Annotated in this window: 40 protein-coding genes; 21 read left to right on the top strand and 19 right to left on the bottom strand. The window is 71.0% G+C overall.

The genetic code is table 11. From position 1 onward, the window contains the following. Nucleotides 1-28 precede the first annotated feature (28 nt). Nucleotides 29-736, bottom strand: a complete 708-nt coding sequence (locus tag AB0I59_RS32060; protein ID WP_061259441.1) for a YoaK family protein — start codon at nt 734-736, stop codon at nt 29-31. Between the two features lie 225 nt (nt 737-961). On the opposite strand from AB0I59_RS32060, the gene AB0I59_RS32055 reads away from it, so the two are divergent. Next, a complete protein-coding gene (locus tag AB0I59_RS32055) occupies nt 962-1,513 on the top strand; it encodes a YciI family protein (protein WP_061259440.1) in 552 nt (183 codons plus the stop codon). Nucleotides 1,514-1,761: 248 nt separating this feature from the next. Then, entirely contained in the window at nt 1,762-2,787 is a 1,026-nt protein-coding gene (locus tag AB0I59_RS32050; RefSeq protein WP_358138808.1) for a helix-turn-helix transcriptional regulator, read from the top strand. A 30-nt stretch (nt 2,788-2,817) separates the two neighbouring features. Here the strand turns inward: AB0I59_RS32050 and AB0I59_RS32045 are convergent, their stop codons facing one another. Then, complete coding sequence (locus AB0I59_RS32045) at nt 2,818-3,975, bottom strand: FAD-dependent monooxygenase (RefSeq protein WP_358138806.1); 1,158 nt, start codon at nt 3,973-3,975, stop codon at nt 2,818-2,820. An 89-nt stretch (nt 3,976-4,064) separates the two neighbouring features. Here AB0I59_RS32045 and AB0I59_RS32040 point away from each other — a divergent pair, with 89 nt between their 5' ends. Beyond that, nucleotides 4,065-4,748 (top strand): TetR/AcrR family transcriptional regulator, encoded by a 684-nt coding sequence (locus AB0I59_RS32040; protein WP_358138804.1) that lies wholly within the window; start codon nt 4,065-4,067, stop codon nt 4,746-4,748. Nucleotides 4,749-4,787: 39 nt separating this feature from the next. Here AB0I59_RS32040 and AB0I59_RS32035 read toward each other — a convergent pair whose 3' ends face one another. The 4 genes from AB0I59_RS32035 to AB0I59_RS32020 all read right to left on the bottom strand — a co-directional run bounded on the left by AB0I59_RS32035 (nt 4,788) and on the right by AB0I59_RS32020 (nt 7,855). Beyond that, nucleotides 4,788-6,035 (bottom strand): RNA polymerase sigma factor, encoded by a 1,248-nt coding sequence (locus AB0I59_RS32035; protein WP_435831140.1) that lies wholly within the window; start codon nt 6,033-6,035, stop codon nt 4,788-4,790. Continuing rightward, complete coding sequence (locus tag AB0I59_RS32030; RefSeq protein ID WP_061259436.1) at nt 6,032-6,421, bottom strand: YciI family protein; 390 nt, start codon at nt 6,419-6,421, stop codon at nt 6,032-6,034. Before AB0I59_RS32030 ends, AB0I59_RS32035 begins: the two co-directional genes overlap by 4 nt. Continuing rightward, on the bottom strand, nt 6,418-6,834 hold the full coding sequence (locus AB0I59_RS32025) for a hypothetical protein (protein ID WP_061259435.1): 417 nt from the start codon (nt 6,832-6,834) through the stop codon (nt 6,418-6,420). Before AB0I59_RS32025 ends, AB0I59_RS32030 begins: the two co-directional genes overlap by 4 nt. A 232-nt stretch (nt 6,835-7,066) precedes the next feature. Beyond that, nucleotides 7,067-7,855: a helix-turn-helix domain-containing protein gene (locus AB0I59_RS32020; RefSeq protein ID WP_358138801.1), complete on the bottom strand. Its 789-nt coding sequence runs from the start codon at nt 7,853-7,855 to the stop codon at nt 7,067-7,069. A 116-nt stretch (nt 7,856-7,971) separates the two neighbouring features. Between AB0I59_RS32020 and AB0I59_RS32015 the strand changes: the two genes are divergently transcribed. From AB0I59_RS32015 to AB0I59_RS32005, 3 genes are all read left to right on the top strand, one after another. Next, the gene (locus tag AB0I59_RS32015) at nt 7,972-8,328 is read left to right on the top strand and encodes a VOC family protein (protein ID WP_358138799.1); all 357 of its coding nucleotides are present in this window, start codon (nt 7,972-7,974) and stop codon (nt 8,326-8,328) included. A gap of 12 nt (nt 8,329-8,340) precedes the next feature. Then, complete coding sequence (locus tag AB0I59_RS32010) at nt 8,341-8,778, top strand: SRPBCC family protein (RefSeq protein ID WP_358138797.1); 438 nt, start codon at nt 8,341-8,343, stop codon at nt 8,776-8,778. 333 nt (nt 8,779-9,111) lie between these two features. After that, the gene (locus AB0I59_RS32005) at nt 9,112-11,040 is read left to right on the top strand and encodes a Xaa-Pro dipeptidyl-peptidase (protein ID WP_358138795.1); all 1,929 of its coding nucleotides are present in this window, start codon (nt 9,112-9,114) and stop codon (nt 11,038-11,040) included. Nucleotides 11,041-11,199: 159 nt separating this feature from the next. On the opposite strand, the gene AB0I59_RS32000 is transcribed toward AB0I59_RS32005, so the two are convergent. Next, on the bottom strand, nt 11,200-11,352 hold the full coding sequence (locus AB0I59_RS32000; protein WP_358138793.1) for a PxKF domain-containing protein: 153 nt from the start codon (nt 11,350-11,352) through the stop codon (nt 11,200-11,202). Between the two features lie 918 nt (nt 11,353-12,270). Here AB0I59_RS32000 and AB0I59_RS31995 point away from each other — a divergent pair. From AB0I59_RS31995 to AB0I59_RS31985, 3 genes are read left to right on the top strand one after another with little or no spacing between them, the layout of a single operon-like run. Next, nucleotides 12,271-17,046, top strand: coding sequence for a non-ribosomal peptide synthetase (locus AB0I59_RS31995; protein ID WP_358138791.1), 4,776 nt, complete (start codon nt 12,271-12,273; stop codon nt 17,044-17,046). Next, the gene (locus AB0I59_RS31990) at nt 17,043-25,217 is read left to right on the top strand and encodes a non-ribosomal peptide synthetase/MFS transporter (RefSeq protein WP_358138789.1); all 8,175 of its coding nucleotides are present in this window, start codon (nt 17,043-17,045) and stop codon (nt 25,215-25,217) included. Before AB0I59_RS31995 ends, AB0I59_RS31990 begins: the two co-directional genes overlap by 4 nt. Then, nucleotides 25,214-26,143, top strand: coding sequence for a threonine ammonia-lyase (locus tag AB0I59_RS31985; RefSeq protein WP_358138787.1), 930 nt, complete (start codon nt 25,214-25,216; stop codon nt 26,141-26,143). Before AB0I59_RS31990 ends, AB0I59_RS31985 begins: the two co-directional genes overlap by 4 nt. A gap of 397 nt (nt 26,144-26,540) precedes the next feature. Here AB0I59_RS31985 and AB0I59_RS31980 read toward each other — a convergent pair whose 3' ends face one another. Together AB0I59_RS31980 and AB0I59_RS31975 are read right to left on the bottom strand one after the other, a co-directional pair. Next, on the bottom strand, nt 26,541-28,853 hold the full coding sequence (locus AB0I59_RS31980; protein ID WP_358138785.1) for a M64 family metallopeptidase: 2,313 nt from the start codon (nt 28,851-28,853) through the stop codon (nt 26,541-26,543). Between the two features lie 240 nt (nt 28,854-29,093). After that, nucleotides 29,094-30,347, bottom strand: coding sequence for an alpha/beta fold hydrolase (locus AB0I59_RS31975; protein ID WP_358138783.1), 1,254 nt, complete (start codon nt 30,345-30,347; stop codon nt 29,094-29,096). A gap of 115 nt (nt 30,348-30,462) precedes the next feature. Here AB0I59_RS31975 and AB0I59_RS31970 point away from each other — a divergent pair, with 115 nt between their 5' ends. Beyond that, nucleotides 30,463-31,416, top strand: a complete 954-nt coding sequence (locus AB0I59_RS31970; protein WP_358138781.1) for a LysR family transcriptional regulator — start codon at nt 30,463-30,465, stop codon at nt 31,414-31,416. A 37-nt stretch (nt 31,417-31,453) separates the two neighbouring features. Here AB0I59_RS31970 and AB0I59_RS31965 read toward each other — a convergent pair whose 3' ends face one another. Continuing rightward, on the bottom strand, nt 31,454-32,092 hold the full coding sequence (locus AB0I59_RS31965; protein ID WP_358138779.1) for a DedA family protein: 639 nt from the start codon (nt 32,090-32,092) through the stop codon (nt 31,454-31,456). Continuing rightward, a complete protein-coding gene (locus tag AB0I59_RS31960; RefSeq protein ID WP_358138777.1) occupies nt 32,085-32,693 on the bottom strand; it encodes a class I SAM-dependent methyltransferase in 609 nt (202 codons plus the stop codon). The genes AB0I59_RS31965 and AB0I59_RS31960 overlap by 8 nt, the downstream gene beginning before the upstream one ends. A 134-nt stretch (nt 32,694-32,827) precedes the next feature. On the opposite strand from AB0I59_RS31960, the gene AB0I59_RS31955 reads away from it, so the two are divergent. Both AB0I59_RS31955 and AB0I59_RS31950 read left to right on the top strand, forming a co-directional pair. Then, on the top strand, nt 32,828-34,105 hold the full coding sequence (locus AB0I59_RS31955; protein ID WP_358138775.1) for a sensor histidine kinase: 1,278 nt from the start codon (nt 32,828-32,830) through the stop codon (nt 34,103-34,105). Beyond that, complete coding sequence (locus AB0I59_RS31950; RefSeq protein ID WP_082777379.1) at nt 34,078-34,737, top strand: response regulator transcription factor; 660 nt, start codon at nt 34,078-34,080, stop codon at nt 34,735-34,737. The genes AB0I59_RS31955 and AB0I59_RS31950 overlap by 28 nt, the downstream gene beginning before the upstream one ends. Nucleotides 34,738-34,765: 28 nt before the next feature. Here AB0I59_RS31950 and AB0I59_RS31945 read toward each other — a convergent pair whose 3' ends face one another. After that, on the bottom strand, nt 34,766-35,329 hold the full coding sequence (locus tag AB0I59_RS31945) for an EF-hand domain-containing protein (protein WP_061259423.1): 564 nt from the start codon (nt 35,327-35,329) through the stop codon (nt 34,766-34,768). A gap of 75 nt (nt 35,330-35,404) precedes the next feature. Between AB0I59_RS31945 and AB0I59_RS31940 the strand changes: the two genes are divergently transcribed. From AB0I59_RS31940 to AB0I59_RS31925, 4 genes are all read left to right on the top strand, one after another. After that, nucleotides 35,405-36,466, top strand: a complete 1,062-nt coding sequence (locus tag AB0I59_RS31940) for an SDR family oxidoreductase (protein ID WP_358138772.1) — start codon at nt 35,405-35,407, stop codon at nt 36,464-36,466. Next, the gene (locus AB0I59_RS31935; protein WP_358138770.1) at nt 36,463-38,121 is read left to right on the top strand and encodes a fatty acyl-AMP ligase; all 1,659 of its coding nucleotides are present in this window, start codon (nt 36,463-36,465) and stop codon (nt 38,119-38,121) included. Before AB0I59_RS31940 ends, AB0I59_RS31935 begins: the two co-directional genes overlap by 4 nt. Nucleotides 38,122-38,167: 46 nt before the next feature. Beyond that, a complete protein-coding gene (locus AB0I59_RS31930) occupies nt 38,168-38,452 on the top strand; it encodes an acyl carrier protein (protein WP_061259420.1) in 285 nt (94 codons plus the stop codon). Between the two features lie 554 nt (nt 38,453-39,006). Then, the gene (locus AB0I59_RS31925; RefSeq protein ID WP_358138767.1) at nt 39,007-42,570 is read left to right on the top strand and encodes a discoidin domain-containing protein; all 3,564 of its coding nucleotides are present in this window, start codon (nt 39,007-39,009) and stop codon (nt 42,568-42,570) included. Nucleotides 42,571-42,662: 92 nt separating this feature from the next. Here the strand turns inward: AB0I59_RS31925 and AB0I59_RS31920 are convergent, their stop codons facing one another. Next, nucleotides 42,663-44,288, bottom strand: a complete 1,626-nt coding sequence (locus tag AB0I59_RS31920) for an ABC-F family ATP-binding cassette domain-containing protein (protein WP_358138765.1) — start codon at nt 44,286-44,288, stop codon at nt 42,663-42,665. 311 nt (nt 44,289-44,599) lie between these two features. Continuing rightward, nucleotides 44,600-46,294 (bottom strand): DEAD/DEAH box helicase, encoded by a 1,695-nt coding sequence (locus AB0I59_RS31915; protein ID WP_358138763.1) that lies wholly within the window; start codon nt 46,292-46,294, stop codon nt 44,600-44,602. 304 nt (nt 46,295-46,598) lie between these two features. Here AB0I59_RS31915 and AB0I59_RS31910 point away from each other — a divergent pair, with 304 nt between their 5' ends. After that, nucleotides 46,599-47,663 carry a sulfite oxidase gene (locus AB0I59_RS31910; protein WP_358138761.1) on the top strand — a complete coding sequence of 355 codons (1,065 nt, stop codon included), beginning with the start codon at nt 46,599-46,601 and terminating at the stop codon, nt 47,661-47,663. Nucleotides 47,664-47,775: 112 nt separating this feature from the next. On the opposite strand, the gene AB0I59_RS31905 is transcribed toward AB0I59_RS31910, so the two are convergent. Next, complete coding sequence (locus tag AB0I59_RS31905) at nt 47,776-48,183, bottom strand: four-helix bundle copper-binding protein (protein ID WP_358138759.1); 408 nt, start codon at nt 48,181-48,183, stop codon at nt 47,776-47,778. A 129-nt stretch (nt 48,184-48,312) separates the two neighbouring features. Here AB0I59_RS31905 and AB0I59_RS31900 point away from each other — a divergent pair, with 129 nt between their 5' ends. Continuing rightward, nucleotides 48,313-48,435, top strand: a complete 123-nt coding sequence (locus AB0I59_RS31900; RefSeq protein WP_358138757.1) for a hypothetical protein — start codon at nt 48,313-48,315, stop codon at nt 48,433-48,435. Here AB0I59_RS31900 and AB0I59_RS31895 read toward each other — a convergent pair. The 4 genes from AB0I59_RS31895 to AB0I59_RS31880 all read right to left on the bottom strand — a co-directional run bounded on the left by AB0I59_RS31895 (nt 48,432) and on the right by AB0I59_RS31880 (nt 54,225). Beyond that, complete coding sequence (locus tag AB0I59_RS31895) at nt 48,432-49,844, bottom strand: WGR domain-containing protein (protein WP_061259414.1); 1,413 nt, start codon at nt 49,842-49,844, stop codon at nt 48,432-48,434. The genes AB0I59_RS31900 and AB0I59_RS31895 overlap by 4 nt on opposite strands. A gap of 152 nt (nt 49,845-49,996) precedes the next feature. Beyond that, nucleotides 49,997-52,033 (bottom strand): sensor histidine kinase, encoded by a 2,037-nt coding sequence (locus AB0I59_RS31890; RefSeq protein ID WP_358138755.1) that lies wholly within the window; start codon nt 52,031-52,033, stop codon nt 49,997-49,999. A 517-nt stretch (nt 52,034-52,550) separates the two neighbouring features. Next, the gene (locus tag AB0I59_RS31885) at nt 52,551-53,912 is read right to left on the bottom strand and encodes a hypothetical protein (RefSeq protein ID WP_358138753.1); all 1,362 of its coding nucleotides are present in this window, start codon (nt 53,910-53,912) and stop codon (nt 52,551-52,553) included. A gap of 7 nt (nt 53,913-53,919) precedes the next feature. Then, nucleotides 53,920-54,225, bottom strand: coding sequence for a hypothetical protein (locus tag AB0I59_RS31880; RefSeq protein WP_358138751.1), 306 nt, complete (start codon nt 54,223-54,225; stop codon nt 53,920-53,922). A gap of 235 nt (nt 54,226-54,460) precedes the next feature. On the opposite strand from AB0I59_RS31880, the gene AB0I59_RS31875 reads away from it, so the two are divergent. From AB0I59_RS31875 to AB0I59_RS31865, 3 genes are all read left to right on the top strand, one after another. Continuing rightward, nucleotides 54,461-55,810, top strand: a complete 1,350-nt coding sequence (locus AB0I59_RS31875) for a M14 family zinc carboxypeptidase (RefSeq protein WP_358138749.1) — start codon at nt 54,461-54,463, stop codon at nt 55,808-55,810. Nucleotides 55,811-56,285: 475 nt separating this feature from the next. After that, on the top strand, nt 56,286-56,879 hold the full coding sequence (locus AB0I59_RS31870; RefSeq protein WP_061259410.1) for a class IV adenylate cyclase: 594 nt from the start codon (nt 56,286-56,288) through the stop codon (nt 56,877-56,879). Between the two features lie 244 nt (nt 56,880-57,123). Next, complete coding sequence (locus AB0I59_RS31865) at nt 57,124-57,579, top strand: hypothetical protein (RefSeq protein WP_358138746.1); 456 nt, start codon at nt 57,124-57,126, stop codon at nt 57,577-57,579. Nucleotides 57,580-57,671 lie beyond the last annotated feature (92 nt).

Genomic DNA, 57,671 nt, shown 5'->3' with positions numbered 1-57,671 from the left:
CGGCTGACGCTCCAGGGTCTCGGCCGGGTCAGCCGGTGACCTCGGCGGTGGTGGCGGTGGCTGACGTGCGCGTGGGCGTGAGGAAGCGCGAGGCGAGCAGGACGGTGCCGACGCACGCGAGCTGGAGAAGCGGGGCCACGACCGGCGCGCGCAGGGCGAGCAGCCCGCCGAGTGCCGCGCCGCCGATCAGTCCGAGCAGCAGCAGCGCGCTGAGCTGGACGTCGCGCAGCGGCTTGCCCGCCGTCAACCGCATCACCAGCGTGGTCAGCGTGCCTGTGAGGTACGTCGTGGAGAGGCCAGGCACCCCGAACCGCTGCACGCTGCTGCTCTGGATGCCGAGCGCGCACGCGTTGAGCGCCAGCAGGCCGAGTGCCCCCGCCTCCGACACCTCGCCGCCCGCGAACATCCAGAACGCGGCGTACAGCACGAGCACGGCGAACTCGACGGTGAGCGCCCGGCTGATCTGGGCGGGCCAGACCGGGTCGTCGGGACGGGCGCTGCCGGCCAGCCGATGGCCCACCGCGCAGCCGATCACGAAGCAGATGATCGCCGTGCCGGCGTGCAGGGCGAGCGACCCGTCCCCTTGAGCACCCGAAACGCCGAGGAGCACCATGTTCCCGGTCATCACGCTGGTGAAGGCACCGCCCAGGAGGAGCAGGCCGATGGCGTCGGTCGCGCCACTGTTCAGGGAGAGCAGCACGACCAGCAGGTCACGCTTGCGGGAAGCATCAGACAAGAGAACTCCTAGGGGATTCAAGGCATGAGGTTACACACGCCCGAACCAACCCAGGAGGTGCCGATATGTCCTGTATCGCGTTCCTCGCATCGACGTTCTGTCAGCGCGGGCGCGACGCGCTACCGCCGGCCGGGTGCCGCGGCATCGCGGGCGTCGATGCCGCCGGACATGATGGTGCGGATGTGTTTGTGCGAGGTGATCCGGTGGTGGGTTGAGACTAGGGACATGGAGTTCTTCTGCTACCACCGCGACCGGCCCGGCTCCGTAGCGCTGCGCGATGATCTTCTGGAAGAGCATTGGTCCTATATGGACCGGTACGCAAAGGAGATGATCGCGCGGGGCCCGACCCTCGCCGACGACGGCGACACACCCACCGGCAGCGTGCACATCGTCGACCTGCCCGATCCCGTCGCCGCCCGCGCGTTCGCCTTCGACGAGCCGAACTACCAAGCCGGCGCGTACCGGGACGTGCTGCTGCGCCAGTGGCGCAACACGCTGGGGCGCACCATGTGGGACTTCCCCGGCGGCCGGACCGGCGGCAACCGGTACCTGGTACTCGGCCTCGGCACGGGGCAGGCCGCCGACCTCGTCGTGCCGCCCGACCAGGACGACCTGATCGCGTATGGGCCGCTGCTGTCCGACGACGGCACCGCGTGGCTGGGTACGGCGGCGCTGGTCCGGGCGCCGGACCCGGACACGGCACGCGCCATCCTGACCCCGGACCGGTACGCCGACATCGAGGTGCACAACTGGCGGTTCGGCGGGCGGCCGTCATGAAGGCCCGGACCACCTCTCGCCGCTCCCGTCCGGGTCACCCGCCGAGGCCGAGATCGCCCATGCCCACGACCCGCGCGGACGAATAGTCGGCACCCGCGTGCCGGCACTCCCTCGGGAGTTCGCCGACCCGACAAGGCCGGCGAACACGGCAGGTCAAGCACCTAGGCGAGATTCGTTGTCTGGCACGAGACAACAGCCGCGGGGGAAGCGGTCAGGGTGTGACCGCTTCCCTGGGCAATATTGGCGTCATGCCGAAAACCTCAGCGCGACTGCTCTCGCTGCTCTCGCTGCTCCAGGTACGCCGGGACTGGCCGGGGGCGCTGCTGGCCGAGCGGCTGGACATCAGCCCGCGCACCGTGCGCCGCGATGTCGACCGCCTGCGCGAGCTCGGCTATCCCATACTGTCCACCAAAGGCCCCGACGGTGGATACCGGCTCGACATCGGCACCGAACTGCCGCCGTTGCTGTTCGACGACGACCAGGCCGTCGCCCTCGCCGTCGCACTCCAGATCGCGACCACCACCGGCGCCGGCATCGAGGAAGCCGCGGCGCGCGCGCTGAACACCGTCCGGCAGGTCATGCCCGCACGGCTGCGCCGCCGCGTCGACACTCTCCAGGTCACCGCCGTCGAACGGCCCACGGCCCGACCGAACCCACAGGTCGACAGCGGCGTCCTCATGACACTCGGCACCGCCGTCCACGCCCGCGAAGTGCTGCGCTTCGACTACGCCTCCGCATCCCCACCAGAGGTGGACGACAACGGCGCGCAGACCCCGCCGCGCCGGGTGGAGCCCCACCACCTCGTCACCTGGGGCGGACGCTGGTACCTCGTCGCCTGGGACCTCGACCGCGACGACTGGCGCACCTTCCGCGCCGACCGGATCATCCCGCGCACCCCTACAGGGCCCCGCTTCACCCCACGTGAACTGCCCGGGGGGAACGTGGCCGCCTTCGTGACCAGCAGATTCCGGGGCTCCGACGGGTCCGGCGACTGGCCCTGCCGCGGCGAGGTGATCCTCGACCTACCCGCCGCCACCGTGTCCCGGCACACCCGCGAGGGAATCGTCGAGGAACTCGGCCCCGACCGCTGCCGGCTCGTCCTGGGCTCGTGGTCATGGCCCGGCCTGGCCGCCACCATCGGCAGGTTCGACGCCGACATCGAGGTCATCGGGCCGGCCGAACTCACGGCCGCCTTCGCGCACCTGGCCCGCCGCTACGCCGACGCGGCGACCGATGGAGCCTCCACACTCACCACGCCGCCCTCGGGCCGATGAGCGTCGGGCACGTCGACCATGGCGTCAGGGTCACGCGACCGGCGCCCCGCTGAGCGCACGCTTCAGCCGTGCGGCGACGGCCATGGCGGGCCACAGGCGGGTGGCCAGGTTCCGCGCCATGATGCCGCGTCGCGTCGCGGGGACGAGGAGCGCCGACGCCTGTCCGATGTTCCGTTGCTTGGGGTCGACCAGGCGTCGGTGCCCGGTCTCGTATCGGCGGAAGGCCGCTTGGGGGTCGTCCGGGGCGGCGGCCAGTTCCGCGGCGAGCGTGTACGCCCCCGCCATGGCCAGGGTGGAGCCGTCTCCGAACAGCGAGACGCAGGACGCGGCGTCGCCGAGGAGCGCGACCCGGCCGTTCCACCAGCGGGGCAGGCGCACCTGGCTCACCGAGTCGAAGTAGAGGTCGTCGGCGGCACGCACACGCTCCAGCAGTCCCGGCGCCCGCCAGGCCACGTCCGCGTACGCGTCGGCCAGCATCCGCTTGTGCTGCTCGATGTCGCGATGGTCGAAGCCCGGCTTCGCCGGGCTCCGGTAGAGGAAGAACGCGAGGTCGCCGCCGGGCGTGGGACTGACGGCGACCGCCTTGCCAGGCGTGTTGTGCATGAGGACGTCCCGGCCGGCCCCGGCTCCACCGCCGAGCGGCGTCGTGGCGACGTAGAGGCCCATGTGGCGCACGAGCCCGCTGTCCTGCCCGAACGCCAAGCGCCGCGTCACCGAATGCAGGCCGTCCGCCCCGATCACCACGTCGAAGCGGCGGGGCCCGGCGCGGTCGAAGGTGACGTCGACCCCGCGCGCATCCTGGTCGAGGGTCGCGATGGAGTCGTCGAACAGGAACTCGGCGTGGTCGCGGCTCGCCTCGTACAGGATCGACGCGAGGTCGCCGCGCGGCAGCTCGACCTCACCCGCCTGCTGCACGGCGCGCATGTCCATTCGGCCGACACACCTGCCCGCCGCGTCGACGAAGGTGACGCCGGTCGTGCCGGTGGCCGCCTCGCGCAGTCGGGGCAGGATGCCCATCCGTCCGGCGACGTCCACGGCGGGTCCCCTGACGTCCACCGGGTTCCCGCTGGAACGTAGCCTCTCGGCGCGTTCGACGACGGTGACACGGAAGCCGTTCCGGGCCAGCCAGTAGGCCAATGTCGGCCCGCCGACGCCGGCCCCTGAGATCAGCACTGTCCGCTCGCTCATGGCACTCCACTAACCGGATGATTTTCCTCCACTTGTCTTTACGGTAACCTAAGCGGAGGAAAATCGTCCAATTTCCAGTCGAGGTGGCAGTGAAGACGGGGAGCCCGCAGGACACGACGGGGCTGCGCGCCGACGCGCGCCGCAACCGGGACCTGATCGTCGCGGCCGCCAGAGAACTGCTCGTGGAACAGGGCGCCGACGTGCCGCTGGAGGATGTGGCGCGCCGGGCGGGCGTCGGCATCGGCACGCTGTACCGCCGTTTCCCCGACAGGGACGCGTTACTCCGCGCCGTCTTCGAGGAGGGGCTTCGCCGCATGGCGGACCTTGCGGAGACCGCCTGGCGGGAAGAGCCCGACGCCTGGCATGCGCTGTGCCGCTTCCTGCGCGCCTGCACCGAGCTGCGGCTGGGCGTGCTGTCGGCGAAGCTCGAGCCGCACCTGCACCAGCGGCTCCGAGCCGGCCCCGGCCTGCACGAGATACGGCAGCAGGTGATCGCCAGCGTGCTCCGGATGACCGAGCAGGCACAGGCGGAGGGCGCGCTGCGCGACGACATCGGTCCGGGCGACATCGCCCTGCTGATGACCCTGCACGTCTACACGCCGCCGAGCATGTCCGACGAGCAGGCCATGGCCCGCGTGGTGGAGATCATGCTGAACGGCCTGCGCGCCGATGCGGGATCACCCCTTCCCGGGCCCCCGCTGACCGGCGACGACCTGCGCCGCTACACGGCCGTGGAGCGACCTCCCCCCACCCACGCGCGGCAGGACGAGTAGCTCCCGGCCTGCGCGGATGACTATCCGGCGCTCGCCGTGTCAGCGCGTGTCCAGCCGGGCGGCGCGGGCCAGCAGGTAGCGGCGTTCGGGGAGGCTGGTCGTGAGCCGGGCCGCGGTGCGGTAGTCCGCGATCGCGGCCGCTCTGTCTCCGGCTTCCTCACGAAGGTGCCCGCGCACCGCGTGCAGCCGGTGATGGCCGGCCATCCGCTGGTCGCCGGCCACCGTCTCCAGAACGGCCAGCCCAGCTGCGGGGCCGTTCAGCATCGCCACCGCCACCGCGCGGTTCAACGTGACCACCGGGTTGTCGGCGAGCCGATCGAGCACCTGGTACAGGGCGACGATCTGCGCCCAGTCGGTGTCGTCGAACCGTCCCGCCTCGGCGTGCACGGCGGCGATGGCGGCCTGCAGCTGGTAGGGACCTGGCCGCTTGCGCGGCAACACGGCGGTCAGCAACGCGATGCCTTCATCGATCATCTCCCGGTTCCACCGGCCGCGGTCCTGCTCCGCGAGCGGGACCAGTTCGCCGTCCGGGCCGGTGCGGGCCGGGCGGCGGGCGTCGGTGAGCAGCATCTCGGCGAGCAACCCGCTCACCTCAGGCACATCGGGCAGCAGCCGGTGCACCATCCGGGCCAGGCGGATCGCCTCGGTGCACAACTCGCCGCGGTGCAGCGACTCGCCCGCCGTGGCGGTGTAGCCCTCGTTGAAGATGAGGTACAGCACGTGCAGGACGACGTCGAGGCGACGTGCCCGATCCTGGTCATCGGGCATCCGGAACCGGCCGCCCGCTTCCAGAATGCGTTTCTTGGCGCGGGTGATCCGCTGCGCGAGCGTCGCCTCGGGCAGCAGGAGCGCGCGGGCGATCTCGGCGGTGGTCAGGCCGCCGACGGCCCGCAGGGTGAGCGCGACCTGCGCGGGGGGATTCAGCGCGGGGTGGCAGCACAGGAACAGCAGCAGCAGGGTGTCGTCGCTGTCCCCGGCGGGCGGTACGTCGGCCGCAGGGGACAGCAGGTCGGCGGGCAGCGCGCGGAACGCCTCTTCCTGCTCTCGTCGGCGGCGGGCCTGCTCGCTGCGCAGCAGGTCGGTCATGCGGCGGGTGGCGACCGTGGTCATCCACCCCGGCGGGTTGTCCGGCAGGCCCTGGTCCGGCCACTGGGTCGCGGCCGCGAGCAGCGCCTCCTGAACGGCCTCCTCGGCGAGGTTGAAGTGGCCGTAACGGCGGGTGAGCAAGGCGAGGACCTGCGGCGCGAGCTCGCGCAGCAGGTCCTCCATCCGCTGAGGTGTGGTCACATCTCCCGACCGGCGTCGTCCATGATCGGCCGCAGCTCCACCCGGCTCTGTACGATCGCGGCGAAGCGCGCGGCCAGCTCGACCGCCCGGTCGTGTGATGCCACGTCGATGATCCCGAACCCGGCGAGCACCTCCTTGGCCTCGGCATGCGGTCCGTCGGAGGCGACGGGCCGCCCGTCACGGATCTCCACCGTCATGGTGTGCGAGGGGTCGGCCAGCCCGAAGCCGGTGACCATCTCGTCGGAGGCCGCGAGGTCGGCGTAGAACTCCGACATGGCGCGGAAGTGCTCGGCGACCTCCTCCGGAGACCAGGTCGCCTCCTTGGCGCCGAGGCCGAGGGTGTCCCACGCCGACGCGTCGCCGAAGGTCATGATCATGTACTTCATCGGGTCGGTTCCTCCACCCGCGTCATGTTCGACTCGTAACCTCCGCCCGGCCACTGCCAGGCACCGGTGTTGCGCACACCGTCGACGTCGAACCGGCCGACGAACTTGGCCGGAGAGTCGACGCCGCCGTACCAGATCGTCAGAGTATCGCCGACGAGCTCGTATACGTACTCGAGAATCTCGCCATTCTCGCTGAAAAAGTGCGAACGCAGCTGGCCGCTTTCGGCGTGGAAGCCGATGTACTCGACCCCGCGGGTGACCTCGTCGTCGTGGACGAGGGCGACATGCTGCACCAGGAAGCCGCCGCCGTCCATCCACTCGTAGCGGACCGTACCCGACATGCCGGGTCCGTCCATGGCCCAGGTGCCGACGAGCGGCTCCAGGCTGCGCAGAGTGTTCGTTGTCGCGTTCATGGTGTTCTCCCTCTGATGTGAAGGCCGCTGCCGTGCTCTCACCTCCTCTGTCGGAGACGTACGGGCGGTCTCGACAACTCAGCCGGAAATTTCTTCGTCCCGTGGCGACAAGGTTCAGCCGGGTGGAGAACGAACCGGGATCGCACGGTGAGGTGGTCGGGCGGCGCGGAGTTCGGTGGCGTCGCGACTCAGGCACCACCGTCACACCCCGCCCTGCGGCTCCCGAACCAAGCTAGGGACCTGGGGCGAGTAGGCGACGCAGCGCGGTCGGCGTGTGTTCCAGGTGCTCGCGGACTGTACGCGTGAGGTGCGCCTGATCGGCGAAGCCGAGGTCGGCGGCCAGTTCGGCGAGGCTGGATTCGCCCTCCGCGAGCCGATCCATGACCTGGCTGACGCGAACGCGATTACGGTAGCGGGTCAGCGATACGCCCATATGGTGCGAGAAGACCCGGCTCAGCCGGTACGGCGAGACCCTCAGAAGCCCGGCCAGCGAGCACAGCCTCGCCGCCTCCGGCGCCTCCTCGATGATCGCCTCACGGGCCGCCGCGACCAGTGCCCGGTCGGCGGGCCTCGTCCGTCCGGCCGGCTGTCCGGCCGGCTGTCCTGCGGCCACCGCGACGAGACGGAGCAACTCCTCGGTGAGCGCATAGTCGATGTCGCCGCCGCCCGCGGCGGCGAGCAGACGACGGTGAGCCAGATCGACGCGCGCCTCCACGTACACCGCCCTGCCACCCGCGAGCCCCTCCCAGAGCCAGGGCGCGAAGCTCAGCGAGGTGCAGACGTCACCGCCGGCGGGGTGCGCGAACCGTTCCTCCTCCCCCGGGGCGCCCAGGTAGGCCACCGTCGAATCCAGATCGGCGTCCGCCCCGTCGGCCCACCGCCGGAACCTGCCACGCCGTACGAGCACCATTCGGTGGTCATCGCGCGTCTCCGGCTCCGACCATCGGGTGTGGTCGGCGCGGCAGGCCACCGTGGTCACGGTGAACTCCGGCCGGGCGGCGAGGGTCACGGCTGACAACACGCCGCGGAGACTACGCCGAGGGTACGACAGAACGACCCGCAAGGATCTTCAAGACCCTTCGGTACGCGAGAGCGGATGCTGGGCGGGCAGGAAACGACATCCAAGGAGTCATGAATATGGCCGTCAACGCGGAGCTCACCGCGATCATCATCGACTGCGCCGCCCCGAAGGCGCTCGCCGAGTTCTACGGGAACCTCACCGGCTGGGAGATCACCCACAGCGACGACGATTTCGCCTATCTGGGCAGTGGCCCGATCCAGCTCGCCTTCCAGCGGGTCGTCGGCTACCGGGGGCCGGGATGGCCGGACGCCGCCAAGCACGCCCACCTCGACTTCAAGGTCACCGACCTGGAAGCCACGACCAAGGACCTGCTCGCGCTCGGCGCGACCATGCCCGACTACCAGCCCGGCGAAGGGCAGTGGACCGTCCTCGCCGACCCCGAAGGACACCTGTTCTGTATCGCCGCGGCCTGACCGGGAGTACCAATGGCCTCCATCCGTAAGGAATTCATCGTCAATGCCACGCCCGACGAGGTCTGGGACGTGCTCGGCGACTACGGTGCGGTGCACGAACGCCTCGCACCCGGTTTCGTCACAAATACGCAGCTGAGCTCGGACACCCGTACCGTCACCTTCGCCGACGGCACCATCGTCCACGAACGGCTCGTCGACCTCGATCACGACAACAGGCGCGTCGCCTACACCGTCGTCGGCGGGAGCTTGCATCCCTCCCATCACCACGCCTGGATGCAGGCGCTCCCCGAGACGGGCGGCCGGACCAGATTCGTCTGGCACACCGACATCCTCCCGGACACGCTCGCCCCACCGATCACCGAGTTCGTCGAACACGGCTCGACGGTCATGCGCGAGGCCCTGGAAACGGCGGCCGCCGCCCGGACGGGGCCGGTGCGCACCTCTCCCTGACCGGCCTGAACACGTGGAGACCCATGCATCCAGCGGATGTAGGAGAGGAGATGGACGAACCGGAACACCGTTGAGTGAGAGCGTCTGGCCGTGACGCTGTCCTACGGAGCCTGGCCAGGCCGCCCTCGCGACCGCCGACGCAGGGATCGGCGTCGCGCGCGCGGCCTGCGCCCTCGCCCCCGCGGCGGCCCTAACGGATCGCGGCCGACCTTCTCTCCTGCGCTATGTCACATGGCAGAAGCAAGGTGATGTCGAACGCATAAAGGGATCTTGTCGGCTATACGGACACTCCTTGAGATTTGCGGATATTCCGTAAAACTCTGGAGGCTCTCAGTGCCACAATTACGAGCAGCCCTCGTCGCCGTCGCCCTGATCGCGATAGGCGCCACCCCGGCCCAAGCGAGCACCGCCCCCGCCATCACCGTGGAGCAGGGGCGCACCCAGCCGGTCTTCTCCTACGCCGACGCCATCCGCGAGCACGTCTACGTCGAGTCGCCCGTCGACAGCGACTCCGACGGGCGGCTGGACAGGGTACGCGTCGACATCATCAGGCCCAAGGAGTCAGGTCCCGGGCTCAAGGTGCCGACGGTCATCGACGAAAGCCCGTACTACGACAACTCCGGCCGAGGCAACGAGTCCGAGCGCAAGGTCTACGACCCGACGGGAAACCTCGCCAAGTTCCCGCTGTTCTACGACAACTACTTCGTGCCGCGCGGATACGCGGTGCTCAACATCGACATGATCGGCACCACCAAGTCCGACGGCTGTCCTGACGTCGGCGGCAGGGCCGATGTGCTGGGCGGCAAGGCCGTCATCGACTGGCTGAACGGACGCGCCACCGCCTACCACGCCGACGGCAGCCAGGCGTTCGCCGACTGGAGCACCGGCAAGGCCGCGATGATCGGCAAGTCGTACGACGGCACGCTGGCCAACGCGGTCGCGGCGACCGGCGTCGAGGGACTGGAGACCATCGTCCCGATCTCCGCGATCAGCTCCTGGTACAAGTACCAGCGCTCCAACGGCGTGATCTACAACTTCAACTACATGTCGTACCTGTCACGGGTCATCGACACCGACCCGGCCGCCAAATGCGCCGCGGTACGGGCGAAGCTGGACATCGACGCCGACGACAGCACGGGCAACTACAACGCCTTCTGGGCCGAGCGCGACTACATCGCCGGCTCGCTGGGCGACGCCTCGAAGGTGCGCGCCAGCGTCTTCGCCGTACACACGGTCAACGACCTGAACGTCAAGCCGGACAACTTCTCCACGTGGTGGCAGGCTCTGGCGGACCGGAACGTGCCGCGCAAGATCTGGCTCGGCCAGTACCAGCACGTCGACCCGTTCGACTTCGAGGGACGCCGTGACCTGTGGGTCGACACGCTGCACCGCTGGTTCGACTACTGGCTGCAGGGTGTGCAGAACGGCATCACGCAGGAGCCCCGCGCCGACGTGCAGGTCGGCCCGACAGAGTGGATCACCCAGCGCGACTGGCCGGCGCCGTCCGCGTCGACCAAGTTCTTCCGCCCGGCGGCCGACGGCTCGCTCGACCTTTCCCCCGGGAAGAACGGCGAGACCGCGACCTTCACCGACGTACGCCAGTCCGAGGACGCGATGGTGGCCGACGTCGGCACGCCCAAGCCCGGCCGGGTGGCCTTCACCACCGGTGAACTGCCCCGGGACCTGCGCATGTCCGGCACGCCCGAGGTGGACCTGCGGGTCTCGCTCGACAAGCCCACCTCGAACCTGACCGCGCTTCTCGTCGACTTCGGCGAGGCGACCCGGGTCGACTGGCGACGCGGACAGGGCGTCACCACGCTCACCGGGGAGAGCTGCCACGGCGAGAGCACCGCCTCCGACGACGCCTGCTACAAGACAGTCGTCACCAACGTGGCCACCCGGCCGCTGGAGGTCGTCGCCCGCGGCTGGATCGACGTGCAGAACCGCGACTCGCTCAGCGAGTCGTCGCCGCCGGCACCCGGGACGTGGGCCCAGGTCAAGTGGAAGACCCTGCCGCAGGACTACATCTTCACGAAGGGCCACCGCATCGGGCTGGTCATCGCCGGAACCGACTCGAACTACAGCGGCGAGCGGGCCACCGGCACGACCGTCACCATCGACCTGCACAAGAGCAGGGTGGAGATCCCGCTGGTGCTCGGTGTCGGTCACTCGCTGAACAACGGTGACCTGCCGAAGGACAAGGGCACCTGGCACGGCCCCGGCCAGATCGACCTGCCGGTGCCGGACAACCGCCTCTACTGATCCGCTGAATCACTGATCCGCTGAACGCGCCGGGACGACGGTCCCGGCGCTGATCAGGAGTCAGCGGTTCACGCTGCCGGTGAGCGGAGCTGGTGAGACGCCCGGTGGGAGAACGATGTCGATCACTCCGCTCCCCCACCGGGTGCCATCGCGTTCCGGCTACTTCAGCCTGATGGTCGTGAAATGGCTGCTGCCGTCATCGAGTTTCAGCTCGAACTGGCGGCAGGTGTTGGACCAGCCGCGGTCGGTCTTCCACACGTAGTTGCACCTCGACCTGGTAGGTCGCCTTCTGGTCGGCGGCGTTGCCGGCATTGTCGGCGGCCTTCACCGTGAACTCGTGGAAGCCGACGGTGGAGGTGTCGAGCGGGCTGACATCGGGCACGGTGCCGGTTCCGGTGCAGGTCACCACCCCGGACAGGTTGTCATCACACCGGACCTGGGACACGCCTGCCCGGCTTCGATCGGTGCTGTCCCCGTACCCACCGTCTCCAAGCCAGTCACAAGTACGAGGCGATACCTCTGGGCGGGCGAAGAACCGTCCCCTCATCCACGTCCTGGCAGGTCCCACGCGCTGGAAGTGGGGGCGCATCCATTCGACCGACGGCATGGCGGCCGCCTGGGACAAGGCAGGTGCTCGCGCTGGAAGACCGTCTACATCCGGGGCGGCTGACCCGTGGCTGAGGTGCTTTGCACCGGCTCCACTCCGGCCGTGACGGGGAAGCAGGCTCGCGATTCGACCGCCCCGTCACGGCGTACGGGTGCGTCTTCACTTACGCCGCCACCTGCTGTGGCAGCTGCTCGACGGTCTGCTACTGGGCTCCCTGTTGATGAATAGGCGCGGCCCCTGGACCTGCTCATGCTGATGAGCCGGCGCGGTTTCGCGCTGTCCACGATCGCCACCGTAGGCACCCGCTCGACGACACCCCACACCGGGCACGGTCACAGCGCGATCGGTGTGCCCCAATCCGCGCAGGTCGCTTCATCGAACGAATGAGTGATCTCAACGTCAGCCCGTCCCTCCTTTCCCATGGCCGGCGCGGATCCCATGACGGAAGCGGCGCCGGCAGCGAGCACGGAGCCCGAAGGCGCGGCAGAACGGCGATCTCCGAAGCCGTCGGGCCCAAGTCGCCGACAAGTTACCCACAAGACGCGCGATCAAGACTCTCCGTGGCTTGAAAATCTGAACAACTTCCCGCCATCGGGGTGATCTTGGATGGGAATGAGCACAAATTGACCACTGATGTGACACACGTCGAGTTGGGCACGACGGGGCGGCAGGGGGAGCCGAGCCCGGCTGAGCGGAAAGGCGCGACCGAGAGGTTCGACGCACCAGCTCGAGTCCACGAGGCGATAGCGGCCCAGAGCCGGCGTACCCCGGACCGCATCGCCGTCGTGGCGGGCATCAACCGACTCAGCTACGTCGATCTGGATCGCAGAGCCGACGACGTCGCACGCGCTCTGGCCGCCCAGGGCGTCGGACGCGGCCAACTGGTCGGAGTCTGCTTGGATCGCGGTGAGTGGTTGGTTCCCGCGCTGGTGGGGGTGTGGAAGGCGGGAGCGGCCTACGTGCCGCTTGACCCCGCCTACCCGGCCGAGCGGCTGCGGTTCATGGCGGAGGACTCCGCGGTCGCCGCGGTGATCACGTCGGCCGCGCTGCGGGAGACCGCCGTACTGACCGGAGCCGAGACCATTCTCGTGGACGACGTGACGCCGGGTGACGGGGAACCCGGCGTCGCCGGGGACCCGAGCGACCCGGCGTACGTCATCTACACCTCCGGCTCAACCGGAACGCCCAAGGGCGTGGTCGTGGAGCACCGCAACAGCCTGAACCTGCTGCGCTGGGAGGCGTCGGCGTACACCGCCGAGGAACTGGGCGGCATGCTGGCCGCCTCCTCGGTCTGTTTCGACGCGTCGATCACCCAGATCTTCACGCCGCTGGTCGCGGGTGGAACGGTGATCCTCGCCGACAACCTGCTGGCGCTGCCAAGCCTGCCGGCGAAGGAGGAGGTGACCACGGTCTACGGGGTTCCCTCCGCGCTGTCGGTGCTGCTGCGTGAGCCGCTGCCGAGCGGGGTGCGCGCGGTGTTCTCCGGAGGCGAGCCGCTGACCGGCGCCCTGGTGCGGCGGATCTACGCCAATCCCGGAGTGCGCCGCGTGCTGAACCTGTACGGCCCGACCGAGTGCACCACCGCCTGCGCCGCCGTCGAGGTGAGCCGGGACTACGAGGGTGAGCCGCCGTTGGGTGACCCGATGGCCGGTGCGGTGCTCTCGGTGCGCGACGCGGACGGAAACCCCGTCCCGGACGGAGAGCTGGGCGAGCTGTGGATCGGTGGGCCGGGGGTGACCCGCGGCTATCTGGGGCGCGAGTCGCGCGCGTTCCGCACCGATCCCGACGGCAGCCGGGTCTACCGCAGCGGAGATCTGGTCCGCCGGGTGAACGGCGAGCTGCGCTACGCCGGCCGCGCCGACGACCAGGTCAAGATCCGCGGCTATCGGGTGGAGCTGGGCGAGGTGGAGGCCGCGCTGGGCCGCCACCCCGCGGTACGCCGGGCCGTCGTGCTGGCCGCGACCGACGACGACGGGATCGCCTACCTGGCCGGCCACGTGGCAGCGTCCGGGGTGAGCGAGCCGGAGCTGCGGGACTGGCTGCGCGCCCGGCTGCCCGACCACCTGGTGCCGACCCGGATCGGCGTGACCGAGGATCTTCCGCTCTCCCCCACCGGCAAGGTCGACCGGGCGGCCCTGCCCAGGCTCGGCGCGTACCGGTCGGTCGACACGGCGCCGGTCGCGCCCCGCACCGACGACGAACGCCTGGTGGCCGAGGTGATCGCGGAGGTGCTGGGCCTGCCGGGGGTCGGCGTACACGATCGGTTCACCGAGCTGGGCGGGCACTCCCTGTCCGCGGCCAGGGTTGTGATCGAGCTGTCCCGCCGGCTGGGGCACGCCGTGCCCCTTGCGGCCTTCCTGACCGCCCCCACCGCGGCCGGCCTGGCCGCCGGGCTACGCCAGGCCGGACCGGAGGTGGTCCGGCAGAGCGGCCGGACCCGGTATCCGCTCACTCAGATGCAGCGCGAGTTCTGGACGCTGAAGCAGTTGCACCCGCGCAGCCCGGTCACCACGCTGGGGATCCGGCTGCGCGTGCGCGACCTGCCCGACGCCGCGCCGTTGAGGTCGGCCCTGGACGCGGTGGTACGGCGGCACGAGGTGCTGCGCAGCACCGTCGCCGTCGACGAGAACGGCGTGCCGTACGCCGTGGCGCACCCGCCCGCGCCCGTGCCCTTCGTCGAACACGCCGCGAGACAGGACCCGCGGACGGTGGCCAGGGCGGCGGCGGCGCACGTCTTCGACGTGACGAGCGAGGTGCCGCTCATGCGGGCCCACCTGTGCCGCCTGGACGACGGGGAGGCCGAGCTGGTGGTCGTCGTGGACCACATCGCCTTCGACGGCGGGTCGGTCGGGGTGCTGATGGGCGAGCTGGCCGCCGAGCTGGCCGGCGAGCCGGTCACCGGGCCGGCGGTCCAGGTCGGCGACGTGGCCGTGCGCGAGCAGGAGCAGCCGGATCTGGAGCAACTGCGCGAGTTCTGGCGGGACGAGCTGGCCGGCGCGCCGGCGGCGGGCCCGGCGCCGGCGGACCTGACGACGAGCAAGGTGGTCCGGCCGCTGCCGGCCGAGTTCGTGACGGGTGTGACGGCACTGGCCCGGGAGTGCGGCGTCACCCCGTTCGCGGTGTACCTGGCCGGTCTGGCCCTGGCCGCCGGCGAGCCGGACACGCTGGTCGGGGTGGTCGCGGCACGGCGGGCCCGGCCGGAGCTGACCGAGGTCATCGGCCCGCTGGTGGACACGGTGCCGGTGCGGCTGCGGCCCACCGGCGCGCTGAGCTTCCGGACCCTGGTCCAGCAGGCCGCCGAGTCCACCACGAGGGCGCTGGTGCACCAGGAGGTCCCACCCGCCGACCTGCCCCGGACCCCGGTGCTGCTTGCCATGCAGAACGCCGAGGTGCCGGTGCGCCAGGGCAACCTGGAACTGCTCACCGACCTGGGATCGGGAGCCGCGGGCCACGAGCTCAGCGTGCTGGTCAACCGGACCGCGGACGGCGCCGAGTTGCACCTGGAGTACGGCGACGCCCACCTCGATCCCGCGCGGGCCGAGGCGTACCTGGACCGGCTGACGGAACTGCTGCGGTGCGGGCTGGCCGACCCGGACCGGCAGCTGTCCGCGTTCGAGCTGGTCACCCCAGTCGAACGCGCGGCCCTGCTCGCCGCCGCGGCTGGGCCGCGGCTGCCGGAGTTTCCGGAGACGGTGCCGATGGCGCTGGGGCGGCACACGGCCGGGACAGCGGTGGTCGGCCCGGACGGCGCCCGCCTCGACTACGCGGAGCTGGAGGAGTGGTCCGGCCGGGCGGCGGCCGCGCTGGTGCGGCAGGGGGTGGCGCCGGGCGAGGTGGTCGGGGTCTGCCTTCCGCGGGACCATCTCCTGCCGGCGGTGCTGCTGGCAGTGTGGCGGGCCGGCGCGGCGTACGTTCCGCTCGACCCGGAGCACCCGATTGAGCACCTGAGCCGGCTCACCCGGGATGCCGGAGCGCGGGTGGTCCTCACCCGGGGCGGCGTGACCGTTCCGGGCCTGCCCACCCTGGACCTGGACCACCTGGTGACCGTCCCCGGCGAACCTGTGAAGCTGCCGCGGGTGGGGGCCGACGACCTGGCGTATGTCCTCTACACCTCCGGCTCCACCGGGGCGCCCAAGGGCGTCGAGGTCACCCATGGCAATCTGGCGGCCTACGTCTCCGGGCTGGCGACCGAGCTGCGACTGGGGCCGCGGGATGTCCAGCTGGCCGTGGCGCCCCTGACCTTCGACACCTCCGCGTCGGAGCTGTGGGTTCTCTTGAGCGTCGGCGGCACCTGCGTGATGGTGGACCGGGCCACGGCCGTGGACGGGCACGCGCTGGCCGAGGTGATCGCGGCCAGCAAGGCCACGGCGATCGACCTGGTGCCCACCACGTACCGGATGCTGCTGGCCGCGGGCTGGGCCGGAGAGCCGGGCCTGCTGGCCATCTCCGGAGGGGAAGCCCTGGATCCGGCCCTCGCCGGGGAGCTTCTGCCGCGGGTCGGCGAGCTGTGGAATACCTACGGTCCCACCGAGGCCACCGTCGCCTCCATCCAGCACAGGCTGGGTGCGAACGAGACGGGCCCGGTGCCGATCGGGCAGCCGATGCCGGGCGAGCGGGCGTACGTGGTCGACTCCGAGCTGCGGCTGGTGCCGCCGGGAGCGGTCGGCGAGCTGTTGCTGGGAGGCGCCGGGGTGGCCCGGGGCTACCGGGGCCGACCCGACCTGACCGCGGCCGCGTTCATCGACGACCCGTTCGTCCCCGGCGGCCGGTGTTACCGGACCGGAGACCTGGTCAGATGGCGGCCGGACGGGACGCTGGAGTTCCACGGCCGCAGGGACCACCAGGTGAAGGTACGCGGATACCGGATCGAGCTGGGCGAGGTCGAGGCGGTGCTGCACGAGGTGTCCCAGGGGGCGGTGACCGTGGCCGGCTCGGACGCCCAGGCGCACCTGATCGGTTACGTCGTGCCGGCGACGACGGATGTGGCCGCCGTGGAGCGGCATCTCCGGTCGCGGTTACCCGGCCACATGGTGCCGAGGCGGTGGGTCGCGTTGCCGGCCCTGCCGGTCCTGTCCAGCGGCAAGGTCGACCGCGCGGCCCTGCCCGAGCCGGTCGACGCGCCGGAGGCCGAACGGACGGCCCCCCGCACCGATTCCGAACGCCTGGTGGCCACCATCTGGGGCGCGGTGCTGGATCGTCCCGCCGTGTGGGCCGACGACGACTTCTTCGCCCTGGGTGGGCACTCCTTCGCCGCGACCCGCGTGGCCGGCCGCATCCGGGAGGCGCTGGGTCTGGCCGTTGCGGTGCGGTTGCTCTTCGAACGACCGGTGCTGGCCGACTTCGCCGCCGAGCTGGAGAGGCTGCTGGTCGCGGAACTGACAGATGGGAACGACGCATGACCGAGGTTAGTCAGGACCGGATCGCCGCGTTGCTCCGGTCACGGTTCGCCGCCGCCCAGGCCACGGCCGAGACCTTCACGACGGGGGGCATTCCGGCCCTGTCCGCGGCGGACATGCCGCTGTCCCCGGCACAGCAACGGCTGTGGTTCCTGGCCCAGCTGGAGCCAGACACGCCCGCCTACAACGTGCCACTCGCGCTGCGGCTGGCCGGTCCGGTGGACGTCACCGCACTCACCACCGCGGTGGCCGACCTGGCCGACCGGCACTGGATCCTGCGCGGCGTCGTCGACGGCGCGAGGGTGCGGCCGACCGACGGCGTGCCCATCTCCGTGGTGGACGTGGAGCCGGCGGAGCTGGAGCGGGAGCTGGCCGACCGGGCCTGGCGCCCGTTCCGGCTGGATGCCGAGCCGCCCATGCGGGCCACGCTGTTCCGGCTCGGCGGGGACGAGCACGTCCTCGCGCTGAACCTGCACCACATCGCCACCGACGCCTGGTCGGAACGACTGCTGCTCCAGGACCTCTCCGCCCTGTACGCCGCCCAGCTCGGCCTGGCACCGCAGCCGGAACCGCCGGCCCTGCAGTACGCCGACGTGGCGGCGTGGGAGGCCGAGCAGCCCGAGGCCGACCTGGAGTGGTGGACACGGCATCTGGACGGCCTGCCGCCGGTGCTGGACCTGCCCACCGACCGGCCCCGGCCGGCCGCCCCCACCTGGCAGGGGGCTGCGGTCGGGGTCGAGGTGCCCGAGGCCCTGTCCGCCAAGGTGCGCGCAGTGGCGGGCGCGACGCCGTTCATGGTGTTCCTGGCCGGCCTGCAGGCGCTGCTGTCCCGCCTGTCCGGCAGCGACGACATCGCCGTCGGCGTACCGCACGCCGGCCGGCACCACCCGGACGCCGAAGGAGTGGTGGGCTGCTTCATCAACACCCTCGTGATGCGCGCCGACACCTCCGGCGACCCCACCGGCGCCGAGCTGCTGGCCAGGGTCCGTGCGGCCGCACTGGACGCGTTCGCCCACGCCCGTACGCCGTTCGAGCGGATCGTGGAGCGGCTGCAGCCGGAGCGGAACCTGTCGGTCACCCCGCTGTTCCAGGTGATGCTGAACGTGTACGACGCCGGCCCGCCGGTGAAGCTGCCCGGACTGGAGGTACGGGCAGAACCGCTGCCGTCGCCGGCGGCGAAGTTCGACCTGAACCTGACACTCGGCGACGACGGGAGCCGGTTCGCCGGTGAGCTGCGCTACCGGACCGACCTGTTCGAGGAGGCCACCGTCCGGCGGCTGGTGGACTGGTACCTGGCGCTGCTGGACGGGATGCTCACCGAGCCCGACGCGCCGGTCCGGCTGCCCGCCGGGCCCGACCTTCACGGCCCGGCGAGGGAACTGCGGACGGATGTGCCGCTGCACGAACTGGTCGAGCGGGTGGCCGACGCCCACCCCGGCGCGACCGCGGTCGGCTCCCTCGGCTACGCGGAGCTGGATCGGCGGGCCAACCAGGTGGCGCACTGGCTTCTGGCCCGCGGGGTGCGGCCGCAGGAGCCGGTCGGGGTGCTGCTGGAGCGACGTCCGGACCTCGTGGTCGCCCTGCTCGGAGTGCTCAAGGCAGGTGCGGCCTACCTGCCGCTGGATCCCGTCTACCCGGCACGGCGAACCGATGCGGTACTGGCCGCCGCCGGCGCCCGGATCGTGCTCACCGAGGCCGAGATCGCCGCCGCCGCGGGCGAGTCCGGGGACCGCCCGGACGTGACCGTGGCGCCCGACCATCTGGCGTACGTGATCTACACCTCCGGCTCCACCGGGGAGCCCAAGGGGGTCGCGGTCGAGCACCGGCAGATCACTCACTACCTGGGCGCGGTGGGCGAACGGATCCCCGCCGGGATGGCGTCCTTCGCGCTGGTGTCCACCGCCGCGGCCGACCTGGGCCTGACCAACATGCTGTGCGCGCTGACGTCGGGTGCCACCCTGCATCTGATCGACCACGAGACGGCCACCGACCCGGTCGCGTACGCCGCCTATCTGGCCGCGCATCCGGTGGACGCGGTCAAGATGGTGCCCAGCCAGCTGGAGCTGCTGGGCATGGACGCCTTGCCCCAGAAACTGCTGATCCTGGCCGGGGAGGCCGTGCCCGGGGATCTGGTGGAGCGGGTACGGGCGGCGCGGCCGGACCTCGAGGTGCAGATCCACTACGGGCCCACCGAGACCACGGTGTCGGTGCTGGGCTGCGACGTGACCGAGGTGGAGCCCGGAGTGGTGCCGCTCGGCCGACCGCTGCCCAACGTGCGCTGCCGGGTGGTGGACCCGGCCGGGCGGTCGCTGCCGCCCGGCGTGCCGGGAGAACTGTGGATCGGCGGGCCCAGCGTGGCCCGCGGATATCTTGGCCGACCCGACCTGACCGCGCAGCGGTTCGTCGACGGCTGGTACCGCACCGGGGACCGGGTGCGGGTGACTCCGTCCGGTCTGGTGGAGTTCCTGGGCCGGATCGACGACCAGGTGAAGGTGCGCGGGTTCCGGGTGGAGCTCGGTGAGGTCACCGCTGCGCTGCGGGCCCTTCCGCAGGTGGCGGAGGCCTACGTGCAGCCGGTCGGCAGCGGGGCCCGGCGGCGCCTGGCCGCCTGGGTGACGCCGTCCACGGTGGACGCGGCGCAGGTACGGGCGGCCCTACGGGAGCGGCTGCCCGATTACATGGTGCCGACCGCGATCGGCGTGCTGGACGCGTTACCGCTCACCCCGAACGGCAAGGTGGACCGGGCGGCGCTGCCGGTCCCCGAGGCCGGACCTGCGGTGCGGGTGCCGCCGGGCACGCCGCAGGAGCGCCTGGTCGCCGAGATCTGGGCCGAGGTGCTCGACCTGCCTCGGGTGTGGGCGGACGACGACTTCTTCGCCCTGGGCGGGCACTCCTTCGCCGCGACCCGGGTGGCCGGCCGGCTGCGGGACAGGCTGGGCGCACCGGTCCCCGTGCGACTGCTGTTCGAGCATCCGGTGCTCGCCGACCTGGCCGCAGCGCTCCCCCGTCCGGGTTCGGCGGCCGGGGCGCGGCGGGCACGGTTGGACGGGCCCGCCCCGCTGTCCGGGGTGCAGGCCCGGCTGTGGTTCCTCGCGCAGCTGGAGCCGGAGAACACGGCGTACAACGTGCCGATGGCGCTGCGGCTGCACGGGCCGCTCCAGGTGGAGGCGCTGCTGGGCGCGGTGCGTGACCTGGCCGAGCGGCACCACGTGCTGCGCAGCGTGATCGACGACTCCGGCGCCGAGCCGGTTTCCGTGGTACGGCCCGCCGGAGACGTGCCCGTGTCCACGGCGGACATCGACAGGTCAGAGGTAGAGGACGCACTGGCCGCGCAGCTGTCCACACCGTTCGCGCTGGACCGGGAACCGCCGATGAGGGCGGTGCTGTTCACGGTCGGCGACGAGGAGCACGTGCTCTCGCTCACGTTCCACCACATCGCCACCGATGCCTGGACCCGTGGGCTGCTGCTGGCCGAGCTGTCCGCGCTCTACACCGCCCGGCTCGGCCTGCGCCCGGCGCCGGAGCCGCCGCAGGCCCAGTACGCCGAGGTGGCCCCCGTCCCCGACCTCTCCGAGCTGGATTGGTGGGCCGAGCGGTTGCGCGGCCTGCCACCGGTGCTGGATCTGCCCACCGACCGGCCGCGCCGCGCGGTGGCCGCCTCGGGCGGCGCCTCGGTGGACCTGGAGTTGCCGGCGGAGCTGAGCGAGCGGGTCCGGGCGGTGGCCACCGCGTACCGGGCGACGCCGTTCATCGTGCTGCTCGCGGGCCTGCAGGTTCTGCTGGCGCGGTTGTCGGCCGACGCCGACATCGCGGTCGGCGTGCCGGTCGCGGGCCGGGATCACCCCGACACCGAGGGAGTGATCGGCTGCTTTCTCAACACGGTGGTGGTGCGGACCGATGTGGGCGGCGAACCGACCGGCCACGAGCTGCTGGCCCGGGTCCGGGAGGCGGCGCTGGGCGCCTTCGCCCACACGAGCGCGCCGTTCGACCGGGTGGTGGACCGGCTGCGGCCTGAGCGGAACCTGGCCGCGACCCCGCTGTTCCAGGTGATGTTGAACTACTTCTCCGAAGCGGACCGACCGGAGTTGCCCGGTCTGGATGTGGCCGAGATCCACCTACCCGAGCAGACGGCGAAGTTCGACCTGAACTGGCAGGTGGTCGACAGCGGCCCCGGCCTGCCGCTGCGCGGCGAGCTGGGCTACCGCACGGACCTGTTCGAGGCGGCCACCGCGTCCCGGTTCACGCGGTGGTACCTGACCCTGCTTGACGGAATGCTGGCCGACCTGGACGCGCCCGTGGGCGCGGTGCCGCTGGAGCCGGTGACCGACCCGGTCCTGGCAGGCGATCCGCTGCCGCCGACGGCGGACACCCCGGTGCACCGGCTGATCGAGCGCTGGGTGGACGCCACCCCCGACGCGCCGGCCGTGGTGGGTGCGGACCGCAGCCTGACCTACGCCGAACTGGAGACGGCCGCCAACCGGATCGCCCACTGGCTGCTGTCCGCCGGCGTGGGCGCCGACGAGCCCGTCGGCGTACTTCTGGAACCGGGGGCCGACCTGGCGTGCGCCCTGTTCGGGATCCAGAAGTCAGGCGGCGGCTACCTGCCCATGGATCCCGGATATCCCGCCGCGAGGGTCGCCGCCATGCTCGACGCCGCCGGGGTGAAGGCCGTGGTCACCACCGCCGAGTTCATGAACCGGATCGGGCCGGACCGCCGCGTGCTGGCCATGGACCGGCTGCCGTCCCTGCCGTCGGCCCGGCCGGAGGTGGACGTGCGGCCCGAACACCTGCACCACGTGATCTTCACCTCCGGATCCACCGGGACACCCAAGGCCGTGGCCGCCGAGCACCGCAGCGTGACGAGCTACCTGGCCGGCATGCTGCCGCGGATCGACGTAACCGGAGGGTCGTACGCGGTGGTGTCCACCCCCGCCGCCGACTTCGGGCTCACCTGCGTGTTCGGCGCCCTGACCACGGGCGGGACGGTGCACCTGGTACCACGGGAGACCGCGATGGATCCCGCCGCGTTCGCCGACTACCTGGCGGCACACCGCATCGACGTGGTCAAGTGCGTGCCCAGCCACCTGGAGCTGCTTGCCTCCGGCGGCGACCTGGCCGCGGTGCTGCCGGAGAGGCTGCTGATCCTGGCCGGGGAGGCGTGCCCGTGGGACCTGGTTGAACGGGCCAGGGCCGCCCGGCCGGGACTGCGGATCCAGAGCCACTACGGGCACACCGAGTCCACGATGATCTGCCTGGTCTGCGACACCGAGGAGATCCCCGTCGAGTACCGGACGGGGATCGTGCCGCTGGGCCGACCCCTGCCGGGGGTTCACGGGCACCTGGTGGACTCGAGCATGCGGCCGGTGCCGGCCGGCGTACCGGGTGAGCTGGTGGTCGGTGGCCCAGGGGTCACCCGCGGCTACATCGGCTCGCCCGAGCTGACCGCGGAACGGTTCGTGCCCGATCCGCTGACCGGGCAGGGGCGCTGCTACCGCAGCGGCGACCTGCTGCGGGTCACGGCCGACGGGCGAGTGGAGTTCCGCGGCCGAGCCGACGATCAGGTCAAGGTGCGCGGCTACCGTGTCGAGCTGGGCGAGGTCACCACGGCGTTGCGCGCCCTGCCCCAGGTCACCGACGCCGTGGTACTGCCGGTGGGAGAGGGGAAGGCTCGGCAGCTCGCCGCCTGGGTGACGCCGGCCACCGTGGACGTGTCGGCGGTCCGGTCCGCGCTGAGGGAACGGCTGCCCGACTACATGGTCCCGGCACAGCTCGTCGTGCTCGACCGGCTCCCGCTCAACCCGAACGGGAAGGTGGACCGGGCCGCACTGCCCGAGCCGCGGCCGGAGGCCGCCGTGTTCGTGCCGCCGTCCACGGCCGGCGAGGAGCTGGTCGCCCGAGCGTGGGCCCAGGTGCTCGGCGTGGCCGAGGTCGGGGCGCACGACGACTTCTTCGCCCTCGGCGGGGACTCCTTCGCCGCGGTGCGCGCGGTCAAGGAGATCGGCCACGGCCTGCGGGTGATCGACCTGTTCACCCGGCCCACTGTCGCCGAGCTGGCCGCGTTCCTGGATCGCCGGGACGGCGGCGGGCTGCTGCACCGCCTGGGTGGTGGCCGCACCAGCGAGTTCACCCTGGTGTGCGTGCCGTACGGCGGCGGGTCGGCGGCGGTGTACCAACCGCTGGCCCGGGCCCTGGGCGAGGGGGTGGAGGTGCTCGCCGTGGAGTTGCCCGGCCACGATCCGGCCCGGCCGGACGAGATGCCGCTGCCGATGGAAAAGCTGGTGGAGGACCTGGCCGCGGAGGTGGCCGCCACCGCGTCCGGCCCGATCGCGATCTACGGTCACTGCGTCGGTTCCGCACCGGCGGTGGCCCTGGCCCGCAGGCTGGAGGCGGACGGGGTCCCCGTTCTGGGCGTGATCGCGGCCGCCGGCTTCCCCAGTGCCCGGCTGCCCGGCCGCCTGGCCCGGCGACTCTTCCGCGGTGACCGCTGGGTCTCCGACCGGATGTTCCAGGACGCGCTGCGGGCCACGGGCGGGCTGCTGGACGACATGAGCGAGGCCGCCAAACACGCCGCGGTGCGGGCGATGCGCCACGACGCCGACCAGGCGCAGGAGTGGTTCGGCCGTGAGCTGGCCGGTGCGGGACCGCTGCTGCGCGCCCCCATCCTGTGCTTGGTGGGCGAACGCGACCGCGCCACCGAACTGCACCAGGAGCGGTACGCCGAGTGGGCGGCCTTCGCGCCCAGGGCGGAGCTGGCCGTACTGCCCCGGGCCGGCCACTACTTCCTGCGGCACCAGGCCGAGCCGCTGGCCGACCTGCTCATCGGATACCTGCGGCGCTGGGCGTCCGGGCGGTTGCCCGACCCGGTGCGCCCGCCCGGCCGGACCGGCCGGACCGGCCTGCGCCCCTTCTACACCGTCGCGGGCGGGCAGTTCGTCTCGGCGGTGGGCACAGCGCTGAGCTCCTTCGCCCTCGGCGTCTGGGCCTACCAGAACAGCGGCCGGATCCTGGACCTTGCTCTGGTCGTGATGTTGTCCCAGATCCCGACCGTTCTGCTCACCCCGCTGGGGGGCGCGCTGGCCGACCGGGTGGACCGGCGCCGGATCATGCTGGCCTGCGACGCGATCTCCGCGCTCGCGATGGCGGCGCTGGTCCTGCTGCTGATCACCGACCGGCTGGCGTTGTGGAACGTGTGCCTCATCGTCGGTGTCACCTCGCTGGTCACCGCCTTCCAGCAACCCGCCTACCTGGCAGCGATCGCGCAACTGGTGCCCAAGCCGTACCTGACGCAGGCCAATGCCGTGGCCAACCTGGGTTTCGGGGTCGGCAACGTGGTGGCGCCGCTCGCCGGCGGCGCGTTGATCGGCATGTTGGGGCTTTCGTCGGTGGTGGCCATCGACGTAGCCACGTTCGCCATAGGAGTGGCGACCCTGCTGGCGGTACGGTTCCCCAACCGGCTGTTCCACCGGCAGGAGGAGACGTTCCGGACGGCGTTGACCGGCGGCTGGCGGTTCCTCCGCCGGCGTCGGCCGCTCCTCGTGATGGCGCTCTACTTCGCAGTGGTCAACTTCTGCACCGCGCTGATGTGGGTGCTGATCACCCCGGTCGTGCTGGCCATCGGCTCACCGGCCACCCTGGGGACGGTGACCGCGGTCGGCGGCCTCGGCGCGGCCGTGGGCACCGGTGTGGTGCTGGTGTGGGGCGGGACCCGGCGCCGAGCCACCGGCATGATCGGCTTCGTGATCGGATCCGGGATCGGCGTGGTGCTGATGGGCGCGTGGCCGGCGGTGTGGCTGGTCGCGGCCGGCCTGTTCCTCCGGCTGGCCTGCATGAGCATCGGCAACGCGCATTGGCTGTCCATCATCCAGGTGAAGGTGGGGCCGGAACTGCAGGGCCGGGTTCTGTCCGTCAACGTCATGCTGGCCACGGCCATGCAACCGCTGGGTTTCCTGGCCGCGGGCCCGCTGGCCGACTGGGCCCAGCCGTACACCTCCGGCCCGGGCCGGGGTGCGGCGTTGGTGCTGCTGGCCAGCGGCGTGCTCCTGTCGGTCTGGGGACTGCTGGGGCTGCGTCACCGCCCGCTGCACCATCTGGAAGACCTGGTTCCCGACGCCGCGCCGCCGCCCGAGGCGAAGGCCGACCTCGACGCGATCCAGGCGGAGGTATTGAACGGATGAGCATGGTCGAGACCCTGGTCACGGAAGCCGACGTCACCGCCGCGACAGCCCGGATCGCGCCGTTTGTGGGGCGCACGCCGCTACTGCGCCTGCCCGGCGAACGGCTCTGGGTCAAACCCGAGAACCGGCAGCCCACCCGCTCGTTCAAGGTGCGCGGCGCGTTGAACGCCGTGGGACAACTGGCCAAGCGGGGTGTCAACCACGTCATCGCCCAGTCCTCGGGCAACCACGCCCAGGCCATCGCGTACGCCGCAGGCAGGCTGGGCCTGCGGGCGACCGTGGTGCTGCCCGACACCGCGCCGGAGCTGAAGGTGACCGCCGCCCGCGCACTGGGCGCCGAAGTGGTGATCACGCCGCCGCCGCTGCGGGAGATCACCTGCATGGCCCTGGCCGACCGGCTCGGGGCCACCATCGTCCGGTCCGACGACTTCGACATCATCGCCGGGCACGGCAGCGCCGGGACGGAGATCGGCCGGGATCTGCCCCGTGGCGGCACGATCCTGGTGCCAGTCTGCAACGGCGGCCTGCTGGCCGGGGTCGCGGTCGCGGCCAAGGCCGTCAACCCGGCGATCAGAGTCATCGGCGTCGAGCCCGAGCTGGCCGCCGACGGCGTGGCCAGCTTCCGCTCCGGCCGGCGCACCGCGTGGTCGGTGGAGCAGACCTACCGCACCCGTGCCGACGGTCTGCGTGCTCCGGTCGTGGGCGCTCTGGCCTGGGAGCACATCCACCGGTACGTGGACGACATGGTCACCGTGAGCGAGGACGGCATCGGGGCCGCCGTCGATCTCCTGCGGCAGGAGCTGGGAGAACGCGCCGAGCCGAGCGGCGCGGTGGCCACCGCGGCTTACCTCACCCACGGCGCCGCGATACCGGCCGGGCCAGTGGTGGCCATCCTCTCTGGCGGCAACGTGGCAGACGGATCCTGAGCCGGGGCGACGGCCGCGTCCCTCGACCGGACCGCACACGAATTGTCGGTGCCGCGCGGCACGATGAGGCGGCCCGCCCGCCCAGTCCGGGGCCGGGGGAGCCGACAGTCTCCAGATGGCCCAGCAGCGCGTGGACCGAAGCCGTCCACACGCCAGGGACACGGCGCACAGTGTCACCGACCCGAATCGCTCCGCCGGGTTCCCGCCGGGAAGTCGTTCCCCTTCGCGCATGCCGCCATCCTCATGTACGGAATCGGCGGCGGAAGGCGGGAGGGGCGGGACGCCCGCACGCCGTTGTGTGGGCGTCCCGCCCGGTCGTCACCGGTGGGCCGGGACGGGGTACCGTCCCCGCCCACCGGCGGAAGGCGCTGCGCCGGGAAGGTGTCCCGGCCCGGCGTCACTCGTGCGCGTGCTCGTACGCGGCGGTACCCCGCTCGGGCACGTCGCTGGTCAGCACCGCCGCATACGGGGCGTCCACCCCCTTGGCCCGCGGGTTGTCGACGAGCCCGGCGCACTGGCCGGCCCCGGTGACCCCGTTCGGCACGCCCGCGTTGGACGGCGCGGGCGTGTTGCCGCTGCAGGCCAGCGCGCCGCGTACGGCGGTGCCGGTGACGACCAGGGCGTCGACGGTGGTGTTGCCGGTCAGGCTGACCGAGCCCCTGAGGTCGGAGCCCGCGACGATCAGCTGGCCGGTGGTGCCGTGGATCGCGACCGAGCCCTGCACGGTCGCCTTGAGCAGGTGTACCTCGGCGGCTCCGGCGGCGTTCAGCGATCCGCTGATCGTGCCGCCCTTCACCACCAGGGACGCGCCGGAGCCGACGGTCACGCCGCCGTGGACCTGAGCGCCGTCCAGGCAGGTGACGCCGGACCGCAGGGACAGCGTCCCGTTCCGCGTGCCGGTGATCGTGACGGTGCATTCCGGCGGTGCGGCGAGTGTGGTCACGGTGAAACTCTTCGGCGTCCCGTGGTTCCCGCTGGGGTCGATCGACCGGTATTCGACGGTGTGCCTGCCGCGCGGCAGCCTGCCGTACGTGAGGCTGTCGATGACCGTGCCCTTCTCGGTGAACAACCACGGGTCGTCGGCGGACGTCGGCCAGCCGAAGTAGTTGAACCAGCCGTCGCCGTCCACCCGGGACTCGCGCACCACGTATCCGTCCCGGTCGTCCGTGCCGGTGAGCCGCATGGTGAACGGGCCGTTGAACACGTAGCTGTCGCCGGACTTCACCAGCGGCTCGGACAGCTCGTACGCGGTGGTGGGCAGCGTGTTGTCCACAGTCCAGGTGCGCGTGTCGCCGCCGGCGGACGCGGTCAGCGTGTGGTTGCCGGGGGCGAGGTCGAGCGCGGACAGGTCCAGGTCGGCGTCGGTCTCGCGGAGGGTCGCGCCGTCCAGGGTCCAGGTGACCGAGGGAACGGCGTCGTCGGAGTGGGTGGTCTCGACGTACACGACCTCGTCGCGGGCCACGGCGCGGTCGGTGGGGGTGGACGAACGCAGCCCGGGGGCGACCTCGGTGGGCGTGGTGGTCACGCCGGTGTCAACCGTCCAGGTACGGCTCGCGCTGAGCGCGCCGGCCCGGATGGCGGGGTCGCGGACGAACTCGGTCGGGTCGGCCACGGTCGCCTTCACCGTGTGCGTGCCGGGCGTCAGGTTCAGGGTGCGCAGGTCGAGCTCGTCAGAGCGGCCGGGCACTTCGGCGCCGTCGACGCTCCACGTGATGGTCAGCGCGTGGCTGTTGGGGTGCAGCGGTTCCACCCAGAGCACCCGGTCGGCGCCGACCTTGGCCGCGGTGGGTGTGCTGTCCTGGATCAGGCTGGTCTTGGCGGCGATCCGCTGGGTCATCACCTCACGGCTGACCTGGTCGTAGTAATAGCCCAGCGTCCGCATGATCGAATGCTCGCTCGGCCGCCAGACCTTGCTGCTGTAGTACAGGCCGCCCTCGTACCTGCCGATGGTGCCGCCGGCCTCGCTCGGCTCGCCGAGCCAGCGCCACCACTTCTTCTGCTGGTCCTTCATCTGCTGCTCGGCCAGCAGGGTGTGGTGCGCCGAACTCGGCTCCCCGCCGGTGTACGGACCGCCTTCCACGCCGCGGCTGTAGTAGGTGTACTCGTCCTGCAGGCCGCCCAGTGAGTGGCCGATCTCGTGCGGCGCGATGAGGGCCGACATCGAGTTGTGCCCGGAGGAGGTGGCGTACGTGCCGCCCGCCCCGCCGTACGTCCCGCTGTTGGCGAGGGCGAGGATCTGCCGGTTGGCGCTGCTCGTCCCGGCCACCATGTTGGCGTACTTGTTGGCCGCGGTGTTGCTCATGGTGATCAGCCGCTGCACGCTGGAGGCGCTGCATCCGCCCCAGAAGGCCATGCTCAGCGGGGTGTTCTTCTTGCCGGAGGCCAGGTCGGGGTCGCAGCCGATGCCGGACTCGCCGGACACGATGTCCACCCGGTAGACGTTGAAATAGTTCCGGTATGACTTGTACGGCTCGATGGACCACATCACGTTGAGCTGCTGGTCGGTGTCGGCCGCGAACGCGGACAACTGGCTCTCGGTGTAGCCGTCGCCCATGATGATCAGGTTGAACCGCTTGGCGGGGTCACCGGTGACCTGGATCGGGACCACGGTGGCGCTGCCGACGTCGGCGGCGTGCGCGGGAGGGATGGTGATCAGAGCGGCGGCCAGGGGGAAGGCCGCCAGGGCCGCGAGCGGCCTGCGTGCACGCATGGGGAGGGAACCTCCAGAGCGAAATCGGGGGCGTGCCTGCACTATCGGGCTTCGCCGCCCCGAGGGCACATCTCATGTCGGGATAACTCCGGATTTATGGCTGCAATCTGGAGGTAGGTGTCATCCGTTGCGTTTTACATAATTCTCGACATATAGCCCCGCGCTGACCTGGGCGAACAGCCCACGCGGACCTGGACGACGTCCGCCGCGGGCCGTCGGCGGCGCCGGCTCGGGGACGGCTCAGCTGCGGACCATTCCGATCAGGCGGTCCAGGGCTCCGGGGCCCCGGCTCAGGCCGTCGTGGGCGTACTCGTTGGTGATCCAGTACGTCAGACCGCCCACCATCTCGGCCGTACGGAGCGAGTGCTCTCGCTCCACGTACATGTCGTCGTGGTAGATCACCGCCGCCACGGGCACCGTGTTGCGGGCCAGCCGGTCCAGGTCGTACAGGTCCGGCCAGGAGGAGTACGCGGCGAGCCGCTCGGCGTACGACCGCAGCGGCGCGAGCGCCGGGTCCTCCTCGAACAACCACGGGAAAATCATCTCCCCGGTGAACCGGACCGGCCCGCCGCGTTCCAGGTCGAACTCGGGGAACTCGCCGAGCGCGCGCTGCGCCGCCCACGCCGACTCCTCGCCCTGGCAGTAGATCGCCTCGTGCAGCAGGGCGTACAGCGGATGCTCGGCGAACGAGACCACGGCGTCCACCCGGCGCAGGAACATGTCGGACAACTCGCCGTTGCCGGCGAACGCGTCCTCCAGCAGGTGGTGGAGCGTGTCCAACCGGCCCTGCTGCCCGAAGGTGATGCCCACCGTCTGGAAACGGCGCGGGGTGAGCCGGTCGCCGCCGGGCAGCCGTACCTCGTGCTCCCGCAGGTGGTCCACCACCCTGGCGGCGGCCTCCTGGTCGCCCGGATAGCGCGCGAAGAACTGCTCGTTGTGGGCCAGCACCCGGGGGTAGGCCGCCAGATAGACCTCGTACGGGGAGGCGGTCAGCGACGGCAGTCCGCCGGCGATCATCACCTCGCGCAGCCCGTCCGGCGCCAGGGACAGGTAGGTGAGGGCGCAGAACCCGCCGAAGCTCTGGCCGAGCACGGTCCACGGGCGCTCCCCGGCCAGATGCGCGCGGAGCAGCTCGGCGTCCCGGACGATGCTGTCGGCCCGGAAATGGCGCAGGTAGCCGACGGGGTCGTCCAGGCCGGTCAGGGTCTGCCGGGTCGCGGGCGTGCTCAGCCCCGTGCCGCGCTGGTCGACCAGCACCACCCGGTAGTCCCGGCTCGCCCGCTCCAGCCAGCCGGGGAACGCGCGCGGCGCCCGATGGCCCGGACCGCCCTCCAGGTAGACCAGCCAGGGCAGATCCGCAGCCGCCCGGTCCGCCGCGACCACCTCGCGGGCGAACATCTCGATCGTCCGGCCGCCGGGATCGTCGTGATCGAGCGGAACGGCGATCCGGTGGTCCGTCAGGACGTATCCGGAGTGGCGATGGATCACAGGCATGAAAGGTCCCCCCTGTCGCTGCGGTGTACCGACCACGATGCGTGAACTATGAAATGCCGCGCTAATCCTGAACGGCTATAGTGCACGCGTTATAGGGGCGAAAGGAGGAGCCTGAGTGCAGGTAGAGCTCCGCCATCTTCGCGTGATCTGCGCCATCGCCGACGCCGGCAGTCTCAGCAGGGCGGCCAACGCCGTAGGCGTGTCCCAGCCCGCGCTCACCGCCCAGCTCCAACGCGTCGAGGGCGCGCTCAGCGGCCAGATCTTCCGGCGGGGCCGCCGCGGCGTCACCCCGACCCCCTTCGGCCAGTTCGTGCTCACCCGGGCCAGGTCCATCCTGCTCGCCGTGGACGAACTGGTCACCGGCGCCGGCGCGTACGACGGCCGGTCGGACCTCGCCCGCATCGGCGGGTACGTCACACCTCTGCTGTCCGGCCTGGTCGCCCGGCTCTTCACGATGCCCGGCCTGACGATCACGGTGCACACCGAGTACTCGCCCAGGCTCCTCCTCGACCTGCTGGCCTCCCGCCGTCTCGACGCGGCCACCCTCGTCGACTATCCGGGCAACGAACTGCCCGCGGCCCCCTCGGTCGGCATGCGCCTCGTCGCCACCGAACCGGTCTTCGTGCTGATGAGCAGCGGACACCCGCTGGCCGGGCAGGAGGAGGTCGAGTTGGCCGACCTCGCCGGGGACGACTGGGTGATCTCGCCGCCGGACGGCGTCGGCTGGCCGGAATGCGTCTACTCCGCCTGTCAGAAGGCGGGCTTCGTCCCTCGCGTCCCGCACAGCATGACCGAGCACGCGATGATCAGGCAGCTGGTCGCCGGAGGCCACGCGATCTCCCCGTGCCAGGCTACGGTGCAGGACGGCCCCGGGATCGTGGTGCGCCCGCTCGCCGGCACTCCGCTGTGGCTCAGGCACCTGGTGGCCTGGCGGCGGGACGGGCCGCTCGCCCAGCGGGCCGAGGAGCTGGCCGAGGTCGCGGCGCAGGCGCACCGCGAGGCCATCGCCGACCGCCCGCACTACGCCGCCTGGATCGCCAGGAACGGCGCCGCCCAGACCCCCGGCTGACACCCCGGCCCCGTTCGGCCGACGGAGCGGGCCGCGTTCATGGGATGTCCCGCCGAGATCGCGAATCGCTTGTTTCGCCCTGTCGACGAACGAGCCGGAGCGCCCTCGGCCGGCCCCGGGTCACCCAGAGGAAGACGAGCACGACCGCGACCGCCGCGGGGCCCGCGACCGCGAGGTGGGCGGTGAACCGCTGAACGATCTCCGGGGCGACGTGGTAGCTGAGGGTGACCAGCGTCGTCGCCCAGGCGCAGGCCGTGGGCAGACTCGCGGTGACGAAGGTGCGGTACGGCATGCCGGCCCAGCCCGCGAGCCTGGGCGTGAGCGTGCGTGCGCTGCCGAACCACTGGCCGGCGACCACCGCCCGGCGGCCATGCCTGCCGAGCAGCTCACGCGGCCGGTCCCAGCGGCCGGGAGCGAACCGGTGGAACGAGGCGGCGCCCACGCGGCGCCGTCCCCACATGTAGGAGATCTGGGTGCCGGTCACCGCCGCCGCTGCCGCCACCCCGACGGCCGCGCCCAGCGGCACCACACCCAGATGGGCGAAGTACCCGAGCGCGACGAGCACGCTCGTCCCAGGGAGGGCGACGCCGACCAGCAGCCCGGCCTCCGCGACCAGCAACACCCACGCCGCGGCCAGCAGCAGCGGCGGGGAGAGCTGACCCAGCAGATCAGACACGGGTGACCGGCCTCCGGCAGACGTATGCCATCCCGGGCGGCAGGTTCCGCCAGACCGGCCCGGTGGTCAGCACCTCGTCGAAGGCCGACCGCAGTCGCCGCCGCAGGGCCCTGGCCCCCGCGAGCGGTACGGCGTGCAGGTAGGTCACGGTCGTGAACGCCCCCCACGGAGCGAGTGCCCGGCCGACCTCGCCGAGGATCCGTTCCTGCCGCTCACCGGGGAACAGCGACCACGGCAGCGTGCTGACCACCGCGTCCACCCTCTCCACCCCGGCCCCGGCCAGGAGTGCGCCGAGGTCGGCGGCGTCGCCCTGGATGGTCTCCATCCAGGGCTTGGTCCGGCGCAGGTGCGCGGCCAGGTCCGGATCGATCTCGACGGCGAGCTGCCGCGAGCCGGGGGCGAGCCGCTCCCGGATGGCCTCGCTGATCGGGCCGGTACCCGGACCGAGCTCGACCACCACCGGCGTGCCGCGCCTGGGCACCACCGCGGTCAGAGCCCTGGCCAGGGCGGGAGAGCTCGGCGCGATCGCGCCCACCACACCCTGCCTGCGCAACGCGACCGACATGAACGCCCGCAACTCCGGGGCCGACGCCGTCTTCATGACCCCAATGAGATCGTCACGCGGGTGCCGCCCACAGGGCACCGGGACCTAGTCCTCGGGGTATGCCTGGCTCTACCCCGGGAGTGGACCCCGCCCGCTGGGACGCACACCCGCGTAGGCCGTACCGTCATGGGATGCAGTCATCGGCGGCCTGGCGGGCCCTCACCCGGTGGGACCTGTTGCGGACCTCCTGGCCTTGGCGCTCGGTGGCCTACCTGGTAACCGGCGTGCTCCTCGGCGAGGTCGTCCTGGTGGCGTTCCTCTTCACGCTGTTCGTCAGTTCGATCCTGGCGCTGCTGCTGGTGGGCATCCCGCTGCTGCTGGCCCTGGGGTTCAGCGGGATACCGGTGGCCGCGTTGGAACGCCGCCGGCTGCGGATCATCGACCCGGAGACTGCCGACACGCCGCACCGCCGACCGGACCTGCCGGGACTGCGCGCGTGGATACGCCTTCGCCTGCAGGAGCAGGCCACCTGGCGGGAGCTGGCCTACGTGGTCCTGCTGGTCACCGTGCTCTGGCCGATCGAGTTGCTGGCGGTGATGTTCGGCCTCGGCGGACCGGCGTCGATGATCCTGACGCCGGTCCTGCGCGCCCAGATGGGTGAGGTCCGGGTGCTGAAGTTCTGGCTGGTCAACACGGAGCTTGAGGCCTTCGCGGCACTCGCGGTGGGGGTGATCTGGCTCGCCCTGGCCCTCTATCCGCTGACGCTGCTCGCCACGGCCCACGGCATGCTGGCCAGGCTGCTCCTCGTGTCCCGGGAGACGGACACGGGACAGCGGCTCGACGAGCTCACCCGGTCCAGGACCCGGCTGGTGGAGGCGTTCGAGGTCGAACGGCGGCGGATCGAGCGGGACCTGCACGACGGCGCCCAGCAACGGCTGGTCGCGCTGACCATGACGCTCGGCCTGGCCAAGCTGTCGGAGGGCGCGGAGGCGTCCGACCTCGTCGACAGGGCGCACGAGCAGGCGAAGCTCGCGCTGGCCGAGGTCCGTGACCTGATCAGGGGGATCCACCCACAGATCCTCACCGACCGGGGACTGCCGGCGGCCGCCGCCGACGTCGCCGACCGCTCACCGGTGCCCGTCGAGGTCTCCATGGCGCTTCCCGTACGACTGCCCGAGGTGGTGGAGTCCGCCGCCTACTTCGTGATCTCCGAGGCGCTGACGAACGTGGCGAAGCACAGCGGCGCCCGCGAGGCCTCGGTCACCGGGCGCCTGGACGGCACGCGGCTGGTCGTGGAGATCCGCGACGACGGCGTGGGCGGCGCGGGCATGACGGAGGGCACCGGCCTGGCGGGGCTGGCCGACCGCGTCTCGGTGGTGAACGGCAGACTGATGCTCTCCAGCCCGCCCGGCGGGCCGACCCTGCTACGAGTGGAGATCCCTTGCACGTCGATCGCCCCCTCTCGATAGTCCTCGCCGAGGACGGCGTGCTGCTCCGCGAGGGGCTGGCCGGGCTGCTCAACCGGTTCGGGCACCGCGTGGTGGCCACCGTGGGCGACGCCGGAGGGCTCGTGGAGGCGGTGCGCGCGCACGCCCCGGACATCGTGGTCACCGACGTGCGGATGCCGCCCGGCTTCACCGACGAGGGCCTGCGGGCCGCGGTGGCGCTCCGTTCGGCGGACCCGCGCCTGCCGGTCCTCGTGCTGAGCCAGTACGTCGAGCAGACCTACGCGAGCGAGCTCCTGGACTCCGGCGATGGCACCGGAGTGGGCTACCTGCTCAAGGATCGGGTCGGCGACGTGGAGGAGTTCGTCGACGCGCTGCTCAGCGTCGCCGCCGGCGGAACGGTCGTGGACCCCGAGGTGGTCAGGCAGCTGCTGCGCCGCCGGCGCGACCCGCTGGAACGGCTCTCCCCCCGCGAGCGGGAGGTCCTCGCGCTGATGGCCGAGGGGCGGTCCAACGCGGCCATCGCCAGGAGCCTGGTGGTGTCCGAGGCCGCCGTCGGCAAGCACATCGGCAACATCCTCACCAAGCTCGACCTGCCGCCGGCCGAGGAAGACCACCGTCGGGTCCTCGCGGTCGTGACCTACCTGCGGGGGTAGGCCCCGGCCCGTGACGCTCCGGCGCTGGTCAGATCCGTGGGGGGAGCGGGCCGAACAGCCAGTTGCCGTGGGCATGCGCGTCGGGGCTGCGGAAGAACTGCTCGTTCGCCAGGTGCAGTTCCTGTCGGCTCAGCGAGCCGTTGGCGTCCAGGTCGAGACGCTCGAACGCGATGAGACCGTCCGCCTCGGACATGCGGAAGGCGCTTCCGGCCATTCGGAGGTACTCGGTCCGGGTGATCCGTCCATCTCCGTCGGTGTCCATCAGGTCGTAGAAGGCGTCGGCGACCGGTGCGACATGCGTGCGGTACCCCTCCTCGGGCTGGGTGACGAACCGGTCGAATCCGGCTGTGAACTCTCCCAGATCGACACGTTCGTCTCCGTTGACGTCCATGGGAAGTGTCACCTCGTCCCACAGCCTCGCGTACCGCTCCCGGACCCGCCGCGACTCGGTCGAGCCCGGCGCGAACCCGAACGCGTTCACCAGCCGGTCGGCCGAGGCGGTGTAGTCCATCTTGTCGACGGCCCCGTCGTCGTCCACATCCAGGAGTGCGAACAGATGGGCCATCTTGCGCTGCTGCAGGTCGTTGAGCATGGGGCCTCCCGAGTTTCGATTACCATGAGCGTTCGATACATTACTATGCGTTGCCGCCTACAGGAAGGTCGCTTGGTGAACGTTCAGGTGATCGACGGGGCCAACGGCTTCGTGGGCTCCCATCTGACCGGTGCCCTGCTCGCCCGGGGTGACGAAGTGATCGCCCTGGCGCGCGCGTCCGCGAAGGTGGTGCGCCGCCGAGTCGCGGACGCGCTGCTCTGCCTCGGCTTCGACGAGTCCCTGGCGGACCGGCTCCGGGTGCGCGGACTGGCGTTGGACGAACCCGACCTCGGCCTGCCGGTGGCCGAGGTCTTCGCCGAGCGCTGCACCTTCTGGCACACCGCCGCGCTCGTCACCTTCTTCCCGCGCCGCGAGGAGGACCTCCTGAACGTGAACGTGGCGGGGTCCGCGAACGCGCTGGCCACCTACGAGCGGCACGCCCGTCCGGGGTCGCGCTACATCTTCATCGGAACGGCCTACCAGTGCGGGCTCGACACCGAAGGGCCCGTTCCCGAGGACTGGCCCGCGCACGCTTCACCGGACCGGTTCCGGAACTTCTACGAATACTCCAAACGCGAAGCGGAGATCGCGCTGGCCCGGTCGCGGTCCGCCCGTGAGGGCGCCGTCCTGGTGGCACGGCTCGGCGTGATGGTCGGCCACTCCCGCACCGGCCGAGCGCTGACCGACTACGGCCTGTACGACTTCCTCCGGGTGATGGCCTTCTTCGCCCGACGCACGCCCGGTGAACGGGTCCGCCTCCCCTGCCATCCGGACGCCAATCTCCATCTGACGCCCATCGACGCCACGGTCTCCCGGTTGCTCTCGCTCTCCGGCGGAGACCAGGATCGTCCGATCTTCCATGTGGTGAACGGAGGAACCGTGCCGGTCCGCGACCTGTTCGACGTGATCAACGCTCGGCTGCCGATCGAGCTGGTCCCCGCCACACCCGAGCAGATCCTGGAACGGCCGTTCAACCGGTTCGAGGCGGTGGTCAACATGCGGGCCAAATACACCGCGACCTACTTCCGGCACCACTACGACTTCGAGTGGCGTGACCCGGCGGCCCCGCCCGCTGTCACTCCCGCGGTCCTCGACCGGCTGGTCTCCTGGTACGTCCGTGAGGGGTTGCCGGAATGACCGATTTCGTGGCACACATGCGGGACCGCCTCAGCGATGATCGGGGACTGGTCTTCGTGCGGGACAACGGCGAGCCGGCCCGGCTCACCGTCACCGAACTGGATCGGCGGGCCCGTGCCACCGCCGTATGGCTCACCGAGCGCGGCATGACCGATCACCCGGCGCTGCTTCTCTATCCGGCCGGGCTCGACTTCACCGTCGCGTTCCTCGGCTGTCTCTACGCCCGGGTGCCCGCGATCCCCGCGCCTTTGCCGGACGCGGGCGCACCTCACTCGGGCCGCGTACGGACACTGCTACGGGACGCGGGTGCACGGCTGGTCCTGACCGATTCGGCGCACGCGCCCGAACTGTCCGGCCTCTCGGCCCGCGTCGTCGACCCCTCCGCCGATCCGGACGCCTGGACCCCGCCGGTCCTTAGCGCCGACACCGTCGCCTACCTGCAGTACACCTCCGGCTCGACCAGCGAACCGCGCGGAGTAGAGGTCTCACACGGCAACCTGCTGCACAACCTGGAGTTGTTTCGCTCACTGGCCGGAGCGGAACCGCCACGGCGTCTGGCCGGATGGCTGCCCCACTACCACGACATGGGTTTGGTCGGGCTCCAGTTGCACGCGCTGTACGTGGGCGCCGACCTGGTGTTCATGTCGCCGACCGCGTTCGTCGCGCGGCCGGTGCGCTGGCTGGAGCTGATCAGCCGATACGGTGCGGAGTGGACCGTATCCCCGGACTTCGGATACTCCTGGTGCACCCGCAGGATCACCGATGAGCAACTCGCCGGTCTGGACCTGTCCACGTTGGCCATGGCCCTCAGCGGAGCCGAGCCGATCAAAGCGCGTACGCTCGCCGAGTTCGAGCGGAGATTCGCTCCTGCCGGTTTCCGCCCGACCGCGTGGAATCCCGGCTACGGCCTGGCCGAGTCCACCCTGATGGTCACCTGCGTACCGCGCGGGCAAGGCGTGACCGTCCACAGGTTCGCCCCCTCCGCGCTGGAGCGGCATCAGGCGATTCCGGATCCCGACGGGGTTCCCCTGGTGGCGTGCGGTCCGGTTTCCGGCCTCGACCTGCGGATCGTCGATCCGGGCTGTTCCGCTCCCGTGCCCGATGGCAGGATCGGGGAGATCTGGGTGGCGGGCCCGAGCGTCGCCCTCGGTTACCGAGGCCGTCCGGAGGAGACCCGCGCCACCTTCCGCGCGGGTGGCGGCCGTTGGCTGCGCACCGGTGACCTGGGGTTTCTGCTGGATGGGCAGCTCTACGTGACGGGGCGGATCAAGGACGTCATCATCGTCAACGGTCGCAACCTCTATCCGCAGGATCTGGAGGAGGCGGCCTGCCGGGCGAACCCCGCCGCCGGACGAAGCGCCGCCTTCGGCATCCGCCGGCCGGACGGCGGGGAACACGTCGTCCTGATACAGGAGGTGCGCCGAGGACGTTCGACGGTCCTCAGCGAAGTGGCCGACCGGGTCATGGATCTGGTGGCGAGGGAGTTCGGCGTCCCGCTGAGCCTGATGCTGGTGGCCCGTGGCGCCGTACGGCAGACCACCAGCGGCAAGCTCCGCCGTCGGCACATGAGGGAACTGTTCCTCAGTGGGAGCCTCATCCCGTTGCACGCCGAGTTGGAGCCCGCGGTGAACGATCTGCTGGCGACCGCCTCATGAGCGTGGTCGCGGATCCGTGAAAACCTGTCTAACGCCGGGAGAGGCCGTGTCCGATCATGACTTGCGCCGATGGCTCACCGAGCGGGTGGCCGGCTACCTCCAACGGCCGCCCGCCGAGATCGATCCGACGGTCAAGCTCCGCACGTATGGCCTGGACTCGATCCACGCGCTCAGCCTGTGCGTCGACGTCGAAGAGACCGTCGGCCTGCTGGTCGAGCCGACCCTGGCCTGGGACCACCCCACGATCGACGCCATCGCCGCCCACCTCACCGAGCTCCTGTCCCAGGACCGGACGAGCGAACCCCGGGGACGGCCGGCGGACACCGCGTGAGGCGAGCCTGTGCGTGCCGGAAACTCGGCGGCCGATCTCGTGACCGGACTCGACGGCGAGTTCCGCCTGCTTCGTGAACGTCTCGATCGAATGAGCCAGGGGCTACCCGCGCACCGGGCCGGGGGCGGTCACGGCGAGGCAGGACGTCGAGGTGCTCCGGGCCACCGATGAACTGGTGTCGGCCTTGAGGATCTCTCAGCCGATGGAAGGCGCGACCTTGACACTGGCTGTCATGAGCTTGCCCATCAGGTCACGCAAATCTTACGGCTCAATGCGCAAGTATTTGCAAGAATACGCTCGCCAGATACAGCAAGTTTTGCGGTCGCTATTTACGCAGGTGCGCGCATTCAACGCCGTCCCTGACCAGCGACGCACCTCTCAGAGATGATTCCGTCAGTTCGTAGACTTTTTGCGAAATGAAGTTGAAACATTGCGGATTCTTATCTGCCATCTTATGGTTCGGGCAGCAGCGCCTGATCTCACCGTTCAAGGTGCCCCGCCGTGAGTAGGCGCCACTCTGTCAAGTTCGAGGTCGACGAGAGGTAGCACCCCCCATGAAGCACTCGCCTCCCCTCTTACGCCTGATCGCGGCGGTACTCGCCGCCGCCCTGGTCATGGTCGGCTGGCCCGCCTTGCCCGCCTCCGCTGCCGCTGACCCCAACCTGGCCGCGGGCAAGGTGATCTCGGCCAGCAGTTCCAAGAACGAATACGTCGCGGGCAACGCGGGCGACGGCAACCAGTCCACCTACTGGGAGAGCGCGAACAACGCGTTCCCGCAGTGGATCCAGGTCGACCTGGGCGCGGCGGTCAGCGTCAACAAGCTGGTTCTCAAGCTGCCGTCGAGCTGGGAGAGCCGGACGCAGACGCTCTCCGTGCAGGGCAGCACCGACGGCACATTCACCACCGTCGTGGCCTCCGCCGCGCAGACGTTCAACCCGACCGCGACGATCACCTTCAACGCCACGACGACGCGCTACATCCGGCTGAACATCACGGCCAACACCGGCTGGCCCGCCGGTCAGCTGGCGGAGTTCGAGGTGTACGGTCCGGACTCGGGTGACACCGAGGCGCCGACCGCGCCGGGCAACCTGGCCTACACCCAGCCGGCCGACGGCCAGATCAAGCTCACCTGGACCGCCTCCACCGACAACGTCGGCGTCACCGGCTACGACATCTACGCCAACAACACCCTTCGGGGCAGCGTGGCCGGGAATGTCCTGACGTACACCGACACCCAGCCTGCGACGGCGACCGTCTCCTACTACGTCAAGGCCAAGGACGCCGCCGGAAACCAGTCACCCGCCAGCACCACCGTCACCCGGAACGGCACCGGCGGCGGCTCGAACATGGCCGTGGGCAAACCCATCAACGCCTCCTCCTCCGTCTACACCTTCGTGGCCGCCAACGCCAACGACAACAACGCGCAGACGTACTGGGAGGGCGCGGGCGGCAGCTACCCGAGCACGCTGACCGTCCAGTTGGGCGCGAACGCCGACATCTCCTCCATCGTGCTGAAGCTCGACCCGTCCAGCGCGTGGAGCACCCGTACCCAGACCATCCAGGTGCTCGGCCGGGAGCAGAGCGCCTCCGGGTTCGCCAACCTGGTGTCCGCCGCGGCGTACACCTTCAATCCCGCCTCGGGCAACACGGTGACGATCCCGGTCACCGCGAGGGTGGCCGACGTCCGGCTCTCGATCACCGCCAACAGCGGCGCGCCCGCGGGACAGGTCGCCGAGTTCCAGGTCATCGGCGTCCCCGCGCCGAACCCGGACCTGACCGTCGCCTCCATGTCCTGGTCGCCATCGGCGCCGACCGAGACCGACACCGTCACGATGTCGGCCGTGGTCAAGAACATCGGGACGGCACCGTCGGACGCGACCGACGTCGGTTTCTACCTCGGCGGCACCAAGGTCGGCACCGCGAACGTCGGCGCGCTCGCCGCGGGCGCGTCGGCCACCGTGTCCGTGAACATCGGCACCCGGGACGCGGCCACTTACGCGGTCAGCGCCAAGGCGGACGAGGCGGGCACCGTCATCGAGCAGAACGAGACGAACAACAGCTTCGCCAACCCCACCCCGCTCGTCGTCAAGCCGGTGGACAGCTCCGACCTGATCGCCTCGCCCGTGGCCTGGACGCCGGGCAACCCGGCCAACGGCAGCACGGTCACGTTCTCCGTCGCGATCAAGAACCAGGGCACGGTCGCGTCGGCCTCCGGCGCGCACGGCATCACGCTGACCGTCACCAACGACGCCGGCACGGTCGTGAAGACGCTCACCGGCTCCCACAACGGCGCGATCGCTCCGGGCGCCACCACCAGCCCGGTCTCGCTCGGCACGTGGACCGCGGCGAACGGCAAGTACACCGTGAGGACGGTCATCGCGAACGACGCCAACGAGCTGCCGGTCAAGCAGGCCAACAACACCACCAGCCAGCCGCTGTTCGTCGGCCGCGGCGCCAACATGCCGTACGACATGTACGAGGCCGAGGACGGCGTGGTCGGCGGCGGCGCGAAGGTCCTGGGCCCGAGCAGGGACATCGGCACACTCGACGGCGAGGCGTCGGGGCGCCGCGCGGTCCAGCTGAACCAGAACGGCGCCTACGTCGAGTGGACCACCAAGGCCCCCACGAACACGCTGGTCACCCGGTTCTCCATCCCCGACGCTCCGGGTGGCGGAGGGACCAACTCCACGCTCAACATCTACGTCGACGGCACCCTCCACAAGGCCATCGACCTGACCTCCAAGTACGCCTGGCTGTACGGCGCCGAGGCCAGTCCGGGCAACTCGCCCGGCGCCGGATCGCCGCGGCACATCTACGACGAAGCCAACGTCATGCTCAACGCGACCATCCCGGCCGGGAGCAAGATCAGACTGCAGAAGGACCCGGCGAACACCAGCACGTACGCGATCGACTTCGTCAGCCTGGAGCAGGTCTCCCCGATCGCCAACCCGGATCCGGCGCACTACGCGGTGCCGACCGGCTTCACCCAGCAGGACGTGCAGAACGCCCTGGACCGGGCCCGGCAGGACACCAACCTGGTCGGCGTCTACCTGCCCGCGGGCAACTACCAGACGACCGGCAAGTTCCAGGTGTACGGCAAGTCCGTCAAGGTGATCGGCGCGGGCCCCTGGTACACGAGGTTCCTCTCCCCCACCACCCAGGAGAACACCGACGTCGGCTGGTCGACCCAGGCGTCGTCGAACGGCTCGACGTTCGCGAACTTCGCGTACTTCGGCAACTACACCAGCCGCATCGACGGCCCCGGCAAGGTGTTCGACATGACCCGCGTCTCCAACATGACCATCGACAACATCTGGGTGGAGCACCAGGTATGCATGTACTGGGGCGCGAACGTGGATCACCTCACGATCAAGAACTCCCGGATCCGCGACACGTTCGCCGACGGCGGCAACTTCACCAACGGCAGCTCGAACAACCTGGTCACCAACGTCGAGGCTCGTGCCACCGGTGACGACAGCTTCGCGCTGTTCGCCGCCACCGACTCCTCCAACACCGACCAGCAGGGCAACGTCCTGGAGAACCTCACGTCGATCCTGACCTGGCGGGCCGCAGGCATCGCCGTGTACGGAGGGCAGAACAACACGGTCCGCAACGTCTACATCGCCGACACGCTGGTCTACTCCGGCCTCACGATCAGCTCGCTCGACTTCGGCATACCGATGCGGGACTTCGGCCCGGCGCAGACGAAGTTCGAGAACATCTCCCTGGTCCGGTCCGGCGGGCACTTCTGGGGCGCGCAGACCTTCCCGGCGATCTGGATCTTCTCCGCGTCGAAGAAGTTCCAGGCGATCCGGGTGACCGACGTGGACATCGTCGATCCGACGTACAGCGGCATCATGTTCCAGACCAACTACGTGGGAGGGCAGCCGCAGAACCCGGTCACCGACACGGTGTTCACCAATGTCTCGATCTCCGGCGCCCAGAAGAGCGGTGACGCCTACGACGCCAAGTCCGGCTTCGCCATCTGGGCCAACGAGATGCCGGAACCCAACCAGGGGCCGGCCGCCGGCTCGGCCGTCTTCAACAACCTCAAGCTGACCAACAACCACACGAACATACGTAACCTCACCAACTTCGCCATCACCGTCAACCCGTAACGGACGCGTCAGCACTGGCGGCTGGGCCTTCGGCGCAGCCGCCAGTCGCATGCTCCAGCTACTGTTCTACGAGGTCGTGGGCGAGCAGCGCGTCACTCGCCGGCGAGCCCCCCGGTCTCCAGCAGCCGCCCGCCGGACAACTCCAGCCAGCGGTCCACCTTGATCTCCGTGAGAAATCGCTCGTCGTGGCTGACCACCACGAACGCCCCCTCGTACGCACCGAGGGCACTCTCCAGCTGCCCCACGCTGACCAGGTCGAGGTTGTTCGTGGGCTCGTCGAGCAGCAGAAGCTGGGGCGCCGGCTCCGCGCACAGCACGCACGCCAGCGTGGCGCGCAGCCGTTCGCCGCCCGACAGCACCCCGACCGGCAGGTGGGCGCGGGCGCCCCGGAAAAGGAAGCGGGCCAGCAGGTTCATCCGCTCCGCCTCCGGCATGCCGGGGGCGAACGCGGCCAGATTCTCCGCCACGGTGCGCCCGACGTCGAGCAGGTCCAGCCGCTGCGACAGGTAGGCCACCCGGCCGTCGGCCCGCCTCGTCGTGCCGCCGTCGGGCTCCAGCTCGCCGCCGATCAGGCGCAGCAGGGTGGACTTGCCCGCGCCGTTGGGGCCGGTCAGCGCGACGCGCTCGGGTCCGCGGATGGTCAGATCGATGCCGGGCTCGGCGAACAGGCCGCGGGCCTGCAGGTGTTCGCCGAGGAAGACCGTGCGCCCCGCGGGGACGTTGGTCCCGGGCAGTTGCAGCACGATCTTCTGGTCGTCGCGCAGGGCGCGCCCCGCCTCATCGAGCCGGGCCTTGGCGTCGCTGACACGGGCGGCGTGCGTCTGGCCAGCCCGCCCGGCCGACTCCTGGGCACCGCGCTTCATGTTCCCGGCGAAGATCCGCGGCAGGCCGGCGCTCTTGAGGTTGCGCGCGGCGTTGCTCGCCCGGCGCTCGGCCCGCTCGCGGGCCTGCTGCATCTCCCGCTTCTCGCGCTTGAGTTCCTGCTCGGCGCTGCGCACGTGCCGCTCGGCGGCTTCCTGCTCTGTGCGTACCGCCTCCTCGTACGCCGTGAAGCCGCCGCCGTAGAAGCTGACCTCGCCCCGGTCCAGCTCGGCGATGCGGTCCATGCGGTCGAGCAGGGCCCGGTCGTGGCTGACCACGAGCAGGCAGCCGTTCCAGTCGCCGAGCACGGCGTACAGCCTGCGGCGCGCGTCGAGGTCGAGGTTGTTCGTCGGCTCGTCGAGCAGCAGGACGTCGGGCCGTTTGAGGAGCTGCGCCGCCAGGCCGAGCGACACCACCTGGCCGCCGCTCAGCGTGCGCAGCGTACGCGCGAACTCGAGGTCGCCGAGCCCGAGCCGGTCGAGCTGGGCCCGGGTGCGCTCCTCGATGTCCCAGTCGTTGCCGATCGCGGTGAAGTGCTCCTCGCTCGCGTCCCCTGACTCGATGGCGTTCAGCGCGGCGATCACGGGGGCGATGCCCAGGACCTCGGCCACGGTCAGGTCGCCGGCGAGCGGCAGGCTCTGCGGAAGGTAGCCGAGCACGCCGTTGACGGACACGCTGCCGCCACCGGGCCGGTACTCGCCGGCGATCAGTTTGAGCAGCGTGCTCTTGCCCGCGCCGTTCGGGGCGACGAGGCCCGTACGGCCGCCGCCCACGGTGAAGGAGAGGTCACTGAAGACGGGCGTGTCGTCAGGCCAGGAGAAGGACAGGTTGGAGCAGATGATGAACGCATCGGACATGCGAGAGACCTCGTACGTACGTGATCCGGGCGCCGAAGACGCCCGGCGGCGGGACAGGGATTCGGGGAACGACGACGACGGCCACATCGGCGGCGGTCATATGCGCCTGCCGGGGCCGATCAACCTCCGGTATCACCCGGAGATGTCGTCGTCACCTGCCACGTCTGGTCTCCTAGCTTCCGATCACAAGCGTTTCACACCATATCAGCCGTCTCCCGCCCGACAGCAAAGACGATCTTGTGTAGGGCGCCACCGCCGCCCGCCTCGCCACCTCGACCAGTGGCGACACCGCGGGCGCGGGCGCCACCTCATCACCGTGTTCGTCTGCCGTGTGTCTCACGCTCGAGGCGGACGGTCGGTTTCCTTCCCTTGATCGTGGCTCGACGGAGGGCGGCGATCACCTCGTTGGCCGCGGCCTGCGGCACCTCCACCAGCGAGAATCGGTCGGCGATCTCGATCGCGCCGATGTCGCGCCCGCTCAAGCTCGACTCGCCGGCTATCGCGCCGACCAGGTCCTGCGGCCGGATTCCCGCCCTGCGCCCCAGGTTGAAGAAGAGGCGTGCCATGCCACCCGCCGGGGCGCGAGGGTATCGCGCACCCTCTGAGGCGTCCTCCCTCTGCCCTCGCCGCTTCTCCATGGTCCGCGGGGCCACCTCGGGAATCTCCTCCTCGTCGAGCGCGCCACCACTGGACTCGTGCGCCAGCTTGACGGCGGCGAGCGCCACCTCCATGAGGTCGAACTCATCGGCGAGCGACTCGACCACCACGTGGAAGGGCTCCAGGTCGTCCTGACGGAGGCATTCCTCCAGCGCGGCGCGGGTGAGCTCCATCCGGCGGGCGTGCAGGTCGGCGACCGTCGGCAACCTCTCCACGGGGATCCGCTGTTTGGTCACCCGTTCTATCGCCTTGAGCATGCGGTGCTCGCGCGGCTCCACCAAGGTCAGCGCCGCCCCCTCGCGGCCGGCGCGGCCCACCCTGCCGATGCGGTGGACGTACGCCTCGGGCGCGGACGGGACGTTGTAGTTGACGACGTGGGTGAGCTGTTCGATGTCGAGGCCTCGCGCCGCCACGTCGGTCGCGACGAGCAGATCGGCGGTCCCGGCCCGCAGCCGCGACATCACTCGATCACGTTGCTCCTGCTCCATCCCACCGTGCAGCGCCTCGGCACGGTAGCCGCGCCCGTTCATGGCTTCCGTGAGCTGGTCGACCTCGTCACGGGTGCGGCAGAAGATGATCGCGGCGGTCGGCGCCTCGATGTCGAGCAGGCGTCCGAGCGCCGCGGGTTTGTGCGCCCTGGCGACCAGGTACGCGCTCTGCTCCACCAACGGCGTCGCCTGGCGCCCCTCCGCCGCGGGGTGCCCCATTTCTATCCGGACCGGGTCGTGCAGGTGACGGCGGGCGATTCCATCGATGCGCGGCGGAAGCGTCGCGGAGAACAGCACTGTCTGACGGTCGTCGGGAGTCGCCGCGAGAATCGCCTCGATGTCGTCGGCGAATCCCATGTCGAGCATCTCGTCCGCCTCGTCCAGCACGACGGTGCGCAGACCCTCCAGGTTGAGCGTCGTCCGGCCGATATGGTCGAGAGCTCGTCCCGGTGTCGCGACCACGACGTCCACCCCGCGCTTGAGCGCCTGCAGTTGCCGACCGATGGGCGCGCCGCCGTAGATCGGCAGAACCCGGGTACCCAATATGCGGCCATACCGATGGAACGCCTCCGAGACCTGAACGGCCAGCTCACGGGTGGGCACAAGCACCAGCGTCACCGGCCCGGTACCACCACCGGGGTGGAGCATCCGTTGAAGCACGGGCAACGCGAACGCCGCGGTCTTCCCCGTTCCCGTCGCCGCCTGCCCGAGCAGATCACGCCCCTGCACCAACGGGGGAATCGCCGCTTTCTGGATCGGAGTGGGCTCTTCGTATCCCAAAGCGGATAGCACGTCCAGGAGCTCAGATCGGAGCCCCAGATCGGCGAAGGTGGCCTCACCGCCGGTTTCTTTCATGGTCATCGCCGACTCCTCAGGAACTCCCACACCTATTTCGACTCCTCTGCTGCCGATCATCTTCTGGAAGGGCGCTCGGGCCTCAGGCCCGTGCCCCCGTACATGGTGTCAGGCCGGTGCGGGGACAGCAGAGTGCGGATGTGAAACCCAGCCCCGTCCGGCACGGCAGTCGTCGCCGTCCCGCCGTCCGCGACACCGCAGCTCTACCCTTGCGAAGCGCCGGGGAACGTCGCTCGACCGCCGGTCACGCATCACCGCCCCCGCTCTGGGGTACCCGGAAAACATGATGAAGTGGGGCAAAAGGGATGACATGCTCGTCCACGAAGAGGAACCGTTCAACGCCGAGCCGCCCACACGCGCCCTGGCGGAGCGGCCGACCACGCCGCTGGACGCTTTCTACAGCCGCAACCACGGCCCCATCCCCCACATAGACACGGCCACCTGGCGGCTGGAGGTGGACGGGCTGGTCGAGCGGCCGTTGCGACTCTCACTGGAGGAATTGCGCTCCCGCTTCCCGGAACGTGAGGTGATCGCGACACTGCAATGCGCGGGCAACCGCCGTGCCGAACTGATCGCGGTCCGTGACATTCCAGACGAGGATCCCTGGAGATCCGGCGCCATCTCCACGGCTTCCTGGGTCGGGGTGAGCCTCGCCGACGTGCTCGCCGAGGCGGGCCTGCGCCCCGGGGCCGCGCACGTCTCCTTCGCGGCGCCGGACGTGGCACGGGAGGCGGACCCGCCCCAGCCCTACGGAGGCTCCATCCCCCTGGCCAAAGCCACCGCGGGCGAGGTACTGCTGGCATGGGCGATGAACGGCCACCCCCTGCCCGCCGCCCACGGAGCCCCGCTCCGCGTGATCGTGCCGGGCTGGATCGGCGCCCGCAGCGTGAAATGGCTCGACCGCGTCACCGCCCAGGCCGAACCCTCAGGCAACTACTTCCAGGCCGTCGCGTACCGCATGCTGCCCCCCGACGCCGACCCGTCCCGGTGCGGCCCGGGGTCCGGCATCCCCCTCGGGCCGGTCGCCCTCACCTGCGACATCCTGCTCCCCGAGCACGGCTCCCCCGTATCTCCCGGACCGACCGAGATCACCGGCTACGCGCTCGCGGGCGACGGCCGCGGCGTCGCCCGCGTGGACGTCTCCCTGAACGCCGGGCGTACCTGGACCCAGGCGAAACTGGACGCGCCGGCAGGCCCCTGGGCCTGGCAGCACTGGCGCACCACCGTCGTCCTGCCCGAGGGCGAGGCGGACATCGTCGCCCGCGCCTGGGACTCGGCGGGCACCACGCAACCCGAGTCACCGGCGACACTGTGGAATCCCAAGGGCTACGCCAACACCTCCTGGGGGCGCCTCCACCTCACCTGCCGCCGCTGACCCCGGCGGAGCGGGGTTGACCGTCCATTCCGGGCCGGTGGCGGTGTCTCTGACGGACACGCCTCCCGCGGTGAGCGCCCCCGCGCCTTCCGAGGCTCGGCAGCGCGTTCGCTTATCTGTGAAGTACTCCGAGAATCCGCCGGCACATGTCGGCGCATTGGCGTGTGGCCTCCGCGCACATCTGGCAGTGGGCGTGGTGAGCGGCGTGCCTGCTGCACAGCGCGTGGCTACGTTCGCAGGCCAGCAGGCAGGCTTCGACCTGCGCACTGATCAGGCTGTTGTCGGGGCCGCTGCCCCGGGTCAGCAGGCGGCGTGTCGTGCCTACGACGTCGGCGCAATCCAGGTCCCGGCTGATCGCCGGCGCCATGTCGAGCGCGTCCTGTTCGCCCAGCATGCCCATGGCGCATGCGGTCACCACCTCCTCGCATTCCTGGAGGGTGTCCACGGCATTGGCGAGGACGTCGCTGCTCAGCCCGGCCTTGGCGGTCATCGTGTCGAACAGTTCGCGAGTGTGAGGCATGGTCTCTCCTCGTCCCTCGTCTCGGCGTCGTCCACTTTCCACGCTAGTCCCAGTTTCAATGCATAGGGGCGATCGGGATCATCCAGGTATGTGCTCATTGATTCGGATTTGCGGTGACATGACGACCTGATGCCCGAGGTGATGGAGACGCGGGACACCCGCATCCACCGGCCCGCCGGTCGTGGCCGGCACGGCGTCCCCGTCCGCCGCATCGGCACCGCCGGTGACGCACGGCTGGGCTCGGCCCGCTAGAGGAGCCGCCTGATCTCGCCGTACGTGCGGTAGAAGCCGCCCCTGCCGGAGGGGCGTACTCCCTCCACCAGGTAACGGGCGCCGGCCTCACGGATGTCCTTCGGGAACTGCACGTTCCACGCCTCGTAGCCCGGGGTGGCCACGTGGACGCGCAACCGCTCGCCTTCGCGTACGCACTCCACGACCACGCCGTCGCCGGCGTGACTGACGGTCTCCAGCACGACCGACGGCTCAACCACCGGCAGCGACGCGGCGGCCTTCACATCGACCGGCTCGGGCACCGTCCCCTCACGCGCGGCGGCGATGGCCGTCTCGCTCGCGTCGATGCAGGCCAGGGAGCCGTCCGTGGTGACGATGTAGAGGCGGTCGTCGAGGAACTGCATGGAGAACGCCGACCCGCAGCCGGTGCCGAGCTTCCACAGCCGCTCCCCGGACGCGGCGAAACAGTACACCGAGGAGTGGCTGTCGCCCGCGAAGACGTAGCGGCCCCCGGGCGAGGTCGCACAGGAGTAGACGGGCCCGTCGCACCTGTACACGGCCTCGACGCGGCCGTCGCTCTTGGCCAGGCGGTGGACGGCACGGCGAGCGGTCGCGGCGTAGACCGCGTCCTCCTCCTGCCAGCCGAACAGCACCTGGTCGGCCGACGAGGTGTGCCAGACGAGGGCGCCGTCGGAGGCGTCGTAGCGGGCCACGCCACCGGAGTGGCCGTGGTAGACCGCGTCCTCGTCGCACCGGACCATCCAGGCGTAGTCCCCCTGGCCCGTACGCGCCCACTGGAACTCGTCCTCGTAGTCGATCGTGGTGATCCGCCCGGCGCGGTCGGACACGCCGAGGACGCCGTCGTGGATGTCGAGCCAGTAGATGTCGACCTCGGCGGCGATCTCGTAGGCCGCCCTCGGCACCTTGCCGCTCAGGTCGTACACCTTGCCGTCGTCGCAGCCCGCGTAGATCCAGAAGTCGTCGGCCACGATGCACTTGACGCCGTCCGGGAGGCGGAAGCGGCCGGTCACGATCCCGGAGTGCGTGACGGTGTACACGTCGCCGCGCTGGTTCCCGACCCAGCAACGCTCCTCGTCCACGAAGATGCCGAAGGCGGAGGCACCGCTGTCGAAGCGCCACAGGACCGGCGCCTGCTGCGCCGTGGAACGGGTGCTCGCGATGGTCCTGTGAGTGACCGGCCTGCGCTGGCGCACGCCGCGAACCGCCGAAGCGTAGCCCTTGCGCACCTTCTCGTTGATCTTCTTCGCCGCCGCGGCCCGCGCCTTCTCCTCGGTGGGGAAGTCGGTGACCTTGGTCTGGCCCGCCTCGCCGATGCGGCCGTACGTGATGGTCACCCGCGTTCCGGAGACGATGGTCTCGTAGAACTTGTGCGCTCCGCCGCCGTCCTCGGACAGCTCAAGGTAGGTCATGTCCGCCTTCTCCAGATAAGACCGGCTTGATCGATTGATCGGGAGGTTAGAGGACGGCGGCGACAATTCGCGGTGAGCGATCGGGCGGCGGCTCTCACCTGCGGTGGCGCCGGATCAGTACGGACACGTTCACCGGCTGTCCGTGCTTCGCCTCACCAGAGCCCGGCGCCGGAGCCTCCGGGAAGCGGGAGCGTGGCCACCACCTGCGTCCCCCGATCGGCCTCGGTGCCGGTCGCGGCGGCCTCGGTGATCAGGCAGGTGCCGCCCAGCTCGGCGGCGCGTTCGCGCATCGAGGTGAGGCCGACCCCGGATCGCCGGATCCCGGGCAGCCCCTTGCCGTCGTCGCGCACCCGCACGACCAGCGTGTGCTCCGAGCGGGCCAGCGTTACGGTGGCCCGGGTGGCGTCGGCGTGCTTGCGCACGTTGGTCAGCGCCTCCTGCGCGATCCTGTAGGCCGCCACCTCCACCGCCGCCGGCAGGTCGCGGGTCTCGCCCTCCACCTCGACCTGGACGGACGGCCCCGGCTCCGCCGCGAGCGCGCGCACCGCCCCGGGCAGGCCGAGGTCGTCGAGGCTGGGCGGGCGCAGGCCGTAGACCAGCTCGCGGACCTCCTGGCTGACCGAGTCCATGCTGCTGCGCAGGTCCCGCAGCATCCCGTCGGCCGAGGACGGCGCGTCGCGCAGGCGCAGCCGGGCCATGTTCAATGTCATCGACATGCTGGCGAGCGCCTGGCCGAGGCCGTCGTGCAGGTCGCGGCGGAGCCTGCGCCGCTCCTCCTCGCGCGCGCTCAGGATGCGCTCCCGGGAACGCTGCAGGTCGGCCGCCAGCAGTACGGCGTGCGCGACGTCCGCGACATACACAGTCGCCGCCCCGATCAGCCGCTCGGTGTAGGCGGCGGAGAAGCGGCGCGGTCCGGGCGGCCCGATCAGCATCCGGCCGACCGGCTCGCCGTGCCACACCAGCGGCACGACGCGCGGGTCCGGCCCGGCCACGCCCAGCTCCACCCGCATGCCCGACGTGCCGACCTCGACGACGACGCCGGTGACACCGAGGCCGTCGTGCACCACCGCCGTGACAGCGGCCAGTGCGTGTACCGGCTCGGTCTCGCCGACCTCGCGGGCCAGCCTCCTGGCCAGTTCCTCGGGCTGGCCGTGCTTGCCGTACAGCATCACGTCCGTGAGGCGGCGCAGGCGCGTGCGCAGCGGCTCGAAGAACGCGCCCGCCGCCAGCGCGGCGACCAGCCCCGCCACCTGGTCATAGCCCGACACCAGCAGCGCGGCCAGGGCGCCGGTGCCGAAGTACACCGCGCCGACGGCGGCGATCAGGCCGGCCGCGATGACGGTCCGGCTGATGACGGTGTCGATGCCGTACAGGCGGTACCGCAGCACCGCGAACGCGATCGCCACCGGAATCAGCCCGGTCCAGACCGTCGCCGGCAGCCAGTAGTCGTTGCCGAGCAGCACGAACAGCGCGTAGATGACGAACGCGACCAGCGGCCAGGCGATCTGCCTGCGCGCCGTCGAGGACGCGCGCCGCAGCCGTGCCACCAGAGAGAGCACGGTGAGCACCATGCAGGCGTTGACCAGCAGGGTCAGTGAGCCCATCAACGCCGTGTGGTAAGGAGCCAGGGCCTCGATCGCCAGCGGATTCGGGATGACCGTCGGCCAGCGGTACGTGCTCGCGGGCGGCGTCGGCCGCACGATGTTGCACGCGCCGTAGGCGACGCTCGCGACCACACTGGCGATCGCCACCGGCAGCCAGCGGCGGGAGGGGAGGCGGTCGTCCGGCGAGAGCAGCGGCACGAAGGCGGACAGCGTGCAGGCTCCGACCGTCCAGCCCACGATGGCCAGGATGCGCAGCCACCCCGCACTCTCCAGGTGGCCGGCCGACGCCTGCATGAGCTGCAGCCCGGTCATCATCAGGTTGACCGCACAGGCGAGGCCGCCGACACACATCAGCCAGGCCAGCTTCAGGCGGGGACGGTACGCGATCAGGAACGCGCCGATCAGGGGGAACATCAGGCCCGCGCCGTGGTCGGGCGCCATGAGCGGCCACGGCGCCCACTCCTTCGGCAGCGAAAACTGGATCACAGTGCCGCCCACGGTCAGGGACACCGACAGCGCGGCCGACACGGCGGATACCCCCCGCGCCCACGCCACCCGCCGGGCGTCCCCGCCTGCTGCCTTCACTGCTCGCATCCCCCGCAGAAACCTCACCGCCCGTAGCCGGCGAGTCGACCCGGCCGAACCCGTAGGCGATCATCACGAGCCGCGCCCGGTCCAGCAGGCCGGGACGGTCCGGCGGCACCCCCACCGCCTCCGGCACGATGGCCTCCGCCGTTCCACGGCCTCGACCGACGTGCCGGCTCGTCGGTCCCCTGCGGGCGCCGATCATTCATCCGTCCAGGTCAGGCCGCATGCCGGTACTCCCTCTGAACGCCGCCGAGATTCCGGCGGTGTCATCGGGGTGGCCGACGCACAGGGCGGGAAGCGGCCCCTACACGAATTTCGGTGACCGCTGTGACCCACGAGTTCAAGGCGCTCATTTTCGCACATTTCATGCCATAACCGGATCATGCGGGTCGCGGTGCTGCACCTCGGCCGCGTGTTCCGCGAGACGCCGCGGCGGCGAGGAACGCGAGGTGGCCATGCCGCCTCGGGACGCGCCTCCGGAGCCGTGCGGGCTGGGCACCCGGCGGCACCGCGCTCACCCCTCCTTGGGTATCGCGGCCAGGTTGAGAACGTCGTAGTCGTCGCCCGGCTCGACCGTCCTCGTCCTGCATCCGGTGGCCTGAGGGGCCGGAGACGGGCTCAGCTCCGGCCGTCCTTTCCGCTGCTCGCCCGCCGCCGGGACGCAGGTCCGCTCCACCTTGACGCCGGCCGCGTTCCAGAAGAAGACCTGGGTGGGCGACGACGAGGTGCCCTGCCCGTACGAGCCCGACCTCCCGTCCGGGCTGATCGCCGTGATCCCGCCCGCCTTCCCCGTGACGAGGTCGTAGATCATGCTCGTCGTGTCGCGGTACACCTCGACGAAGCGGTCACCATAGATCTCCGGTTGCGTCATATGCCACGGCACGCGCCTGCGGTCCGAACCGTCGACGCGCATGGCGACGGCTTCCCCGCCCTGGCGGCCGACGCACCACTCGGAGGAGCAGCGCAGACCGGTGGTGCCCGGCGGCGGGGTGATGGTCCGCCGCGCGCCGGTGCGCAGGTCGACCAGCAGGTTCTGGTTGGCGGCGATCTGCCCCGTCTCGATGTCGCTCTCCGCCGGCACATTCCGGGCCCAGGGCCACGACGCCAGCCACAACCCGTCCGTTCCCGGGATCTTCTCGGCCTCGCCTCCGCCGATCGGCATGCGGTAGACGCCGCCGATCCGGACCGACCAGACGACGTGGTCGCCGGTCACCCCGAAGCGGTCGATCTCCGCGAGATCGCCGGTCACCTCCCCGACCCGGATCGGGTCCCCTCCCTGCCGGGGGACCACCCAGAAGTCCGCCCACCTCTCCGGAGTGCTCGGCCTCCTGCCGTACCACACGATGGAGTCCTCACCCACCTCCGCGTCCTGCGCGATGTACCCCTCGCCTCCCGGCGCCATCGTGGTGAGGACCCGGCTGCGGCCCGTCTTCGTGTCGTAGACCTCGAGCCGCTTCGGCCTTTCGAGCGACGGCTCCGCGGTGAGGAGGATCTCGGTGGGCCCGAGCGCGGTGACCGGGCGGTAGGGGAATCCGTCCGCGGACTTCTTCGGCATCGACGCGACCGCCCCTGGCCAGACCGTACGCGCGCTCTCGCCCTGCCGGGCGGCATCGTCGGCCGCCCGCTCCGGCGCACCGGAGGTCGCCGACGCCGCGGCCGGTCCCGCGACGTCCGTACGCTGCGCGGCGCGGACAACGGCGGTGACCCCGAACGCGACGGCCACGATCCCGGTGACGGCCAGAGCCGCCCACACGCGCACGCGGTGGCGCGGGCCGCGGTCACGGCGCCGGGCGAGGGTCTGGCCGAGCTCGGCCGGTTCCGGTGCGCTCTCCGCGGCTCTTCTGGCCGCTCCGACGGGGTCCTGCTCCGTGCTCACCCGACTGTCACTCCTGTGCCGAAAGGGCGCCTCGGCCGGCGAGGCCGGGGGTCTCCTCCTGGCCGAAGGCGATCACGATGTACCTGCCGTTGGCGTAGCTGACCACAGGCCGCTGGAGCGTCTCACCCACCCGGCGGGCGACCGCCTGGAACAACTCCACCATCTCCGGCGTGTCGGCGCTCACTCTGAACCGTCCGTTGGCGACGAGTTGCTGGGCGACGACGGAGGAGAAGTTCGCCTCGGCCCGGACCTTCTCCTCCACGCTCAGAGGGGTCCGCCGGGGTGCGGGTTGTGCGCCGAGGGGATGGGTCATCCCTGATCTCCTTAGGATCGCCAGGCCGGGCCTCCCAGCATGCCATTCGCGCCTCCCGCGCTGGAACCTCCGACCTGCGCGATCGGACGGGCAGGTTCCCGGCCGGCGGTTACGCCGATCTGGATGTCGGAGTACGCCACGAGACCGTCTCCGTCGACGGCGCCCCTATCCGCGTCGATGATCACGACCGCCCCGGCCACGATGCCCGGCAGAGCCGGTCCGGCAGACTGTGCGGGTGCTGGATCCCACGCTTTCAGGCGAACTCGACACCGTTCCCCGCTACGACCGCTTCGCCACCGTCGACGAGGTCCACGAGAGCCTCACCGCGCTGGCGGCCGCCCATCCCGGGACCGCCACGCTCCGCCGCGTGGGCACCTCTCGGCTCGGGGAGCCGATGCTCTGCCTCACCGTGGGCGAGGGCCGGAACCACGCGATCGTCGCGGCCGGACCGCACCCTAACGAGCCCATCGGCGGCCTGACCGTCGTCCATCTGGCCGGCCGCCTGTGCGCGGACCCGGACCTGCGCGGGTCGTACACATGGCACATCGTCGGCTGTGTCGACCCCGACGGCACCCGGCTCAACGAGGGCTGGTTCGCCGGGCCGTACACGAAGGCGCACTACGGCAGGCACTTCTACCGGCCCGCGGGCGCCGAACAGGTCGAGTGGACCTTCCCGTTCTCCTACAAGCGGGCGTACTTCGACCGGGTCATGCCCGAGACACTCGCGCTGATGCGGCTGATCGACACGACCCGGCCGACCTTCATGACCACCCTGCACAACAGCGAACTGGGCGGCGTCTTCTACTACCTCTCACGGCCGGAGCCCGCGCTGCAGGCCGTGCTGACCGCGCTCCCCGGCCGCTACGGGCTGCCCCTGCACGCGGGCGAGCCCGAGCACCCGGCGATCACCCGGATCGGAGAGGCCGTCTTCCTCAGCCCCCGGATGGAGGATGTCTACGACTACACCGAGGCGCTCGGCCAGGACCCCACTCCCCTCATCACGGGGGCCGCGAGCGACTCCCACGCGGCGCGGTACGGCACGCTCTGCATGATCGCCGAAATGCCGTACTGGATCGACCCGACGGCGGGCGACACCACGCCGACGGCCCACGTCTACGCCGACCTCGTCCGGACGCAGGCCGCCGACCTCCGCTCCGCGCACGCCGTCCTCGACGAGGCGCTGAACGGCGTGGCCGGCGACGTGGTGAGCGGGTCGCCCTTCCTGCGCGCGAGCCGGCACTTCATCCCCCTGCTCGCCGAGATGGCGACGGCGGGAGAGCAGCGGGCCGGCGCCCCCGAGAACGCCCGTCAGGCCACGGCCGCCGAGTTGTCGTCGCGCCGGGGCCTCGTGCACAGCTACCGGCTGCGCTTCGGCGGCATGCTGCTGCGGGCGCTCGAAGGCGAGGTCGCGATCGGGAACGGCACGCCCTCCATCCGGCGGCACCTGAGCGCCCTGTCCGAGACGTACGACGAGTGGTGCGCGGACGCCGAGGCCGGCACTCCCAGCCAGACCATCCCGATCGAGCACCTCGTGGCGCTGCAGTACGGCGCCGTCCTCGCGGGGGCCGCGCACGCCGCCAGGTGACCGGCGGCGCACTGCGGGGTGGCCCATCGACATCGGCGGGATCTCAGGGAACGAGCAGGCCCCAGTAGACCGCCCACGGCACGAACGCCGCGGCCGATGCGAGAACCGGGCCGAGCCGTGCCCGGTCTCCCCACCCGAGTTCGCGGCGGTGGCGCCAGGTGGTGGTCGCGGTGGCGACTGTGGCGGCGACCGCGGCGAGGTTGTGGCGAACTCCGGGGATGAAGCGAATGGTGTGATGAGCTTCAGGACGACGTGCAGGTGGTCCCGTCCGCCCGGACATTCGGGTAGCCGGGGTACGCCCACCGGCATACGTTCGTCATGCTGATCGGGGTTCCACCCGGGGCCGTAGCACCACCGCGGACGAACGACTTCACCGAGCGGCCCACATCGGCCGGCTCCGTGACCACAGGCACCGCCTGAGCCCGCTCCTCGCGGCCCGCGCTTCCGATCAGCCGCAACAGCGAATAAGAGGATCATGAAGAACGAGTACGAGGCCACGTTCCTGTCCGTCGACGTTGCCGACCTCACGTCCAAGCTGGCCGCCCTGGGCGCCACCCAGGCGTTCCCGCGTACCCTCCTCACCCGCAGGATCTTCGAGAGCGACGTCCTCGACGACCGCCAGTGGCTCCGCCTCCGCGACGAGGGCACCCGCTCCACGCTGACGCTCAAGCAGGTCACCGATTCCACCACGATCGACGGCACCACCGAGATCGAGACCGAGGTCACCGACCTGCACGCCATGGCCGACATCCTGCGCCGCGTCGGCCTGCGCGAGGTCCGCTACCAGGAGAACTATCGAGAGGAGTGGCGCCTGGGCGAGGTCGCCTTCGACTTCGACACCTGGCCCGGCCTTCCCACCTTCATCGAGATCGAAGGCCCCGACGAGGCATCGGTCCGCCAGGCAGCCGCCTTGCTCGACCTCGACTACGCCGACGCCCGGTTCGGCAGCGTCGACGAGATCTACAAGAGCGAGGCCGGCCGCGACATCCTGGCCGAGCGCACCCTTCTCTTCGCCGACGGCGAGAACGACGGAGCGCCCTCCGCGACGGACCAGGAACGGCCTGGTTGAGCAGGTACAGCCACTACCCGTCCGGCGCAAGTGTTGGAACGGCAACGTCGGCCGCCGTGAACGACCGGTCGTCGGTGATCCCCACAGGCATCGATCATCCCCGCAGAAGGCGGGCGGGCAGCGAACCCGCCAGGGGGCGGCCGGATCCGCGTTCTACCGACATCCGCGGCGAGTGGTCCGACCTCCGGGGATGATCAAGTGGTAGGAGGAAGGACGTGCACGCGTCTGTGCGAGCATCGTGGCCATGAGCGATGAGTGGAGACCACGGTCCTGGCGCATGCCCGACGGCGGAACCCTGGTCGAGGGGCCGGCGTTCCCCTTGCGCCCCACCGGCCCGGACCTCCGCGGTTCCGAAGGCGAGTCCCTGACCGAGGAGCGCACCTACTACCGGCTTAACCCCGAGGGGAGGCTGGAGGGGAGCTTTGAGGCGATGGACTGGTCGCTGGAGTACGAGCAGGGCGTCCAGACCTACCACGTCGAGGGGAGCGCGCTGCTCCGTCTCTACGCCACCTACGACTGCTACTCCGACGAACGCGTGCACCGCGCCGATGTCGAGCGGGAGGGCCTGGTGCCCCTCCCACCCGAGGAGGCCCCCTCTGCCGGGCAGGTCCGCGCCCTCGCGGCAGAGAACCGGGAACGGATGCGGGCCGAGGGGCTGCGGACGAGGCATCCGGACTGGCCGGACGGAGGATGCCGTTAGGTCCTGTTTCTCGGATCTCCTGACGTGATCACGGTGTCGTCTTCACCCTGGGTGGCATGGGTGGCCGAGGAGACTTAACCAACGCGGAGTGG

The sequence above is a fragment of the Microtetraspora glauca genome (assembly GCF_040656155.1).
In the GTDB taxonomy this organism is placed as follows: domain Bacteria; phylum Actinomycetota; class Actinomycetes; order Streptosporangiales; family Streptosporangiaceae; genus Microtetraspora; species Microtetraspora glauca.
The sequence above is the reverse complement of the archived record's forward strand: the minus strand, read 5'-3'. Positions and strand labels throughout refer to the sequence as shown.

What these genes read in the sequence shown, in the direction of transcription:
- AB0I59_RS32055 (WP_061259440.1), top strand. Translation starts at nt 962, where the DNA reads ATGGAGTTCTTCTGCTACCACCGCGACCGGCCCGGCTCCGTAGCGCTG.
- AB0I59_RS32050 (WP_358138808.1), top strand. Translation starts at nt 1,762, where the DNA reads ATGCCGAAAACCTCAGCGCGACTGCTCTCGCTGCTCTCGCTGCTCCAG.
- AB0I59_RS32045 (WP_358138806.1), bottom strand. Translation starts at nt 3,975, where the DNA reads ATGAGCGAGCGGACAGTGCTGATCTCAGGGGCCGGCGTCGGCGGGCCG.
- AB0I59_RS32030 (WP_061259436.1), bottom strand. Translation starts at nt 6,421, where the DNA reads ATGAAGTACATGATCATGACCTTCGGCGACGCGTCGGCGTGGGACACC.
- AB0I59_RS32025 (WP_061259435.1), bottom strand. Translation starts at nt 6,834, where the DNA reads ATGAACGCGACAACGAACACTCTGCGCAGCCTGGAGCCGCTCGTCGGC.
- AB0I59_RS32015 (WP_358138799.1), top strand. Translation starts at nt 7,972, where the DNA reads ATGGCCGTCAACGCGGAGCTCACCGCGATCATCATCGACTGCGCCGCC.
- AB0I59_RS32010 (WP_358138797.1), top strand. Translation starts at nt 8,341, where the DNA reads ATGGCCTCCATCCGTAAGGAATTCATCGTCAATGCCACGCCCGACGAG.
- AB0I59_RS32000 (WP_358138793.1), bottom strand. Translation starts at nt 11,352, where the DNA reads ATGCCGGCAACGCCGCCGACCAGAAGGCGACCTACCAGGTCGAGGTGC.
- AB0I59_RS31990 (WP_358138789.1), top strand. Translation starts at nt 17,043, where the DNA reads ATGACCGAGGTTAGTCAGGACCGGATCGCCGCGTTGCTCCGGTCACGG.
- AB0I59_RS31985 (WP_358138787.1), top strand. Translation starts at nt 25,214, where the DNA reads ATGAGCATGGTCGAGACCCTGGTCACGGAAGCCGACGTCACCGCCGCG.
- AB0I59_RS31980 (WP_358138785.1), bottom strand. Translation starts at nt 28,853, where the DNA reads ATGCGTGCACGCAGGCCGCTCGCGGCCCTGGCGGCCTTCCCCCTGGCC.
- AB0I59_RS31975 (WP_358138783.1), bottom strand. Translation starts at nt 30,347, where the DNA reads ATGCCTGTGATCCATCGCCACTCCGGATACGTCCTGACGGACCACCGG.
- AB0I59_RS31960 (WP_358138777.1), bottom strand. Translation starts at nt 32,693, where the DNA reads ATGAAGACGGCGTCGGCCCCGGAGTTGCGGGCGTTCATGTCGGTCGCG.
- AB0I59_RS31955 (WP_358138775.1), top strand. Translation starts at nt 32,828, where the DNA reads ATGCAGTCATCGGCGGCCTGGCGGGCCCTCACCCGGTGGGACCTGTTG.
- AB0I59_RS31945 (WP_061259423.1), bottom strand. Translation starts at nt 35,329, where the DNA reads ATGCTCAACGACCTGCAGCAGCGCAAGATGGCCCATCTGTTCGCACTC.
- AB0I59_RS31935 (WP_358138770.1), top strand. Translation starts at nt 36,463, where the DNA reads ATGACCGATTTCGTGGCACACATGCGGGACCGCCTCAGCGATGATCGG.
- AB0I59_RS31925 (WP_358138767.1), top strand. Translation starts at nt 39,007, where the DNA reads ATGAAGCACTCGCCTCCCCTCTTACGCCTGATCGCGGCGGTACTCGCC.
- AB0I59_RS31920 (WP_358138765.1), bottom strand. Translation starts at nt 44,288, where the DNA reads ATGTCCGATGCGTTCATCATCTGCTCCAACCTGTCCTTCTCCTGGCCT.
- AB0I59_RS31915 (WP_358138763.1), bottom strand. Translation starts at nt 46,294, where the DNA reads ATGACCATGAAAGAAACCGGCGGTGAGGCCACCTTCGCCGATCTGGGG.
- AB0I59_RS31910 (WP_358138761.1), top strand. Translation starts at nt 46,599, where the DNA reads ATGCTCGTCCACGAAGAGGAACCGTTCAACGCCGAGCCGCCCACACGC.
- AB0I59_RS31905 (WP_358138759.1), bottom strand. Translation starts at nt 48,183, where the DNA reads ATGCCTCACACTCGCGAACTGTTCGACACGATGACCGCCAAGGCCGGG.
- AB0I59_RS31900 (WP_358138757.1), top strand. Translation starts at nt 48,313, where the DNA reads ATGCCCGAGGTGATGGAGACGCGGGACACCCGCATCCACCGGCCCGCC.
- AB0I59_RS31895 (WP_061259414.1), bottom strand. Translation starts at nt 49,844, where the DNA reads ATGACCTACCTTGAGCTGTCCGAGGACGGCGGCGGAGCGCACAAGTTC.
- AB0I59_RS31880 (WP_358138751.1), bottom strand. Translation starts at nt 54,225, where the DNA reads ATGACCCATCCCCTCGGCGCACAACCCGCACCCCGGCGGACCCCTCTG.
- AB0I59_RS31870 (WP_061259410.1), top strand. Translation starts at nt 56,286, where the DNA reads ATGAAGAACGAGTACGAGGCCACGTTCCTGTCCGTCGACGTTGCCGAC.
- AB0I59_RS31865 (WP_358138746.1), top strand. Translation starts at nt 57,124, where the DNA reads ATGAGCGATGAGTGGAGACCACGGTCCTGGCGCATGCCCGACGGCGGA.